Annotated in this window: 53 protein-coding genes, 7 pseudogenes and 1 other annotated feature (2 of these 61 running past the window's edge); of the genes and pseudogenes, 21 read left to right on the top strand and 39 right to left on the bottom strand. The window is 64.3% G+C overall.

Translation table 11 applies throughout. The features are described from left to right. Positions 1–340: the 3' portion of a hypothetical protein gene (locus tag ABZS43_RS20095; RefSeq protein WP_355037419.1), read on the top strand. 56 nt of this gene lie to the left of the window's left edge; the window shows 340 of its 396 coding nt (coding positions 57–396); the start codon falls outside the window, past its left edge; it ends in the stop codon at positions 338–340. 80 nt (positions 341–420) lie between these two features. Here ABZS43_RS20095 and ABZS43_RS20090 read toward each other — a convergent pair whose 3' ends face one another. The 3 genes and pseudogenes from ABZS43_RS20090 to ABZS43_RS20080 form a co-directional block, all read right to left on the bottom strand. After that, positions 421–1965 carry an AMP-binding protein gene (locus tag ABZS43_RS20090; RefSeq protein ID WP_355037418.1) on the bottom strand — a complete coding sequence of 515 codons (1545 nt, stop codon included), beginning with the start codon at positions 1963–1965 and terminating at the stop codon, positions 421–423. Positions 1966–2045: 80 nt separating this feature from the next. Next, positions 2046–2567, bottom strand: a complete 522-nt coding sequence (locus ABZS43_RS20085; RefSeq protein WP_355037417.1) for an enoyl-CoA hydratase-related protein — start codon at positions 2565–2567, stop codon at positions 2046–2048. A 52-nt stretch (positions 2568–2619) separates the two neighbouring features. Beyond that, positions 2620–2820, bottom strand: a pseudogene (locus ABZS43_RS20080) (enoyl-CoA hydratase-related protein); the annotation flags it as partial. A gap of 178 nt (positions 2821–2998) precedes the next feature. On the opposite strand from ABZS43_RS20080, the gene ABZS43_RS20075 reads away from it, so the two are divergent. Both ABZS43_RS20075 and ABZS43_RS20070 read left to right on the top strand, forming a co-directional pair. Beyond that, entirely contained in the window at positions 2999–4303 is a 1305-nt protein-coding gene (locus ABZS43_RS20075; protein ID WP_355037416.1) for a phenylacetate--CoA ligase family protein, read from the top strand. Beyond that, positions 4300–4998: a hypothetical protein gene (locus ABZS43_RS20070; RefSeq protein WP_355037415.1), complete on the top strand. Its 699-nt coding sequence runs from the start codon at positions 4300–4302 to the stop codon at positions 4996–4998. Before ABZS43_RS20075 ends, ABZS43_RS20070 begins: the two co-directional genes overlap by 4 nt. A gap of 122 nt (positions 4999–5120) precedes the next feature. Here the strand turns inward: ABZS43_RS20070 and ABZS43_RS20065 are convergent, their stop codons facing one another. From ABZS43_RS20065 to ABZS43_RS20025, 9 genes are all read right to left on the bottom strand, one after another. After that, positions 5121–6035, bottom strand: coding sequence for an alpha/beta hydrolase (locus ABZS43_RS20065; RefSeq protein WP_355037414.1), 915 nt, complete (start codon positions 6033–6035; stop codon positions 5121–5123). After that, positions 6035–6970, bottom strand: coding sequence for an SDR family NAD(P)-dependent oxidoreductase (locus ABZS43_RS20060; RefSeq protein ID WP_355037413.1), 936 nt, complete (start codon positions 6968–6970; stop codon positions 6035–6037). Before ABZS43_RS20060 ends, ABZS43_RS20065 begins: the two co-directional genes overlap by 1 nt. Continuing rightward, positions 6970–7413, bottom strand: coding sequence for an OB-fold domain-containing protein (locus ABZS43_RS20055; protein ID WP_355037412.1), 444 nt, complete (start codon positions 7411–7413; stop codon positions 6970–6972). Before ABZS43_RS20055 ends, ABZS43_RS20060 begins: the two co-directional genes overlap by 1 nt. Positions 7414–7522: 109 nt before the next feature. Beyond that, positions 7523–7738, bottom strand: a complete 216-nt coding sequence (locus tag ABZS43_RS20050; RefSeq protein ID WP_355037411.1) for a hypothetical protein — start codon at positions 7736–7738, stop codon at positions 7523–7525. Positions 7739–7786: 48 nt separating this feature from the next. After that, positions 7787–8914, bottom strand: a complete 1128-nt coding sequence (locus ABZS43_RS20045) for an amidohydrolase family protein (protein ID WP_355037410.1) — start codon at positions 8912–8914, stop codon at positions 7787–7789. Between the two features lie 136 nt (positions 8915–9050). After that, complete coding sequence (locus tag ABZS43_RS20040) at positions 9051–9653, bottom strand: TetR/AcrR family transcriptional regulator (RefSeq protein ID WP_355037409.1); 603 nt, start codon at positions 9651–9653, stop codon at positions 9051–9053. A 67-nt stretch (positions 9654–9720) separates the two neighbouring features. Further along, positions 9721–10626: an alpha/beta hydrolase gene (locus ABZS43_RS20035; RefSeq protein ID WP_355037408.1), complete on the bottom strand. Its 906-nt coding sequence runs from the start codon at positions 10624–10626 to the stop codon at positions 9721–9723. Further along, complete coding sequence (locus ABZS43_RS20030; RefSeq protein ID WP_355037407.1) at positions 10623–11573, bottom strand: thiolase family protein; 951 nt, start codon at positions 11571–11573, stop codon at positions 10623–10625. The genes ABZS43_RS20035 and ABZS43_RS20030 overlap by 4 nt, the downstream gene beginning before the upstream one ends. Before the next feature lie 297 nt (positions 11574–11870). Further along, positions 11871–14384, bottom strand: a complete 2514-nt coding sequence (locus tag ABZS43_RS20025; RefSeq protein ID WP_355037433.1) for a GNAT family N-acetyltransferase — start codon at positions 14382–14384, stop codon at positions 11871–11873. A 102-nt stretch (positions 14385–14486) separates the two neighbouring features. Here ABZS43_RS20025 and ABZS43_RS20020 point away from each other — a divergent pair, with 102 nt between their 5' ends. Then, positions 14487–15773 carry a MaoC family dehydratase N-terminal domain-containing protein gene (locus ABZS43_RS20020; protein ID WP_355037406.1) on the top strand — a complete coding sequence of 429 codons (1287 nt, stop codon included), beginning with the start codon at positions 14487–14489 and terminating at the stop codon, positions 15771–15773. Positions 15774–15862: 89 nt separating this feature from the next. On the opposite strand, the gene ABZS43_RS20015 is transcribed toward ABZS43_RS20020, so the two are convergent. Genes ABZS43_RS20015 through ABZS43_RS20000 form a run of 4 tightly spaced genes read right to left on the bottom strand, consistent with a single transcriptional unit; the run spans position 15863 to position 17493 of the window. After that, entirely contained in the window at positions 15863–16039 is a 177-nt protein-coding gene (locus ABZS43_RS20015) for a hypothetical protein (RefSeq protein WP_355037405.1), read from the bottom strand. Then, positions 16020–16556: an AMP-binding protein gene (locus tag ABZS43_RS20010; protein WP_355037404.1), complete on the bottom strand. Its 537-nt coding sequence runs from the start codon at positions 16554–16556 to the stop codon at positions 16020–16022. The genes ABZS43_RS20015 and ABZS43_RS20010 overlap by 20 nt, the downstream gene beginning before the upstream one ends. Before the next feature lie 11 nt (positions 16557–16567). After that, complete coding sequence (locus ABZS43_RS20005) at positions 16568–17323, bottom strand: SDR family NAD(P)-dependent oxidoreductase (RefSeq protein ID WP_355037403.1); 756 nt, start codon at positions 17321–17323, stop codon at positions 16568–16570. Continuing rightward, a complete protein-coding gene (locus ABZS43_RS20000) occupies positions 17320–17493 on the bottom strand; it encodes a hypothetical protein (protein ID WP_355037402.1) in 174 nt (57 codons plus the stop codon). The genes ABZS43_RS20005 and ABZS43_RS20000 overlap by 4 nt, the downstream gene beginning before the upstream one ends. A 530-nt stretch (positions 17494–18023) precedes the next feature. Between ABZS43_RS20000 and ABZS43_RS19995 the strand changes: the two genes are divergently transcribed. The 3 genes from ABZS43_RS19995 to ABZS43_RS19985 all read left to right on the top strand — a co-directional run bounded on the left by ABZS43_RS19995 (position 18024) and on the right by ABZS43_RS19985 (position 21145). Continuing rightward, complete coding sequence (locus ABZS43_RS19995) at positions 18024–19508, top strand: FCD domain-containing protein (protein WP_355037401.1); 1485 nt, start codon at positions 18024–18026, stop codon at positions 19506–19508. Between the two features lie 1016 nt (positions 19509–20524). Further along, a complete protein-coding gene (locus tag ABZS43_RS19990; RefSeq protein ID WP_355037400.1) occupies positions 20525–20689 on the top strand; it encodes a hypothetical protein in 165 nt (54 codons plus the stop codon). Between the two features lie 201 nt (positions 20690–20890). Then, positions 20891–21145, top strand: coding sequence for a hypothetical protein (locus tag ABZS43_RS19985; protein WP_355037399.1), 255 nt, complete (start codon positions 20891–20893; stop codon positions 21143–21145). A gap of 21 nt (positions 21146–21166) precedes the next feature. Here ABZS43_RS19985 and ABZS43_RS19980 read toward each other — a convergent pair whose 3' ends face one another. Then, on the bottom strand, positions 21167–22564 hold the full coding sequence (locus ABZS43_RS19980; RefSeq protein ID WP_355037398.1) for a 4-hydroxyphenylacetate 3-hydroxylase N-terminal domain-containing protein: 1398 nt from the start codon (positions 22562–22564) through the stop codon (positions 21167–21169). Positions 22565–22679: 115 nt separating this feature from the next. Between ABZS43_RS19980 and ABZS43_RS19975 the strand changes: the two genes are divergently transcribed. Further along, the gene (locus tag ABZS43_RS19975; protein ID WP_355037397.1) at positions 22680–23372 is read left to right on the top strand and encodes a TetR/AcrR family transcriptional regulator; all 693 of its coding nucleotides are present in this window, start codon (positions 22680–22682) and stop codon (positions 23370–23372) included. Between the two features lie 178 nt (positions 23373–23550). Here the strand turns inward: ABZS43_RS19975 and ABZS43_RS19970 are convergent, their stop codons facing one another. The 4 genes from ABZS43_RS19970 to ABZS43_RS19955 all read right to left on the bottom strand — a co-directional run bounded on the left by ABZS43_RS19970 (position 23551) and on the right by ABZS43_RS19955 (position 24609). Beyond that, positions 23551–23940 carry a hypothetical protein gene (locus ABZS43_RS19970; protein ID WP_355037396.1) on the bottom strand — a complete coding sequence of 130 codons (390 nt, stop codon included), beginning with the start codon at positions 23938–23940 and terminating at the stop codon, positions 23551–23553. Next, positions 23848–23976, bottom strand: a sequence feature (AL1L pseudoknot). (Overlaps the previous gene by 93 nt.) Continuing rightward, positions 23937–24065: a hypothetical protein gene (locus ABZS43_RS19965; protein ID WP_355037395.1), complete on the bottom strand. Its 129-nt coding sequence runs from the start codon at positions 24063–24065 to the stop codon at positions 23937–23939. It overlaps the preceding feature by 40 nt. Before ABZS43_RS19965 ends, ABZS43_RS19970 begins: the two co-directional genes overlap by 4 nt. Beyond that, positions 24062–24259, bottom strand: coding sequence for a transposase (locus tag ABZS43_RS19960; protein ID WP_355037394.1), 198 nt, complete (start codon positions 24257–24259; stop codon positions 24062–24064). Before ABZS43_RS19960 ends, ABZS43_RS19965 begins: the two co-directional genes overlap by 4 nt. A 182-nt stretch (positions 24260–24441) precedes the next feature. Continuing rightward, positions 24442–24609, bottom strand: coding sequence for a hypothetical protein (locus ABZS43_RS19955; RefSeq protein ID WP_355037393.1), 168 nt, complete (start codon positions 24607–24609; stop codon positions 24442–24444). 173 nt (positions 24610–24782) lie between these two features. Here ABZS43_RS19955 and ABZS43_RS19950 point away from each other — a divergent pair, with 173 nt between their 5' ends. Next, the gene (locus ABZS43_RS19950) at positions 24783–25115 is read left to right on the top strand and encodes an Lsr2 family protein (RefSeq protein ID WP_355037392.1); all 333 of its coding nucleotides are present in this window, start codon (positions 24783–24785) and stop codon (positions 25113–25115) included. Between the two features lie 95 nt (positions 25116–25210). On the opposite strand, the pseudogene ABZS43_RS19945 reads toward ABZS43_RS19950, so the two are convergent. Beyond that, positions 25211–25417 (bottom strand): annotated as a pseudogene (locus ABZS43_RS19945) (GyrI-like domain-containing protein); the annotation flags it as partial. A gap of 227 nt (positions 25418–25644) precedes the next feature. On the opposite strand from ABZS43_RS19945, the gene ABZS43_RS19940 reads away from it, so the two are divergent. Beyond that, positions 25645–25902, top strand: coding sequence for a hypothetical protein (locus tag ABZS43_RS19940; RefSeq protein ID WP_355037391.1), 258 nt, complete (start codon positions 25645–25647; stop codon positions 25900–25902). Between the two features lie 1854 nt (positions 25903–27756). On the opposite strand, the gene ABZS43_RS19935 is transcribed toward ABZS43_RS19940, so the two are convergent. Further along, positions 27757–28017, bottom strand: a complete 261-nt coding sequence (locus ABZS43_RS19935; RefSeq protein ID WP_355037390.1) for a hypothetical protein — start codon at positions 28015–28017, stop codon at positions 27757–27759. Between the two features lie 272 nt (positions 28018–28289). Between ABZS43_RS19935 and ABZS43_RS19930 the strand changes: the two are divergent. Further along, a pseudogene (locus tag ABZS43_RS19930) lies at positions 28290–31136 on the top strand (Tn3 family transposase); the annotation flags it as partial. A 59-nt stretch (positions 31137–31195) separates the two neighbouring features. Here the strand turns inward: ABZS43_RS19930 and ABZS43_RS19925 are convergent. The 6 genes from ABZS43_RS19925 to ABZS43_RS19900 form a co-directional block, all read right to left on the bottom strand. Beyond that, positions 31196–32440 (bottom strand): phosphotransferase, encoded by a 1245-nt coding sequence (locus ABZS43_RS19925; protein ID WP_355037389.1) that lies wholly within the window; start codon positions 32438–32440, stop codon positions 31196–31198. 97 nt (positions 32441–32537) lie between these two features. Further along, positions 32538–33479 (bottom strand): C-terminal binding protein, encoded by a 942-nt coding sequence (locus ABZS43_RS19920; protein WP_355037388.1) that lies wholly within the window; start codon positions 33477–33479, stop codon positions 32538–32540. Between the two features lie 29 nt (positions 33480–33508). Then, positions 33509–34468: a fumarylacetoacetate hydrolase family protein gene (locus ABZS43_RS19915; RefSeq protein ID WP_355037387.1), complete on the bottom strand. Its 960-nt coding sequence runs from the start codon at positions 34466–34468 to the stop codon at positions 33509–33511. 227 nt (positions 34469–34695) lie between these two features. Beyond that, a complete protein-coding gene (locus tag ABZS43_RS19910) occupies positions 34696–34833 on the bottom strand; it encodes a hypothetical protein (RefSeq protein WP_355037386.1) in 138 nt (45 codons plus the stop codon). A 17-nt stretch (positions 34834–34850) separates the two neighbouring features. Continuing rightward, on the bottom strand, positions 34851–35504 hold the full coding sequence (locus tag ABZS43_RS19905) for a VOC family protein (RefSeq protein WP_355037385.1): 654 nt from the start codon (positions 35502–35504) through the stop codon (positions 34851–34853). A gap of 224 nt (positions 35505–35728) precedes the next feature. Then, the gene (locus ABZS43_RS19900; protein ID WP_355037384.1) at positions 35729–36967 is read right to left on the bottom strand and encodes an NAD(P)/FAD-dependent oxidoreductase; all 1239 of its coding nucleotides are present in this window, start codon (positions 36965–36967) and stop codon (positions 35729–35731) included. Between the two features lie 198 nt (positions 36968–37165). On the opposite strand from ABZS43_RS19900, the gene ABZS43_RS19895 reads away from it, so the two are divergent. Then, positions 37166–37849 (top strand): TetR/AcrR family transcriptional regulator, encoded by a 684-nt coding sequence (locus ABZS43_RS19895; RefSeq protein ID WP_355037383.1) that lies wholly within the window; start codon positions 37166–37168, stop codon positions 37847–37849. A gap of 74 nt (positions 37850–37923) precedes the next feature. Here ABZS43_RS19895 and ABZS43_RS19890 read toward each other — a convergent pair. Then, a pseudogene (locus tag ABZS43_RS19890) lies at positions 37924–38139 on the bottom strand (IclR family transcriptional regulator C-terminal domain-containing protein); the annotation flags it as partial. A gap of 172 nt (positions 38140–38311) precedes the next feature. Between ABZS43_RS19890 and ABZS43_RS19885 the strand changes: the two are divergent. Both ABZS43_RS19885 and ABZS43_RS19880 read left to right on the top strand, forming a co-directional pair. Beyond that, on the top strand, positions 38312–39043 hold the full coding sequence (locus ABZS43_RS19885) for a cytochrome P450 (protein ID WP_355037382.1): 732 nt from the start codon (positions 38312–38314) through the stop codon (positions 39041–39043). A 92-nt stretch (positions 39044–39135) separates the two neighbouring features. Then, positions 39136–39384 (top strand): hypothetical protein, encoded by a 249-nt coding sequence (locus tag ABZS43_RS19880; RefSeq protein ID WP_355037381.1) that lies wholly within the window; start codon positions 39136–39138, stop codon positions 39382–39384. Between the two features lie 127 nt (positions 39385–39511). On the opposite strand, the pseudogene ABZS43_RS19875 reads toward ABZS43_RS19880, so the two are convergent. Then, positions 39512–39796 (bottom strand): annotated as a pseudogene (locus ABZS43_RS19875) (porin PorA family protein); the annotation flags it as partial. Positions 39797–40226: 430 nt separating this feature from the next. On the opposite strand from ABZS43_RS19875, the gene ABZS43_RS19870 reads away from it, so the two are divergent. From ABZS43_RS19870 to ABZS43_RS19860, 3 genes are read left to right on the top strand one after another with little or no spacing between them, the layout of a single operon-like run. After that, on the top strand, positions 40227–42584 hold the full coding sequence (locus ABZS43_RS19870) for a nitrate- and nitrite sensing domain-containing protein (RefSeq protein ID WP_355037380.1): 2358 nt from the start codon (positions 40227–40229) through the stop codon (positions 42582–42584). Next, complete coding sequence (locus ABZS43_RS19865; RefSeq protein ID WP_355037379.1) at positions 42581–42994, top strand: roadblock/LC7 domain-containing protein; 414 nt, start codon at positions 42581–42583, stop codon at positions 42992–42994. The genes ABZS43_RS19870 and ABZS43_RS19865 overlap by 4 nt, the downstream gene beginning before the upstream one ends. After that, positions 42991–43365, top strand: a complete 375-nt coding sequence (locus ABZS43_RS19860) for a DUF742 domain-containing protein (protein WP_355037378.1) — start codon at positions 42991–42993, stop codon at positions 43363–43365. The genes ABZS43_RS19865 and ABZS43_RS19860 overlap by 4 nt, the downstream gene beginning before the upstream one ends. A gap of 813 nt (positions 43366–44178) precedes the next feature. Here ABZS43_RS19860 and istB read toward each other — a convergent pair. The 7 genes from istB to ABZS43_RS19825 all read right to left on the bottom strand — a co-directional run bounded on the left by istB (position 44179) and on the right by ABZS43_RS19825 (position 52750). Beyond that, a complete protein-coding gene (gene istB, locus ABZS43_RS19855) occupies positions 44179–44994 on the bottom strand; it encodes an IS21-like element helper ATPase IstB (protein ID WP_355037377.1) in 816 nt (271 codons plus the stop codon). Then, positions 44994–46235: an IS21 family transposase gene (gene istA, locus ABZS43_RS19850; RefSeq protein WP_355037376.1), complete on the bottom strand. Its 1242-nt coding sequence runs from the start codon at positions 46233–46235 to the stop codon at positions 44994–44996. The genes istB and istA overlap by 1 nt, the downstream gene beginning before the upstream one ends. Before the next feature lie 296 nt (positions 46236–46531). Beyond that, entirely contained in the window at positions 46532–47173 is a 642-nt protein-coding gene (locus ABZS43_RS19845) for a response regulator transcription factor (RefSeq protein WP_355037375.1), read from the bottom strand. A gap of 29 nt (positions 47174–47202) precedes the next feature. Further along, positions 47203–48483 (bottom strand): GAF domain-containing sensor histidine kinase, encoded by a 1281-nt coding sequence (locus ABZS43_RS19840; protein WP_355037374.1) that lies wholly within the window; start codon positions 48481–48483, stop codon positions 47203–47205. A 684-nt stretch (positions 48484–49167) separates the two neighbouring features. Then, positions 49168–50265, bottom strand: a complete 1098-nt coding sequence (locus ABZS43_RS19835; protein ID WP_355037373.1) for an IS630 family transposase — start codon at positions 50263–50265, stop codon at positions 49168–49170. Then, the gene (locus ABZS43_RS19830; protein WP_355037372.1) at positions 50262–50675 is read right to left on the bottom strand and encodes a response regulator transcription factor; all 414 of its coding nucleotides are present in this window, start codon (positions 50673–50675) and stop codon (positions 50262–50264) included. Before ABZS43_RS19830 ends, ABZS43_RS19835 begins: the two co-directional genes overlap by 4 nt. A gap of 1229 nt (positions 50676–51904) precedes the next feature. Beyond that, positions 51905–52750, bottom strand: a complete 846-nt coding sequence (locus ABZS43_RS19825) for a LysR family transcriptional regulator (protein WP_355037371.1) — start codon at positions 52748–52750, stop codon at positions 51905–51907. 139 nt (positions 52751–52889) lie between these two features. Between ABZS43_RS19825 and ABZS43_RS19820 the strand changes: the two genes are divergently transcribed. After that, complete coding sequence (locus ABZS43_RS19820) at positions 52890–53213, top strand: hypothetical protein (RefSeq protein WP_355037370.1); 324 nt, start codon at positions 52890–52892, stop codon at positions 53211–53213. A 698-nt stretch (positions 53214–53911) separates the two neighbouring features. After that, positions 53912–54052: pseudogene (locus ABZS43_RS19815) on the top strand (IS3 family transposase); the annotation flags it as partial. A gap of 135 nt (positions 54053–54187) precedes the next feature. Here the strand turns inward: ABZS43_RS19815 and ABZS43_RS19810 are convergent. Next, entirely contained in the window at positions 54188–55339 is a 1152-nt protein-coding gene (locus ABZS43_RS19810) for a helix-turn-helix domain-containing protein (RefSeq protein ID WP_355037369.1), read from the bottom strand. A 979-nt stretch (positions 55340–56318) separates the two neighbouring features. Here ABZS43_RS19810 and ABZS43_RS19805 point away from each other — a divergent pair. Next, positions 56319–56714, top strand: a pseudogene (locus ABZS43_RS19805) (transposase); the annotation flags it as partial. Next, on the top strand, positions 56709–56909 hold the beginning of the coding sequence (locus ABZS43_RS19800) for a transposase (RefSeq protein ID WP_355037432.1). The gene runs 534 nt beyond the window's last position; the window shows 201 of its 735 coding nt (coding positions 1–201); the start codon lies at positions 56709–56711; its stop codon lies off the right edge, out of view. The pseudogene ABZS43_RS19805 and the gene ABZS43_RS19800, both read left to right, overlap by 6 nt.

Below are 56909 nucleotides of genomic sequence, written 5' to 3'. Positions count from 1 at the left end.
GATGCTGGTCGACTCCTCTTCCACGGACCTGCGGTACACCGGCGACATCGCCGGTGTACCGGCGAACTGGCTGGTGCCGTCGATGCGGATGCTCGGCCTGGACCCGGAGAATCTACCGGCACCCAAGGGCCCGATGCGCCACGATCATCTACCGGAACACGTGAAGCCGTGGAAGACTTTCTGGAGCGCCGGCCAGGGCGTCGACCTCGTCGACGATGTGCCCACCGTCGCCGAGCTGGTCCGACGTCTGCGCCAGGAGTACGTGGATGCGTGCGTAACTCAGGACATGGCCGACGCTGCGCGGCTCGTGGAGCAGGTCTCGGATCACCCGGTCCGGTGATTGCGCCGGGCCGCTGACAGCCGGGAGGATCGTCATCCGCGGGCCGGGACCACAGCAGCACCGAGGTCCCGGCCGACAGACTACTGACTGCGGGTCGATCCGCCGGGATACCCGCCGCCGCCGAAGGCTGCGTCCAGCGCGCGATAATCCTTGGCACCCTCGGCCGTACGGGGTAGCACATCGACGAACGCGATGCTCTTCGGCTTCTTGTACGAGGCGATGCGCTCCACACAATGCGCGACGATCTCCCTGCCCGTCACCGCCGCTCCGTCGGCCACTACGACTATCGCCTTCACCGATTGGATGAACTGCGGATCAGGTGTGCCGATGATCGCGGCCTCTTTCACTCCGGGATGCGTCTCGATGCAGGCCTCCACCTCAGCGGGATAAACGTTCTCCACACCGGTCTTGATCATCTGGGTCTTGGGCCCGATGAACGCGACGACCCCGGTGGATTCCCGGCGACCGAGATCGTTCGTGCGCCAGCCGCCGGAGCGGGTTCGCTGCGCGTTGAGCTCCGGACGGTTCCAATAGCCCGCGTGCACCAGCGGTCCCGAGAACTCGATCTCGCCGGTCTCTCCGTCGGCGACCTCGTTGCCGTCTTCGTCGAGGATTCGCACGCGCGTCCAGGGCGACGGGCGGCCTGCCGTCGAGACCGAAGGGTCACCACCGTACACCGCGTAGACGTCCAGTCCGTTCACCTCGGTCTGCCCGTATCCCCCGAAGCCGAGACGACCGAACGGCGACGTGTCCGTCTGCACCATATCCGCCCATCCAGGCATCGGGATGGGTGACCGGAAGGACGAGAGATCGTATTCTCCGTCAGCATTCAGCTCGACGATCTTGCTGATCGTAGGCGGTAGCACCATGCCCGCAGTGCACCGCTCCGACGCGATCAACTCCATCACGTCCTGCGGGTCCGCGCGCCTGGTGAAGACATTCTTGCCGCCGATCAGAAAGGTTGCAACGGTGTACATCGCCGTGCCGATGTGGAACAACGGCCCGTTGTTCAGGTATGCGTACCCCGCCCACATGTCGGCCAGCCGGAGAAGGTTCGCGCTCTGCGTGGTGAGGCTCAGGTTAGTGAGCATCGAACCGTTGGGGCGTCCACCGAATGCCGCCGTGTAGATGACCAGCACCGCGGCGGAGGAATCACCCGGCACATCCGGGCGGTTCGGCGACCCGGCACCGAGGAAGGACTCGTAGTCGATGCCCTCGCCTACGGTATCCTCACTGATCCATGCTCCTTTGTGCTTCGCGAGACCGCGTGCCTCGGCGATGACATCGCCGAGGGCTTCCGATTGCCAGACGACGACGGCCGGGGCCAGATCGTCGATCACGAAGGCGATCTCGGCGGCCGACTGACGCCAGTTCACCGGGCAGACCATCGCATTGAGTTTGGCGCACGCGATCAGTAGTTCCAGTACCCGATGACAATTCTGGCCCAGCCAGAGGACCCGCTCGCCGGGACCGACGCCGGCCGCCGACAGGCTCGAGGCCAGGCGATCGGTGCGGTCGTCCAGCTCGCGATAGGTGTACCGCACACCGCGGCAGACGAGTGAGGTGTCGTCGGCGAAGGTATGCCGATGTTGGCGAGCGACGTCGCCCAATGTCAGTGAATGCATGACGTTCTCTCCGGTCAACTGCGAATGAGTAAGGCGCCCATGGGATTATTAAGTATCCTAATAGGCCGGTAGGTGCTTGTTCATTGCCACTTCCACACCGGCGCGCGCTTCTCCAGGAAAGCAGCCCGCGCCTCCGCGGAATCGTCGAACTTGCGCAGGCGCGCCGTGTAGTCCTGCTCGATCCGATACGCCTCATGGGCCGGCAACGACTCCGTTCGATCGAGCGACTCCTTCGCAAGCCGTACCGCCAGCGGACTCTTCGATGCGATCTCCTGCGCCACGTCGCGCGCAACGGAATAGAGACGCTCGTGCGGAACCACTTGCGCGATCCCCTCGTATTCCGCCATCTCCGCGGCCGGAACGAGCCGTCCGGTGAGATACAGTTCGCGGGTTCGCATCGGCCCGACCATCCGTCGCAGGTGCGCACTGGCGCCGAGGAGTCCGACGTTGATCTCGGTCGCGCCGAAGCGCGCGCGGTCGCCGGCGATCACGATGTCGCTGACCGCCACCAGGCACAATCCGCCGCCGATGGCGGCGCCCTGCACGGCGGTTACGACGGGGACCGTGCAGTGCGCGAGGCCTTCTATCGCTCGCCTTGCCACCGCCCGGATCGGCCATGGACGAGAGGTCACTCTCCTCGGCCGTCGGGTCGTCCATCTCTTTGAGGTCGGCGCCGGCGATAAAGGCACCGTCACCCCCGGTCGTGAACAGCGCTGCGGCCACACGACGAGTGGCCAGCGGCTCGAAGGCCTCGGCTATCTCGGCGAGAGCCTGCCGGGTGAGTGCGTTGACCGGCGGCCGGCTGAAGTGCACCTCCGCGACCGACCCGTCGACGGTGATCTCGACGAACTCCATATGCCACCTTCCTGACCTGTATGACCCACGACGGCGCGGCGGCGACGGATGGCACCACGGCACGATTGCCGCACCCAGCTCCTCGGTGTTCGCGGAAAACCGACCAAAGCGACATCGCATGGCCCTTTATTGAGTACACTCTATCTCACCATCAGGAGTGAGCGGAGGCACACTTGCAATGAAACAGGATGACCGTTACTTCGAACCCGACATCGAACTGATGTCCCGAACGGAGATCGACGCACTTCAGGAGGAGAAACTCCTCGAACTCGTTCCCTACGCGTACGAGCGTTCGGCGCTCTACAAAAAGGTGTGGGACGAGGCGGGGGTGCACCCGCGCGACATCAAGACCACACAGGATTTCCGCGAGCGTATTCCCTATATCACCAAGGACGACATCCGCGACTTCCGGGATGCGACCGGCGACCCCTTCGGTGGGCTGCTCTGCGTCGACGCGACCGAGCTCGACAGCATCTCATCGAGTTCCGGGACCACCGGGGACGCCACGTTCTTCGCCGAACAAGGGAAGTGGCGTCCTCTGACCACCAGCTTCATCCGTGACATGTGGGAACATGGTCTGCGCCCGGGAGACAACGTCCTTGCTGCGCCGATGACCTTCCGAGGCTACGGCCAGGACGACATGAGGCAGCTCGGCTGCGTCAGTGTGTGCGTGGACACGGCGCCCGGCGCGGACTGGACTCCGGTGTTGGAGGCCATCGGCGAGTACGACGTCCGTTACATCCAGTTGCTGGGACCGGCCATGGCCGCGCTGGAGCGCGCAGCGGAGAAACTCGATATGCGTCAGGCGCTCGACCCGGTCAAGTTCGTCAGCTTCGCCGGAGAGCCGCTGGGTTCCCGACTCCAGAACCGGGTCCGCAACGACTGGGATACCAGGTTGACCTTGTGGACCAGCGCCGGAGACACCGGCACCGCGTGGGAGTGCCAGGAACACGACGGTTACCACCTGTGGGAGGACACCGTCTTCCCTGAGGTCCTCGATCCGGCGGATCGGACACCTGCGCCGGAGGGTCACGTTGGCGAGTTGGTGGTGACCGACATCGACAACCGCACCGCTCCTCTGATCCACTATCGGGCCGAGGATCTGGTCCGATACTCGACCGGCGTTTGTGGCTGTGGCCGGTCCCATCGCCGGATCTGGCCGCTGGGACGAGAAGGTGACCTGACCGTCGTCAGCGGCAAGGGTGTCATGCCGCTCGAGATCTGGTCGGCCATCGAGAAGCTCGACGAGACGAGGTCGGCACTCTTCCAGATAATCCGGCCGCAGCGCGAACTGGACGAGTTGCGGATTCGGGTGGGGTACGCGCCGGAGCGCACCACCGACCTGACCGATCTGCACGATCGCCTCAGCACCGAGATCAGCTCGGCGACCGGAGTTACGCCCAAGCTCGAGCTCGTCGAAGAACAGGCCATCATCAGCCGCGCCTCGTCGGCGGCGAAGATCCCGAGGATTGTGAAAGCATGACCCGAGAAACAACCACCGCGCGCGCCGGTCTCATCGAGAAGGACTGGCCGAGTATTATCGCCCGCTTCGGTGCCGGTGACCAGACCGTCAGCTATCCGGTCTCCGAGGCCGACATGGCAGCCGACGCCCGGTTCTGGTCGGAGGTGCTGTCCGGGTACGGCGTGGGGCCCGGCTCACGGGTCCTGGTCTGCTCCTCCGGCATGGAGATCGGATGGACCATCCCGGTGCGCGACGCGATCGGCCACCTCAACGGTGTGGTGTGCCCGGTTGAGGCGTGGGGCTGGGACGCACGACGTTTCGAGCTCTTCTGCCGACGTCTGACCCCCGATGTCCTACTCGGTGCGAACCGCGCCAACATCGACGGCATGGCCGGAATCGTCGAGCCGTCCGAGGGGCTGTCCGCGGTCGAGCACCTCCTGGTACATCCCGACGCCGTGGACCCGCTGCTAGATGCGGGCATCTCCCGGCCGGGCATCGTGGTCTGGCTAGGACCGGCCGCAGGAGTGAGTCTCGCAGACGGCAGTGGCATCGGATTCGACGAGAGTCAATGGACAATCGATGACGAGGACGGCGAGCTGGTCGTATCGAGCAAAGGGAATCGTGCAGCCGATTTCGATCGACAGCGGACAGGGGTGGCCGGTCACGTCGAGACCACCGCAGCCGGCCCGAGGATCGTGCTCGACGAGCTGGGCTGAGAGTTCGCTGAGCAACAGTGCGGCCAGTGCGGCCCGCGGGATTTCGGCGGGCCGCAGAGCCATCTGAGGGGCGGGCCGTCGCGGAGTGGCTCGTGTGCCCGGTCCTCTGACGGCCGCATCGCCTACGGGTGTGACGGCCGATCGCTCGCGGCCACCCGCCGGTTCAGCAGCTCCAGCCTCGACCGGATCCGGCGCTCGAGAAAATCACGCAGCACTTCCTCGAAAACAGCATTGTCGTCACCGGCGACCATGTGATGGGCGCCGACCACGGTCGCGTACTCCGCGTGTGGCACCAACCGCAGGAAGTGAATCGCATCCTCCTCGCTCAACACGTCGGATTCGCCACCTCGGACCAACATCGTTGGGATACGGAGACCCGACGACGCTGCGCCTAGCGCCACCGGATCGATAAGACGGTTGCGCTGGACGGGTTGATCAGACGGCTCGGCGAGGAACGCGGGGTCCCAGTGCCAGTACCACCGACCATCCCGCTGTCGGAGGTTCTTCTCCAATCCGGAGTGCGTCGCCGGTCGTGGCCGGTGTGGTAGATACGCGGCAATCGCGTCGGCGGCTTCATCGAGACTGGCGAAGCCATCACGCGCGTTCGCGGACATGAAATCCCGGATTCGTCCGGTTCCCGCCGGCTGAAGAAACGGGGATACGTCGACCAGAACAAGCCCGAGAGCCATGTCGCTTCGGCGTCCGAGGGCAGCCAGCGATGAGTTGCCGCCCAGCGAGGCACCGACCAACACCGGTGGGGCCCCGACGTAGTCGACGATTCGGCACACATCGTCGGCGAAATCTTCGAGTCCGTAGGCCTGATCTGGAGACCATTCGCTGTCGCCGTGTCCACGCAGATCCACCGCGTACGTCGACCATCCTCGAGTGGACAGGTCTTCGGCGGTTCGGCGCCACGAATGGCGGGTCTGACCACCGCCGTGCAGCAGGACAACCGGCGGATCGGAAGCGTCACCGTACCGGTCCGCGATCAGCTGAACGTCGCCGGACTCGATCCTGACCGTCGTTGGTTCTGTCATCACTTCTCTCTTCGTGCGAGTAGGTCTGTCGATCGTTCCCAGAGTTCGTCCGCAGCGTCCGGCGCCACCGCGTAGTCACGCACGCCCGTTGTCGCCTCAGGTCCCGTCACCGCGGCAACAGCGCAGTTCTCCAGGTAGCTTCCGCCCCGCTCGGCAAGTTCCGGATTGGTCGCCGCCCACACCGATGTCGCCGCCCCCTGCTCGGGGGTGTACTCGCTCATCGCGGCGGCCGAGCCGCCGGCACGCATCGCGGATAGTGTCTTGTCGTCGAGGTGCCGGGACAGGCCGGTAGCGGGTACGGCTCCCGGGTGCACGGCAAACGCGTGAACGCCTCGAGAGGCCCATCGCCGGTCGATTGCCACCGCGCACAGTACATTCGCGGTCTTGGAGGCGCTGTACTGACGAAACCGCCGATAGGGCGTGGTACCGGTTGCGAGCGAGAGCAGGTCGACATCGCCGTGCCGGTGACCGACGGAGCTCAAGATCACTACCCGGGCTCCCGCCCGTGCGGTCAACAGCTGCTCCAGTGCAGTGATCAGCGCAAAGTGCCCGAAATGATTGACGCCGATGTGAGTTTCGAAACCGTCGGCAGTCCGCCCCTCGGGAACGCCCATCACTCCAGCGTTGGCGATGAGCACGTCCAGTGGAGCGCCGTCGCAGATCAGCCGATCGGCGGCCCGGAGCACATCGCCGATCGATCCCAGATCCATTCCGATCCCGGTCACCACTGCGTTCGGGATCTCGCGGGACAACCGTCGTCCAAGATTGTCCGCGGCCTGCTGCGTGCGAGCCGTGACCACGGTCTCCGCCCCCGCCTTCAGCAAAGACCGTGCGGTCTCGTAGCCGATCCCGCCGGCTGCGCCGGTCACCAGCGCGCGATGACCCGCCAAGTCGGTCCCGGCCAGAACCTGGTCGGCGGTCGGCGCATTCGCCATCAGCCGACCTCGACCACCCGGAACACCGGCGTCGGCTCGCCACCCCGTTCGATCCAGTCGAGTCGGACCCGCTTGCCGATCGCGATGTCGTCGCGGGCCGCGCCGAGCACCGTCGCGGTATAGCGCAAACCCGGCTGCTCGTCCAATTCAACGACCACGACCGGGTAGGGCGCCGAGTAGTCCACCCCGGGTGCCGGTGGCCCCTGATGTAAGAACATCGTGATGTAGATGACCCCATCGCCCGAAACCTCCGATGCGACCACGTCATCGGACCAGCAATTGGGACACAGACCGCGCGGCGGCTGTGACCAGGTATCGCACGAGCTGCACCGGTTCAGCAGGAGTCGGCGGGTCAGCCGACCGCGGTAGTACTCCTTGTTGTCATGATCGATCGGCGCATCGGGGAAGGTCTCCAGGATCTCCCGATCAGTGACCTGTGCCATGCCCGGCTCCTTTCACACATTCGCGGAACGAGCGCGCCCGTTCCGCGAATTCTAGTTCAGTACACTCTTTGCGGGAGAGCCTTCCCTCCAAAACCTGCATCCGAGTCCGTCAGGCCGGCGAAGGGTCCTGCACGCCGGCATGCCGCTTGGCAAGCGTGAGGCCTTCCTCCAACGATGCCGCCGTGACCTGCCATTCGTCGCAGACGCACGCGCACACGTACGCGTCGCCGACCGGAATCGCCGACTGGGCGACACACTCCTCACTGGACGCCGCATCGTTCATGAACTCCAGCGGACTGTCGTACATGACATTGTCGTCACTCATGTCCTTGTCTCCTCATGCTGTGCTTCGCGACACGAGTACTCGCCGCTCTCACGCCGCTGTCGGGATCTCCGGCACGGTCGGAAACAGTTCGCGGTACGCACCCACGGTGACTCGCTCGACCACTTTGGGGTCCACGCCGTCGAACAAGTTGTGCAGGGTCTCCTGGGTGTGTCCGTACGTACCCTCCATGTGGGGGTAGTCGCTGCCCCACATGACGTTGTTGTAACCCATGTGCTGCGCGACCGCCACGGCGGACTCGTCGTGCTGGAACGACGCGTAGACCTGCGAGTAGATGATTTCCTTGATGTCCCGCTTCAGCTTGGGCCGCACTGCCATGTGGTGCTGCCGATATCCCTCGATCATCCGGTCGGCGATGAACGGCACCCAGGTCGCGCCGCCCTCGGAAACGAGCACCTTCAGATCGGGGTGACGGTCGAGTGCACCCGACGCGACCATCTTCATAATGGCCCGCTGACCACCGAACGTGGTTTCGGTGTAATTCAAGACCGCGCCACCGGGTCCGCGGAACTTGACCGGCGCATACTCGCCCTTCGACAAGTCGATCGGGTCGGTTCCGATGTGGAACGCGATCACCATGTTGGCCGCCTCACATGCGGCCCAGAACGGTTCCCAGTCGTCCCGATTGTAGTCCTTCTGCAGGGGGTGCGGCTGGACGGGCATGTAGACGGCGCGATACCCCATCTCCGCGATCCGTTCGAGTTCGGCAACCGCATCCCCGATGTCGAGGGTGGACACCTGACCGGCGGTCACCAGCCGAGGGGTCGCCTTCTCCAGGGTCTCGAAGGCCCAGTCGTTGCTTACCCGCATGGCCTCGCGTAGCACCTCAGGCGTCCGGAACGAACTGCTCCACATGCCCAACGACGGGAAGACCAGTTCCGACCAGACTCCCTCCTGATCGAGATCCTTCATCCGCAGGTTCACGTCCCTGGCCCCCGGGGCACGATTCGTCGCCTCCATGAACTCCTGCGCCGCACTGGTCGGCAGCTTGCGCCGGAAGGCCATTCCGTCGATGTGCACCGTCTCCCATTCGCCATCCTCATCCTTGACCGAACGCGGAACCAATTCCGCCAGCCGCGGGGGGAGGTTGTCCGCCCACAGCGTCTCCGGCTCCAGGAAGTGCGAGTCACCCGAGTTTGCCCAGATCTTGTTTGCCACGAGAACGTTCCTCCTCATCGGCGTGCACCGATGTATTCGGCTACGGCCTGAAAAACCGTTTTTCACATGGTGCGCCGGAACCGAAGGATTGTCAATCGAGTCACATCAGAACACGCCCACATGACCGAATCGCAGGTCAGCGGGTCGATCGATCGATGAAAGACCAGACTTCATCAGTCATCTTCGCCGAGTCCAGCTCGGACGGAGCGGACATGATCTTCGCGAATCCCTCCTCGATCACGGCGCGGATCAGGGGGGCATCGGACTCGGGGTGGGCCCCCGGCAACGAGCCGTCGTCCACCCCTCGCCGCAGCAGCCGGAGCAGTTCGATGTCCTGCCCGGCGGTGTACCGCTGACGCTCGTCGGCGTAGCCGCGGGCGCGGCGGATCTCATCCGAAGTCAGCACGAGCGCACGACTCCGACGACGCGGGTCGGCCGCGAGTGCGAGCATGTACCTGGTCCACCCGCGTAGGGCGGTCCGAGCGTCGACCGCCGCGGCGGCCTCCTCCACCAACATCTGCCGCACTGCATCGCTGTCATCTCGCAACATCGCCAACATCAACGCGTCTTTGGTCTCGAAGTGGCGGTAGAAGGCGCGGGTTGAGATCCCCGACGCGTCGAGCACGGCGGTGATCGGCAACGAGATGCCATGATTGTCCGCGAGGAGCCTGTATGCGGAGTCGATGATTCTGCGACGTTCGGCATTCCGATCGTCGCCGGGACTGCGCCGCTCGCTCACCACGACGTCACAACGCGGCCGATTTGTTCAGCGTCGATCACCGACCGAGCATAGCCGTGCGGTCTGGTCAGCTATCCAATGCTTCCTCGATGACGGTCGCCAGTTCGACCGGACGGTCCGCCTGGACCGAATGCCCGGCATCAGGTACAACTCGCGCGCAGAACCGCGCCGCGCGGCTGGCGAACTCCCGGACGTCGGCATCGTCAACGAATGTCGATTCGCCCCCACGAACCAGCGTGAAGTCGGTGTCGGCGGTTCCGACGTGCTCCCACAACGGGCGGAAATCGTCCGGGCCGGACAGCCGATCGTAGCGCCACGCGTATCCGGTGCCGACCCTCCTGCTGTTGTGTACGACGCCGCGCCGAATAGCCGATCTCCGGCGATGTGGAGCCATCTCGGCAATTCTGTCCGTCATGACCTCGATGTCGTCGAAAAGCTGTGGCCCGGTCGCCAATTCCGTTGTCCCCCGCTCGGTGGTTGACATCACGTTCTGCCGCTCCGCGACCGACGGCGTCACATCTATGATCACGGTGTGCCGAACCAGGCCCGGTTGCAGACCGACCGCGCGGATGGCGGTCAGTCCGCCCAACGACATCCCGACGAGCAACTGCGCGCGAGGTGCGAGTTCGGCGATGGCCGGTAAGACAGCATCCGCCGCCGTCCACGGCATGTAGTCGCGATCGGGCCGCCGATCCGAATGCCCGTGACCGGGGAGGTCGATGGCCACGGCGCCCAGATCGGTCCGCCGGCAGAGCATTTCGAGGATCACACTGTCCCAGGTGTGCGCATTCTGTCCGCCACCGTGGAGGAATACCACCGCCGGTTCTGCTTGAGTCCAACGGAGGGCGCTCAGCGCCCGCCCGCCGACGACGACGGTCTCGCGCTCGACCTCCGGCAACGGAAAGCCGTCGCGACCGATTTCGGACCGGTTCTCGGCCAGGTAGGTGAATTCGTCGCGGTCCGGATCGATCATCGCCCGTCCTGAGCCACGCGCAGAATAATTCCCCCGGCGTTGAAAAAGAAGCCGCCCGGCGTGACAAGCGCGGACCGAGCACCCTGGACCTGGCGTGCACCCGCGCGGCCCTGCAATTGGAGAACGGCTTCGCGGACATGTCCGGAGCCTTGCGTACCGCCGCCGGAAAGGCTTCCGCCGTGGGTGTTGATCGGAATCCGACCGTTGATGAGGACCCGATTCCGATCATGGTCCCAATGAGATGCGAGGAAATCTCCCGCTTCGCCCGGACCACAGAAGCCCACGGTCTCGATCCAGCGCAGCGCGAGCGTCGAGAACCCGTCATACGGAAAGAACACGTCGATGTCCTCGAGCTTCAGATCGCTCGTCCGCCACAGCCGGTCGAGAACGACCTGCTGACCGGTGTGATCGAGATCCTCGAGTTGGTCTTCGTCCGGGTGCGCAGTCATCCCACTGTTTGCGGTGTGTACGAGTACGGCAGGTGCCTCCATATCCGCGGCACGTTCGGCTGTGGTGATCACCAGCGCATCGGCGGCATCAACGGGGTAGTCCATATCCAGAATCGACAAAGGCTCTCGCACCAGACGGGCCGACAAGTACTCGTCCATCGTGAGTGGCGTCTGCAACGCTGCCTGCGGATTGTTCGCCGCATTCGTGCGCCCGTTGATGGCGATGCGACCGAAGGCCTCTTTCGACACGTTGTACTGGTGGATGTATCGACTGGTCCAGGCGGCGTAACCGACGGCGCCGGCGATGGTATCCGGGGTGTGTGCCGGTCGATTACCGCCCAGCCCGGCACGCAGGCGATACGGATCGGCCAGGGCCGATCGCGACGTTCCGCCCGCTCGTCGGGTGGCGTGGTAGGCCAGGACGACGTCCGCGGCCCCCGCGAAGACCGCATTGACGGCCTCCACGATCTGGAAGGTGAACGGGATCGGGGTGTTCACCCACCATCGCGTCGCAGGCAGCCCGAGTCCGGAGGCGATCTCGTGCGCATACACCTCGGTGGAACCGCAGATGCCATCGACATCCCGCTTGTCCACTCCGGCGTCGCGCAGCGCGTCCCGGCACGCGCGCAGAGCGAGAGTGCGAGCCGTCGTGCCCGATTCCCTCAGGTGCGGCGTGCTGCCCACGCCGACGATGGCGACCTGGTCTTTCACCGGATTTCTCACTGCGGCACCCTTCCTGGACCCCCGTCATTGAGTGCACTTTACCGGAGGAGCGGCTGCATTACGCCACGCGGGTTACGAACGATCGACGGTCGCTTCCCGCACGGGCCGTCCCTGCGAGGGCTCGTTCAACAAGATCGTGACGTCCGTGAAGCCGATCTTCTCGCCGACCCCGCCGACCCGCAGCGCTCCGCTTCGTATCGAGGAGACCTCAGGAATCACCTCGACCATCATGGAGACCCGCATGAGCAGATCGACGACGGCATCGAGATCCACTGCCTCGACATCGCGCAGACCGGCGAGGACCGGGTAGGTGCGCAGCGACTCCACCATGGCGAGCGCGTCCCGGTCGGTGAGCGGCGTCACCCGGTACGCCACGTCGCCGAACACGTCGACTATCTCCGGCGCCGACCCCAGGGCGAGCACCGGACCGAAGATCGGGTCGTCGAGCACACGTAGCGTCAAGGTGGCGTGCGTCGCCGAGACCTCCGACGTCTCGATGACGGCCAATCCGAAGCAGCCCAACAGTTCTCGCACTCGGTCGGAGTTCATGACACCCGGACCGCAAGCTGCGACGAGACTCTTGGCGTCGGACACCGATATCCCCGGCGGCTCCTTCACGACCCCGACCGGCAAGCGCAACCAGTTGCCGTATGCGGCCGCCCGGCCGAGTGCTGTCGCAGCAGACTCGGGGAACCGGTAGGACGGAATGGTGCGGCGATCGTCAACGCGGAGTTCATCGATGAGTCCCTCGGTCGAGACGAAACTGGCCACCACCGGTTTGGTGGGCACCGCGCCCGCTTCCGCGACCAGAGCCTGCGCAACCGAATCGGATTCGTCGATGAGGGGTGGGAGGAAGAGAACGATGACGGCGTCCACGCCGAAGTCGGACAGCAACGCGCGCAGCGCTTCTCGATACTGTTCTGCCGTGGCGTCCGGTCGGAGGTCGACCGGGTTCGACGACGATGTCGCGCCGATCGCGTCGAGTGCCTCACGAGTCGCTGAAGCTGGTTCTGCAGACACGAGCCCGGCGGAACGGCTCGCGCCCAGAGTGAGTGCGCCCGGCCCCGCGGCATTGGTGAGAATGGCCACCCGCGGACCGGCGGGCACCGGTTGATTCGCCAGGAGCAAGGCGGTGTCGAACATCTCCTGCATGGTTCGCGTCCGGATCACGCCTGTCTGCGAGAACAGTGCGTCGAGCACAGCGTCGGAATCAGTGGGGACCTCGTCCGCACCCGATGGCGCAGACCGGGTGAAACTCCCGGGATGCACCGCGATCACGGGCTTTCGAAGGGACAACCGCTGGGCCGCGCGCGCGAACTTTCGGGGATTCCCGAACTTGTCCAGATGTAGCAGGACGACTCCGGTCGACCGGTCGCCGCCCCACCACTGCAACAGATCGTTGGAGGACACGTCGAACGAGTCCCCCAGGGACACGAACCCGCGGAATCCGAGATTGAGTCGACGGGCGTGATCGAGGATGGCCAGCCCGAGGGGCCCGGACTGACTCACCATGGAGACGCGGCCACGTGGCGGCACGGCGGGTGAGAAGGTCGCGACCAGGTCGCCCGACCCACGAACGCTGAGACTGACCACCCCCATGCAGTTCGGTCCGATCATCCGCATGTCGTGGCCACGCACCAGGCGGACGAGCTCTTGCGCGTCGCGACCGGACTCCATCCCCGCACTGACGACGATCACTGCCCGGATGCCGCTGTCCACACATTCCTGCAGCACCTCGGTGACGATGTCGGCCCGTACCGCGACGACGGCTAGGTCCACGGAGTCCAACTCGCGTACCGACTTCACACAGGCAACACCGTCGATGTCGGTGATGTTCGGATTGACCGGGTATACCGGACCGTCGAGGCCGCCTTCGCGCAGGTTTCGGAACAAGGCGTTTCCGACGGTGCGGGGTTTGCGGCTGGCACCGATCACCGCCACCGACTTCGGAGCGAAGAACAGCCCGAGCGACGATCCGATCGCGACGCGCTCACGTCGGTCCGATCGCGCGAGCACACGTCGTTGCGGGTCGATGGCGACGTCGACATGCTGGACGGAGCCCGGCTCACCGAATTCGACACGGTAGCCGGAACTCTGCAATGTCCGGAGCATGGGGAGGTTCTCGGCCAGGACATCGGCGTCGAAGACCGTGATCCCCCGATCGCGGGCCGCTGCCGCCAGGTGTTCGAGCAGCAATCCGCCCATCCCCATGCCCTGGAACGCATCCTCGACTGTGAACCCGACGTCGGCCCGGTCTTCCGAGGAACGGGTGTAGTCGGCCATCCCGATCACGCGATCGTCGAGAGTAGCGAGAAGCACTAGACGGCCGTGGAAATCATTGTCGAGGAATTCCTCGGTGCTGGCACGATCCATCGTCACCACCGGACCGAGGGTGCGGAACGCCACCGAGCGCCGCGACAGGCGCCCGTAGAAGTCGAGAACGGCGTCGGAATCGCGCACGGTGCCCGGCCTGATCAAGATCGATCTGCCGTCTCGCAACAGTCCGGGACGCTCCAAGTCGGCCGGATACTCCGTCATATCAGCCACTCTAATGGGCCGAACCCGCGCGGGTAGCCGACCGCTCACCTGCAACAGAGTCCGCTCGACCGGGAGGCTTTCCCAGCCAGACCGTCAATAAGTACACTAAATAACGATACCGGGTTACAGAGAAGAAGAATGAGGTGGGCAGTGGTAGACATCGACGAGGAATTCGAGAAGAACACGGGCGCGGAGCTGCTCGATGACGATATCGAGCGCGCCAAGGGCCTGATCGGGATCAATCTGGCGAGCAAGCATCACGAGCTCATCTCGACAGCGACCTACGACTCGATCCGCAACTTCGCGATGGGCGTCGGGGACGACAACCCTCTTTACGTGGACGAGGACTACGGCACCACGACGCGCTGGGGAGACCAGATCGCGCCCAACAGCATGTCGCAGATCATCGGCGCGCCCATGTACGGCGACCCGATGCCCGAAGATGCGAAGAGACTCGCCAAGAGCTTGTTCCGGGGAATCCACGCATTCGTGTCCGGCGGAGCCACCGACTGGTACCGCCCCATCTATCCCGGCGATCGGTTGTACTCCTACAACGGTGAGGAGTCAGTGGAGGTCAAGGAATCGGAGTTCGCCGGCCGCTCGGTGATCCGCGTCCGGCGTGACGTCAAGCTCAACCAACGCGGAGAAGTTGTCAGTGTGCACCGCATCCTGCAGGTGCTCACCGAACGCAAGACCGCGAAAAAACGAGGCAAGAACCTGTCGATCGAACCCGCTCGTTACTCCGACGAGGACATCGCTGCTCTCGACGAGATCTATGCCTCGGAGACACGACGGGGCGCCGATCCCCGCTTCTACGACGACGTGACAGTGGGCGACACCCTGCCCCCGATGCTCAAGGGTCCGCTGACCACCACCGAGGTGATCGCCTTCCACGCCGGCGGTTACGGTTTCGTCCCCTACGGCCTGAAGTCCTCGCGGCTGGCCTATCAGAACCGCAAACGCATTCCGGCGTTCTTCGTCAAGGATGATCTCGGGGTACCCGACGTCGCCCAGCGCCTGCACTGGGATTCCGATTGGGCGAAGGCGATCGGCAATCCCATGGCGTACGACTACGGCGTGATGCGCGAGACCTGGTTCACGCACTACCTGTCCGATTGGGCGGGCGACGACGCCTTCGTGGTGCGCCAGCAGGACTCGATGCGCAAGTTCAACTACCACGGCGACGTCCAGCAGCTGTCTGGTGAGGTGACGGGCAAACGCGAGGAAGGGGGGTTGTTCCTCGTCGATCTGTCGCTGAAGATGACGAATCAGCGCGGTGTCGAGACCTCGTTCGCCGACGCCACGATCGCGTTGCCGTCCCGCGGCGGGGGCGCCACCCTCCTGCCGGAGGTACCGGTCAAGATCGCGCGCACGACGAACCAGATGTGGCAACGCCACCTGGAACTCGCCGAGAAGAAGCGCAGAGCTGCCAGATAGGCGCAGGGAGCGGGAGTGGTGTTCCGGCACGTCGGGTCGGAACACCACTCTGATCTACCGGACCGTTCAGCCGGCAGGATCGGGGTCGGTCAACCTTTCGCCCGCAACTCCCGGCGCAGCAGCTTGCCCGTCGGCGAGTACGGCAACGAGGAACAGAATTCGAACGATCTGGGCAGTTTGAAGCCGGCGAGCGAACGCGCTGCGAAGGTCTTGATGTCCGCCATGAGTGCCTCCGCGTCGTCGATCTCACCGGTGGCGACCACCACGGCGTGAACCCGTTGCCCCCATTTCTTCATCGGGCAAGCCGACAACAGCCACGTCATCAACCCGCGGGTGCTCGCGTAGTGCCTCCTCGACCTCTGCCGGGTAGATATTGACAGCGCCGGACAGGATCAGATCGGTCCGTCGATCGACGAGGTAAAGCCAGCCGTCGGGGTTTATGTATGCCAGATCGCCGGCCGTGTAGAAATCGCCGCGACGACTCTCGGCAGTCTTCTCCGGTTCACCGAGGTATTCGCTGTTCACACCCGTCGGGTTACGGATCCACAGATTCCCGACCTCGCCGGCCGGGAGCTCATTGCCCGCGTCGTCGAGCACCTGCATCGCGGCGCCGTTGCCGTCGTACCGCCCGACGCTCCCCGGGTGTGCCAGCCAGTCGGTCGGTGAGATAGAGGTACCGAACCCCTCAGACGAGGCGTAGTACTCCCACAACACCGGCCCGAACCATTCCATCATCGCGGTCTTCACCTCGACCGGCGTGGCCGCGCCGGCGTGGCTCACCACGCGTAGGGATGTCACGTCGTACTTCTCCCGGACCGAGCGCGGGAGTTCAGCAGACGCTGGAAATGGATGGGCGCCAATTGCGCCGAGGTCACCCGATGTCGCTCTACCGACTGCAGGAATCCTTCGCTGTCCCACCTGCCCGGCAACAAGACCGTTTGCCCGTGATGCAACGACATCGTGGCCCACGCCCCCGGCGCCCCGCGGTACAACGGACCGCTCACCAGGCTCACACTGCCGGGGTCGTACACCATCCCGCGCAACGCGAAGATCGACGCGTGCGCGCCGATGGCCGTCTCCGGAGCCACCGCATTCGACACGGGCCAGATCGTGCCCTTCGGCCTGCCCGTCGTACCGGCTGTGTACAGCATCGGTTGCGCCCAGATCCGTTCCGCCGGTGCCTCGGTCGCCTCTGCGTCCCGGGTCAGCGTCCAGTCGACCACATCGGTCTCGTTCGACGAGTCGACGACGACGAGCGCATCCCTCGCTGCCGCGAGGGTCAAGGACACAACGCCGCCCTTGGCGGCTGCATAGGCCGATTGGCCGATTTGACCCTCGTAAGCTGTGCCACTGGCCGTGGCGACGATTGCACCGCGCTCACCTCGTTCATCAGGTGAGTTGTTGGCGAGGTCGGCCGCGACGAGACGCAAGACGTTGTAGGTGCCGGCGAGGTAGACCGAGATCGTGCTGTTGAACCCGTCCATCGTCGCCGGGGAACCATCCCGCTGGACGATCTTCTCCACGGTGCCGCCGGCCCCGTGTGCTATCACGGCCCCCGGAGATCGCCGATCTCCCGGGCGGCCGCTACGGCGTCGAGGACCGCGTCCTCGTCAGTGACGTCGGTACGAAGACTGCGAACCCTCGGTCCCAGCTCGCGGACGAGCTCGTCGGCCCGCTCAGTGTCAAGATCGGCGATCAAGACCGAGGCGCCGTCGGCCACCAACTGGCGTACCGCTGCCTCGCCGAGCCCCCAGCTCCGCCGGTGACGATAACAACGCTTTCGGTAAGGTTCACTTCCTCTTACTCCCTGCTGTGTCGCCACCCGCCGATGCGGGCGAGCGTAATTTGTCCTGCCTTCGGGGTGGCGGATGACCCGCCCGGACCCGGTAAGCCTGTTGGCAGCTTACCTCCATTGAGTATCCTAATTGAAGGCAAAAAGGGAAGTCGCCTCCGGAGCCGATCCGGCCGGGTGACCGCGATCCAGGTGTGACTCGACACCCCCCCGCCAGGACGAGGGGAACTTGATGGCATGTTGCGGCAGCTCATCCCCCCTTTCGATCGAATCTCCAGGACCGGACTCGTAGTCCCCAGAACCGATCAGCGCTCCGAACGTCGTGCCGCCCCATCCCGCGCCCGCCTCCCACCATCATCCGATCGCTTTCTACGGGTATCCTTATCGGGTACTAGTCGCCCGGCATGCGTTCATCCTCGCCACGTCCGCCGGAACGGCCCGACGCCAGGAGAAACGACGTGCCCTCCCCAACGCCGGAGCTCGGTCCATCGACGGTCGTCCCCGCCGGTATGCTCAACAGCCGAGGACGGCCGCATGAGCGCAAACTTGCGCGTCGCATCGCAACTCAGCTGGAAGATGACATCGTCCGCGACGGCTGGGACGTCGGTTCGGTCTACGCCTCCGAGTCGGAACTGCGTGAGCGCTACAACGTGAGCAGAGCAGTCCTTCGCGAGGCAATTCGCCTCATTGAGCACCGTGGGGTCGCAGTGATGCGGCGTGGACCCTACGGAGGGCTGATTCTGCAGGAACCGGATGCGGCGCCTCTCACCGCCGCCGTAGTCGTCTACATGGAGTATGTGGGCGCGACGGTCGAGGACGTTTTGTCCGCGCGCTTGTTGCTCGAACCGTTGGCCTCGCGGCTTGCCGCCGAGCACATCAACGAGGGCCAAGTTGCCACTCTGCGCCAGGTTCTGATCGCTGAGCGAAGCTACGGCGCGGTCGAGACCTCGAAGCGAGAGCACCTCCATAGAACGCTCGCGACGCTATCCGGCAATCCTGCCCTGGGTGTTTTCATCGAGGTCCTGAGTCAGTTGACCGTCCGCTACGGCACCGCGCCAAGGACCCCTGGTAGCGAGGCTACGGCCCTGTCAGCGCAATCAGACGCCATTCGCGGGAGCATCGTCGAGGCCGTCGTCGCCGGCGATGTGTCCGTCGCCGAGCGGCGCACAGTGCGGCACCTGCAGGCAATCCGTGACTGGATGCTCTCGGCCCGACAGCACCCCATCGACCGCGCCGGCGCGGCACCAGACTATGCCTCGTCCGAGAAGGTGAAGCTGGCCGAACGCGTGGCCTGGCAGCTTCTGGAAGACATCGCCACCAGTGGGTCCACACCCGGTGCGGTGTTCGGTTCAGAACCCGAACTGCAGGCGCGATTCGGTGTCAGCAGAGCAGTCTTTCGAGAAGCCGTTCGACTCCTTGAATATCACGGAATCGCACGGATGCGGCGAGGTCCGGCAGGGGGGCTGATAATCACGGAACCGAGTCCCGCTGCCTGCATCGACTCGATGGCAATCTACTTGGAGTTCCAGCGAGTTCGCTCCGATCAGCTCCGCGAGGTCCGGGTGGCTATCGAAACCGGCATCGTGGAGTCAATTGTCCAGCGCATCGAAGAGCCTCGGGTACAGCGTGCGCTGCAGGAGTGCCTTCGGGTCAAGATCGGCACAGCGCGCGACGAGATCGGACCGCTTTCGCTTGACTTTCACTTTCAGTTGGCGAGAATCGCCGGAAACCCGATCCTCTCTCATTTCCTGGAGATTCTGGTCAACGTCTGGGACCGGCACTCCAAGAGGAGTGCCCACGAACTGATGGATGACGAGCAAATCAGCGAAGCGGTGGACAGGGCGCACAGCTCCATCGTCGAGGCGATGATGGGGAAAGACGCGTCACTAGCGCGGAGACGGATGGTCAAGCATCTCGGCGCGCTAGATCAGTGGTGGGAATGAGGGCATGCCGACGAACAACCGACGGTGTACACTTGCGCCAAAGCGTCAACCCGAAGTTACCCTGAAGACGTATTCTCAGCACGACCTGCCACCATCAATGCCGCCTGGCCGGTCGAACACCTGCGGGAATACTGCTCGCTCGCGACTTCTCACTGTGCTACGAAAATGGTCGACAACCCACCTAAATCGGTGACAGTGCAACGGACTCAGGAATCACTCGTCGAGGCGTCTTCAGTGGTGCGGCGCCGATCCGCTTTTTGACCGCCTGATCGTGCTACAGGATCTGACCATCAGCGGCGGCTTCAGTATCTACCCCCCAGGAAGTTGAGGACGCACTCAGCTGCCATCCCGCTGAGTCTAGCGCGGCCGTTTTCAAAACTGTGGAAGAACGCCCGCTGGGGCGAAGCCGTGACCGCCGCATTGGTGCTCTCTGCGGTGCTCTCTGCGCCCGGATACCTCAGCTAGCCCCGGAAGGACTCGCTCACCATGTACGCGATCCCGGGGGAGCGCTTCAAACCCCGAAAACGATCCGGATCGTCGACTCGCTGCCGATAGTGGCCGTCGGCAAAGCCGACAAGAGGTCCTTGGTCCGAAGCTGGTCTCACGGCTGAATCGCAACTGCAGTTGACTCGTCCCGGCATTCGACGATCGCTAATGCCAGCGTCTCGTACCGGTCGGCCAGTTCCTCCGGTGTCAGCGGTCCCCGTGGACGCCACCACATTTAGGTGTGCACGCACCGGAAATGATGACAGAAGTGGGCATGGGGATCCTCCAATCGGGCCGCCCCTGCGCCGCGGGGCGAGCCGGGTCCACTCAGCGACCAAGGGGCGATGAATAGTACCGTACAACTAGCGGGTCCGTGCGGTCGACGGATCGGGCAGACTCGCCACCGGTGGCAGCGATAGAAGCATTCGAAGATCTCGACGCCCGCGACACCCTCGAACTACTCGCTTGGGCCCCTGACCCGCGGACCGCGGCCCGGATGTAGGTCACCCAGATCGAAGCCGCGTTGAAACGTGCCGGTCGCCGCGGCGACCTACAGGCCAGAGCCGCGGGGGATCCAGGCGATCCTGCGCGGGCAGCAACTGGGCCGGGCGCCGGTGATCACCGCCGCCTACGCGGCCGGCACCAAAGCCACGGTCGCGTTGCTGGTCACCCTCGACGCTCAAGCGAAACCCTGAACAGCGGGGTCGAGGCCCATTTCGGCTGGCACGCGGACGCTGAGATTATCCTGTCCCAGCCAGGACTGGGCGTGGTTCTCGGGGCCGGGGTGCTCGCCGAGGTCGGAGACGACCACACCCCGCTACGCGAACGCGAAAGCGCGCAAGAACTATGCCGCGCCCTCCCCGATCACCCGCGTATCGGGGAAATCGAGGGTCGTGGTGGCACGGTTCGTTCACCAGGACCGCCTCGTCGACGCAGTGCTCACTCAAGCCTTCTGCGCGCTGAAAGCTTCACCCGGCGCCCGCGTCTGCTACGACAAGCAACGAGCTCGGGGCCTCATCCACAGCGCCGCACTGCGCCATGTCGCCAACCGGCTTGTCGGCATCCTCCACGGCTGCCTGAAAACCAGGACGCACTGCGCCGAGACCACCGCGTGGGTAGCACACTCACCGACCACAACAGCCGCGGCTTGACAACCCAAGAGCTGGGATGCCTCAGAGACCGGCGAGTTCGCGCACGAAGGCTGTCGCGGGCCCGGCGTCGTAGGAACGCAAGATCTGCAGTTTCTCGGCCTCGAACGAACCTTCGGCATGGGTGGCGAGTACACGCTGGTACCCGCCGTAGTTCCGGACGGCGAGATCGGCGATGAAGTTCGCGATGCGCAGTCGCTCCTCCCCGGAGACCGCACCCCCGTAGTACTTCTCGAGTACGGCCCGGACCTCGGGGTTCTCCCAATCGCCGACACCAGGGCCGGTGATGAGCAGGCCGCCCGCCAGATCGATGAGATGCGTAGTGGCGGTGCTGAAACCATGGGCGAAGTGATACTTCGCCATATTGACCGCGAGCGGATCCGGTCGCCATACACCGTGTTCAGTTTCTACGGCCCGCATGGCAGCGAGGTCCGTCAGCCCGCGTACGGTCTCGGACCACGTGATCAATTCAGTGATCTTGGTCTTTACATGACCGGCGCCGGAGATCCCGTTGGCCTCGGCCATCAGCACGGCCGCGCCGACGATCTGATCCAGTAGGGGCCGCTTGTAGTTGATGGCGGTGAACCGGTGGAAGTCCACGAAGGCCAGCGCCAGCGGGCCGGCCAGTTCGGGTTGACGGTTGAGGAATACCCGGTCCTTCGGCACGCGGACATCGTCGAATACGGTGAGAGATTCCAGCAGCTTGTGCCGCGACGACAGCGGATGTTCGAAATCGTTGACCGGGCCATCGGCATACGGCGAGACATACAAGGTGAGACCGGGGGTGTCGATCGGAATGGCGAAGGCCACGGCATAGTCGGTATCTGCCTGGCTCATCGCGCGGGTGGGGATGACGATGATCTCGTCGGCGTTGGCCGAGAACGACGTATGCGTTTTCGCCCCGCGCACGGTGATGGTGTCCTCGTCTTCATCGACGATGCGCAGGTAGAGGTCGGGATCGGCCTGTTGGGACGGGCCGCGCGAACGGTCGCCTTTGACGTCGGTCTGTCCGACGCAGAGCGCGACATCGTTGCGCCGGACGTGTTCGAAGTAAGCTCGTGCGTTCTCGTTGCCCTGCCCGGTGGTGGCGCGAAGGAGCGCGAACAGTGCGTCCGAGCCGACCTCCTTCAATACGATCGTGCCGCCACCCAGCCGGGAGACCTGCTCGATCAGCTTGCCTCGGCGGACCAGATCCTCTGGGGTGGTCGGCGGAATCCAGAAGTACGACGTCGGCTCGCCGTCGATCTCGGTGACCGCGAGTTCGGGATGGCTGTCGTGGATGGAGTAGCACAGGCTCGAGTGCCGTGCCGCCAGGGCGAGTGCTGGATGCCGGGTCACATCCTTGACGTGTTCGCCCTGGTAGATGACTCTGCGACCGTCCACCAGCGCGGCCAGGTAATCATCGACTCTCCGCAAACCCATGCCCACGCTCCTTGTTCGTTTACGAAACCGTTAATATGAGTTATCAAACGATAACCTATCGATTGATAAGATATCTGCCAGCGTGTGAAATCCCACAACGAGGACGTGTAGAGCGATGAGCGAGAGCGATGCACGGCGCACCAACGGGCGAGCAAAAGTGCTGGCGGCTGCCGCGCGCTGCATGGTTCGCCGCGGGTACTTCGGAACTTCGATTCGTGACATCGCCGCAGAGGCGGGGATGACTTCGGCCGCGCTCTACCACCATTTCGCGTCCAAGCAGGACATCCTCGTCGCCATCATGACAACCGCGCTGGCGGATGCCCGTGTCGGAACCGCGCAGGCGATCGCCGGAGCCGGTAGTTCACCGACCGACCGCCTCCGGGCCGCAATCTACGCTTGGGCGCTCTTTCACGCCCTGCGCCGCGATGATGCGCTGGTGGGCGCCACGGAGATCCGCAGCCTCGACGAGGGGCACCGGGAACAGGTGGTGGCTTGGCGTGATGAACACGAACAAGTCTTTCGTGACCTGGTCGCAGCAGGGGTAGACGCAGGCGATTTCGAGGTCAGCGACCTCGAAATCGCTACTCGCGGCATCCTTACGATGGGCACATCGATCGCGACATGGTTCGACCCCAACGGGACGCTGTCGCCGGAACGTGTCGCCGAGGAGTTTGTCGAGCTGGGTCTCGCGCTAGTGCAGGCTCCTCGGCGTGTGGCAGCCCTCGGCGCCGGAGCGGATCGCCAGCATACCGGCGAAGACCAGCAGCAGCAGCACGAACACAGTGGATCCGAGATAGCATGCCGGTAAGGTGGTGTCCTGCATCCACAAGGCTTCGCGCATCGCCGCCGGCATTACCTGCTGGCGTCGAGCGGGGAGCCCCTCGGGCTTGCCGCTAGGAGAGGCATGGCCCGGAGGGTGAGCGGGGATCCGTCGGGACGCTGCGGGCCTGCCTGAATGTCATGGTCGCCGAATACTCCTCCGCGGGTCACCGTTCCACCGCGATCAACTTCGACACCGCGCGCCAGCCGATCGGCGGAACCCTCGGCGGCATTATCGTCGGAGTCCCGCTCACCCAATTCGATTGGCGAGCCGTCTTCGCCTTCGGTGCCGTCGCCATCCTTTGCACCGCGCTGATGCGGCCGCCGTCCTGCCGAATCGGTGGACTTCCTCCTGACCGGACCGAGTAGTTCTCGGCGTGGACACGGGTGATCTCGGCGGCGAGGTGTTCGTCACGGATATCGCGTTTGGATGGCGGACGGTTGCGGGTGTCGTAGTAGTTGGACGGCGCGATCGGGCAGCCGTGCTCGGTGAGCACTCTGCAGATCGGCTCGACGCCGAACTCCTCTTTGTGGGTGTCGATGTAGTCGACGATCACTTGTTTCGGCGGTCGAGCTGCGCCGCGAAGAAGGTCGACGCCGACTGAAGAATTTCGTTGGTGCGCTTCAGTTCTCGATTCTCCGCCCGCAATCGGCGCATCTCTGCTGCCGTATCGGTGCTCACCCCGGTCGCTGGCCGGCGTCGACCTGGTCCTTACGGATCCAGTTCCGCAGGGTCTCGGTCGACCCGATCCCGAGTTTGCTCGCGACCGAGGCGATCGCCGCCCACTCCGAGGGATGCTGCGACCGGACTTCGGCGACCATCCGCACGGCCCGTTCACGAAGCTCGGGCGGGTACCTCTTCGACGATCCTGACATGACTCCATCCTTCCCAAGGAACGAAGTCTCCAGACAAGCCGGGGATTCATTCCCGCCGCCTGACCAACGGAACCGTATGCGGGAGACATACAGACGGCTATGCGCGCGGGTAAGAATGTGCTGAAAGTCAGTGTCCCAGAAGTAGGTTGGTGTGCTGTTGACACCGGAGGTGTGGTGAGCGCCTATTTCTGGAGGCGATCGATTTGTTGGGTGAGGTGGACGATCCTGCGTGCTTCGGCGGTGATACTCGAATCGGTGCTGCGTTCGATGATCCGGCGGGCCGCATAGACGATATCGTCGGCGATCTGGACCTGGCTGCGATATTCGCTTACCTCGATTGGGCTGTCCATCTGCTCACTCTCTCGACCCGGTTCTGTCGCTGTCTACCGTAGAAGAACGAACGCGCCGATAGTCGGGTCCGCCCCGATCGGGTGTCAGCGGTTGGGTCCGGCCGAGTTCGGCCGACCGCGGCTCGGCTAGGATGACCTCTATTGTTCGGTCGCGAATCGGTGGAGGAATTCGTATGGCGCGCAAAGTCACGATCGAACTGGTCGATGACTACGACAACCAGTCCGCAGCGGAGGAGACCGTGTGTTTCGCTGTCGACGGCGTGTCCTACGAGATCGATCTGTCAGTGCTCAACGGTGCCGAACTGCGTGATGTTTTCGAGCGATGGACATCCCATGCCCGCCGGACGAGTTCTCTTCCACGAGGGAAGGCGCAGGCACGACCAGCCTCCGACCGTGCGGAGTCGTATCGGATCCGTGAATGGGCGCGTACCAACGGCATGACGGTCTCGCGCCGGGGGCGGATATCGGCCGAACTCGCCCACGCATACCAGATCGCGAACAAATAGGCGCGGGGTCGATCCTCGAAGCCCAATGAGCAGGATAGCCAGGTCGAGCATGCCTTGGTCGCAGGTCAGCGGCTGGTCAGGTCATAGCAACTCTGCTAGTTGATTTGCGGTCTCGGGCGGATAGGGATGGCGTAGCCCATGATCGATTCTGGGCTGGCGGGCTGGTATCGGTCGCCGTAGATCTCCAGGTCGGGGCCGCAGGTGTGGCGATGGTCGAAGCCGGTCAACCAGGTGGAGTAGGCGTAGTTCACAGTGAGGTTCAGGTCGGTGGCAGGGCCGTGGTGGTTGAAGTGTGCGTAGGTGCGGCGGGTGACGACGCTCGCCGATTTCGGTGCGAGCCGTCACGGGTACGTCGAATCGGAGCATGTGCTCGGGCAGGATGTCGATTCTCGAGACCTCGACGGCGGCGTCGTAAACGAGGCGGTCGCTGCGAGGGCCTCTCCGAGCGGATCACGCCGTAACCGACGGATGCGCTGCGGTGCTCCACCTCGTCGATCCGTGTGAGGAAGGCGTCCCATAGGGGCGGGATTTGGTCTGCGATGTTGTACTTCTCGTTGTCGACGCCGAAGAATCGGGTGCGCATCCCGACCAGGATCATCGGCTTCTGCTCGATGATCTCCGGCTCTGCGGTGGGGTTGGTGGTGATGTGGCGGAGGTAGTCGACATCGAACTGGGCTTTGCGGAGGAAGAGGGTGCGTCGGCCCAACTTGCGGAACGCCCCATACCCGCAGAGCTCTGGCCGGGCTTCGCCGCGTCGTCCACCCCCGAAAGCCTCACCGCTGGCTGAGTCGGCCCGCAGCACGATGCCGGTTTTGCCACCGGTCCATCTCTGCGAGGCCGCTCGCTGAACCCTCCGTGCGTCTCTCGATGCAACGATCACCGCTCTCGATATCCATCAGGCGTGCCAGCACGGAGGCGCTGACCGGGTAAGGCTGGTGTGCGGGTGTGCCACCGGACCGCTGGTTTCGGGTGTCGGTGGGGCCGGACCTCGAAGACCTTTCGCCCTTTCTGGGCAGCGTGTGGATGGCGAGGCTACCGGCCCCGTTCATACCCAGGTATGGCAATTTGTAGTCTGGTGGTTCTTGGCCTCAGCCGCTGTCCAAGCCGCAGTTGTCGGCCTCATGACGGCACTGATGCAGCGTCCCGGGTGCCGGATCAGCCATTTCGGTGTTTCAGGGCACTCGTTTCGGCGGACTCGCGTTGCGCCGCCGTCGGCTAACGCGGTGTCTCCGCTGCGCGCTGGATGGGTTAGCAATATACAACGGCATCCAGATCAGCGATCGACGTCTCCGGTCCGGCAGTGCACCGATCTGCCATTACTCGCTGTCGTCAGAGAACTTGCCGTCGCGGTAGCGGTCGACAGCTTTCGTCCGGCGGTGATGCGTTATTCGAGAATGCCCGTGATCGTCACCTCGCGGCTCTACGTGATCAGATCAGCGCAGAATCGAGCCGCCGAGGAGATTGTGACGTTTCATGTGGACCAGGCAGCGGCGCCGCGCTCATCCGCAAAGTAGTTGAGCGGACCATGGACACGGTCGACTTCGCGCAGTTGCCGGTGGTCCTACGTAACCACGCGACGGCTTTGCGGCGGTCTCTCTCACGCCGATGATGGGCCTGAACGGCTGGTCAAGCGCGGTCGACGGGTGGCGTGCGTCGCGCCCGTAGGTGCGGTCCTCGCGCGGGTGGGGATGAATCCTGACTGGGACCATAAGTGTCAAGGTCATGACGCGGGCCGTGCGACTGCGTGCAGCGTGCCCACGGTCGACACCTGTCCGTATGCGCGACGGCGGTAGGCGGCGAAATCGGCGACCACTCCATCGGTGGATGTCGACAGTGTCGGTTGACAGACCGCGGGGGCCGATCGTCTGCGTTTCCATTTTGTCCACGAAGCCCGCCGCGCGACGCGTCATATGACGGTACGAGCCGAAGGGTGTGCCACCCTGGAGTGACGGTGACTGATGAGCGTCGAACTTCCCAAGGATACGGTGTAATCCACCGATCATCGGCCGTTCGAGGCGGTGTGTGAGCCGCGACACCTGGCTTGGGTATCGGATTCGCGGGCGGCACGCGGACCGTCAGAAACCGTGTGGCGAGTCATCGAGCGGCCTCGGTGTCGAATTCGCGGTGAAACGGTCGACCTTTCCGGTCGCGCGTTCCTCCATCGCGTGCTCGCACGCGTACCGTCATCATCGACCCGGTCACACACCAATACATCGAGACGTGCCACCGGTGCTCGGTAATCATATTCTTGTATGCAGCGAGTATAAGTTGCCGCGATAGAGAACTCCACTATCGTTCTAGGAGTGTTCGGTCGAGGCAGGCAAACGCCTGGATAGCCGGTGTGGGCGGAGGGACGGCAGCCGGATTCGTGAGACCAGAGTCTGCGAATTGTGGATTGCCGCCCTCTGCGGCGTGCTGTGCTCAGGCGACAGTAGCGGCGGTCGAAAGCGGATTGGTCGGGTAGCGGGGGGCCATTGCTGATTCCCGCCCCCTCAGAACCGGCCATGCGGGCTTCCCCCACAACCGGCTCAAGCAGGCCGCTAGGACGCGCCGACTTCGCCGAACTGATGGTGCCCGTGCGTGTATCGGCAGGATGCCGACGGCGGCAGTGGGCATGGATGAGGCGGTAGTACTCGTTTGGCTAACCGTTGGTTCCGTCGACGATGAGCTGACGCTTTATCGCCGTGCGGATCGTGGTGAACCACTGTTTCCACTGGCTGGGGGATCGCGGTTCGTGGTCGGAGAACAGCAGGTAGTCCCCGCAGAACGGGCATCGTCCATGCTGCGCTTTGATGCGGAGCATGGTGGACGGTGCCAGTAGTGGAGGTTGCTGCTTGCGTCGCCGCTCGGTCCGATGCCGGGTCAGTGTCGGGTCGTCCGGAGATGCCCAGCCGGTGACCATGGTGTGCCTAACGATCTACGTCCACGCGAATCGGTCGAGATGGACGCCGCTGACGCGGTCGCCGAACACCCACCGGTCATTGCGGGACTTGTTGAATCGACCGAAACAGCGGGAGGCAATCCATCGCCGCGATTTGGGGTAGCCGTAGCATCGGCCGAATTTCGGGCGACAATATGCCGTAGTCGGCTGGTAGGGCTGGGTTTTCGGACTGCGGATGTGGCCGTGGGGTGCTTTGCTGGCCGGGGTTGTGGTCGGTCGGTGTGGTGGAGGGTGTGGCGTTCGTGGATCCGGGGCGTGGTCGGGGTCCGGCGGATCGGTTGGGGTTGGCGATCGCGTTGTGCACGTTGCCGTGGTTGGGGTTCGTTCCGGATCGTCTGGTGACCGCACCGCCGGTGGCGGTGGCGCGGTTGGCAGATCGGTTGGGAGTGGATCCGGTCGAGATCGGTTCCTATGGGGGGGCGGGCGAAGACCCGGACCGAGCATGTGCGGTTGGCGGCGCGGTATCTGGGGTGGCGGGCGGCGGGGACGATGGAGGTCAAGGAACTCGACGAGTTCCTGCTGGCGCGGGCGATGGAACACGATTCCCCGACGCTGTTGTTCCGGCTCGGGTGTGAGTATCTGTTCTCGGCGCGTGTGATCCGCCCCGGTCCGGTGATGATGGTGGAACGGGTCGCGCACGCTCGCGGCCGAGCCCAGGCCGAGACCTATGACCGGTTGGCGCACGAGTTCACTCCGGCGCGGTGCGCGCAACTGGACGCGCTGCTGGTCAACGACGCCTCGATCGGGATGACGCGGTTGCGGTGGCTGGCGACCGGGCCGGTGGAGGCGTCGGCGACTGCGGTGCGCGCGGAAGTCGAGAAGCTGGGTTTCCTACGCGGGTTGGGCGCGGACACGGTGGACATGTCGGTGCTGCCGGCGGAGCGGCGTCGGTTCCTGGCCACGATGGGCCGCCGCCTGACCGGCCAAGCGTTGGAGCGGCGTGATCCGCAACGCCGGTATCCGATCCTGCTCACGGTGTTGGCGCAGTCGGGCACGGATGTGCTCGATGAGGTGGTGGGGTTGTTCGATCAGGCGATCTCGGCGAAATTCGGTGCCGCCGAACGGCGTATGCAGCAGCAGTTGGCCGAACGCGGCAAGACCGGTGAGGACCGCCAGGGGTTGCTCGATGATCTCCTGGCGATCGTCACCGATCTCGGGATCGGGGACGAGGAGATCGGTGGCCTGATCCGTGGTGAGCGGATCGGGTGGGAACGTCTGCGGGCGGCGGTCGCACAGGCCAAGCCGCGGTTGCCGCGTAATCACGGGCATTTGGCCGCCCTGGATGCCTCATATTCGTATCTGCGTCAGTTCACTCCGGCGGTGCTGGCGACGGTGAGGTTCGCCGGTGGGACCGCAGCCACGGAGTTGCTGATCGCCGTGCACATGCTGCGTGAGCTCAACGCGACTGGCGCCCGCAAGGTGCCTGAGGAGGCTCCGTCGGGGTCCGTGCCGACGAAGTGGCGCGGTTATCTCGAGGAGGCGCGAAAGTCCGGTAGCGCCACCGCATATCGGCACTATTGGGAGTTGTGTGTGCTGCTCGGGCTACGTGAGGGGTTGCGCAGCGGGGATGTGTTCGTGCCGGGATCGCGCCGCTACGCCGATCCCGCCGTCGCGTTGGCGGCGGTGACCGCCGAACTGCACGGCGCGGTCACCGAACTGGAAAAGGTGCTCGCCGACGGTGAGGGCCCGGTGCGTGTGGACGAGGGCGGGGATCTGGTGATCTCGCCGTTGACCGCCGAGGACGTTCCCGCCGAGGCGATCGCGTTGAAAGCGGAGCTCACGGAAATGTTGCCGTTCGCCCCGATCGTGTCTCTGTTGATCGAGTTGGACAAACGCACCGGCTACCTGGACTGTTTCACCCACGCTTCCGGGAAACAGGCCCGCACCCCGGAGTTGAAACGCAACCTCATCGCGGTGCTGCTCGCCTATTCGACCAATCTCTGACTCACCCGGATGGGTGAGGTGTGCGGGATCTCCTACGACATCCTGGCCTGGACCAGCGAGTGGTACGTGCGCGAGGAGACCCTGCGAGCGGCGAATCTCGCGGTCATCGACTACCACCAACGGCTGCCGTTGACGGCGGTGTTCGGCGCCGGAACCCTGTCCTCCAGTGACGGACAACGGTTCCCGACGCGCGGCAAGTCGATCACCGCGCGGGCGTTGAGCCGCTATTTCGCCAACGAGGGCCTGTCGACCTACACCCACGTCACCGACCAGCACGCCACCTACGGCACGAAGATCATCGTCGCCACCAAACGTGAAGCCCACTACGTCCTCGACGAGATCCTGGGCAACGCCACCGATCTGCCGATCACCGAACACGCCACCGACACCCACGGCGATGTAGCCTCGTGAACTTCGGATTGTTCGACCTGCTGGGGTTGCAGCTCTCGCCCCGGATCCGCGACCTGGGCCGCATCACTCTCTACCGGCCCGGCCCGGCCCGGCCCGGTCCGCGTACCGATGTCGAGGCGCGGTTCCCGCGTACGGGCCCGTTGATGACCCGGAAACTGAACATGGAGTTGATCGCCGAGCACTGGGACGATCTGTTGCGGTTGGCGGGGTCGTTGAAGTTCGGGCACGCCACCGCGTCGCTGCTGGTCGGGAAACTCTCGGCCTCGGGTCGCCAGAACTCTTTGGCGGCGGCTCTCAAGGAGTACGGGGCGTTGCGGCGCACGATCTACGTACTCGCGCTACCTCGCCGATCCGGACTATCGGCGCAAGATCTCGCGGCAGCTGAACAAGGGCGAATCGTTGTACGCGCTGCGCCGGGACCTGCTGTATGCCCCCGAGGGCATGATCCGGGCTCGGCACCTGGACGGGCAGACCGAACAAGCCTGGTGCCTCACATTGGCGACGAACGCCGTGATCGCTTGGACGACAGAGTATTACGGGCTGGCCGTGGAGCAGATGCGCCGGGCCGGACGACGCGTCGACGATGACGTGCTCGCGCACATCAGCCCCGCGCACAGCGAGAACATCAATTTCTTCGGCGCGATCGAGGTCGACATCGACGCCGACTCGCCGCGCTCGGCCCTACCGGGTATCGGCCGCTGCGCGTGCGCGACACCTTGTTCTGACCGGTGTCGCCGATCGCGGTGACGGTGACGGAGGCGGTGGGCCGTGGTGTGAGGTCGGGTCAGTCCAGGGCTTTGTGTACTCGGGGCGCGACTTCGGTGCCGAGGAGTTCGATACTGCGTAGCAGTTCGGTGTGGGGCATTCCGCCGACGTCCATTTGCAGGATCTGTCGGTCGTGGCCGAGGAGTTCGTGCAGGTCGATGACGCGGTCGGCGATGTCGTCGGGGCTGCCGGCGAAGACCATCGGTGCGGGCCGGTGAAATCGACGTGTTCGCCCGCGTTGACCGCCAACAGCAGGTCGAGTTTGGAGGCGAAGAGCATGTCGTAGTCGGCTTCGTCGTGGTAGAACAGGTCGAAGGTGATGGTGGAGGAGCCTCGCCCGGCGACGGCTTCGATGCGTCCGGGGGCGTTCGCGTCGGCGACGGCGAGTTGTTCGAAGACTCGGATCGGTCATGGCAGGAGCCTCCAAGCGTCGGAGATCGAAACGGGGGGCGAGGAGCAGATGTCGGCCGAGGGTCCGAGCCGTGTCGCGGCCCGCGGCGTCCAAGTAGTCGACGGGACTGCGGCCGTCGATGCGCGCCAGTATCAGGACGGCGGTCTGGCGGATCAGTTGCGCGGGGTCGCGCGCCGCGGTCCAGGCGTAGAGGAAGGCGGTGGCGGCCGCGTGGTAGCCCGTAGCGTGTGCGGGCTGATGGATGGTCTTGAGCAGCAGATGGCCGAGGATCCAGGCCGGATCGCCCAGATGGGCGACCTCCCAGTCGATCACCCACAGCTCCTCGGCGCTGTGCCCGACCAGGATGTTCTTCGGCGAGTAATCGCCGTGCACCACGCAGGTCGACGTGTTGGCCATGGCGGTCAGCGTCCGGTCGATCGGCGCGGCCAGATCGGGATGGCGGATGCGCACCTGCTGGTGGAAAGGTGTCACCCGCAGCTGCTCGAATGCGGTCCGTGAACCGAAACGTGGGCGCAGCTCGGCATCGCGCTCGGCGGTGGCGAGCTGAAGTCGGGTCAGGAACAGGCCGAGACGGGCGGCGACGGCGGGGTCGATAACGCCCGCCATTAGGTCGTCTTTCCACGGGTGCCAGTGTTCGGGGGCACGGGCGATGACCAGGAATCCGTCGCTGAATTCGAGAACGGCCGGTAGTGCGGTGGGGTCGATGGTGGCCGCCGTCGCCAGCGCCTGCCCTTCGGTGATGAGTCTGCCGATGTCGGCATGCCATTCCTGTTCCACCCGCAGGCGCGGTAGCGCTTGTTTGACCACCGCGTCGATCCCCGCTCCGGTGACCGCGACCACCTCGTTCGACACGCCCCGGCGAGGGCCAGGACCGTGGGGTCGGCCTCGCCCGCGACGAGGCCCCGTCGGCGCAGGTGCGCGATGACGGTGCGCGCGGTCGTCGTTTCGGTCATCGCGCCAGCTCCGGTGTCCGCAGTTGCAGTGTGGTGAGAACTGCGGGATCAACGATCGATGCTGGAAGTTTGCCGGTCAGCACGTCGAGGGCGTTGCGGGCCGCGGCGCGGGACAGGTCGGCCATCGACCCTTCGGAGCTGAAGGCGTAGTGGGGCGTCAGAACGACGTTGCCCATCCTCCGCAGCGGGTGTGTCCTCGGCAGCGGTTCGGGTTCGGTGACATCGAGCCCGGCGCCGTCAAGGCGTTTGTGGGTGAGGGCCTCGGTCAGCGCGGCGGTGTCCACCAGACCGCCGCGTGCGGTGTTGAGCAGCAACGCCGTCGGTTTCATCAGCGCCAGCTCGTCGGCGCCGATGAAATGGTGCGTCGCCTCGGTGAGCGGCAGATGCAAGGAGACCACGTCGGCGACGCGCAACAGTTCCTCGGCCGAGTCCATCGCGGGGACGTCGCAGGTGTAGCCGGGGCGGCGCACGGTGAGCGGCCGCATCCCCAGCGCGCGGATGCGAGGTATCAGCGCCGAGCCGATAGCGCCCAGCCCGATGAGGCCGAAGACCTTGTCGCGCAACCTGATCGGGGCGGGCAGCAGGTTGCGATTCCAGTTGCCCGCCGCCGTGTCGACGCCGAACGCCATCGGGCGGCGGGCCAGGGCGAGCATGAGCATCAGGGTGTGGTCGGCAACCTCGTCGACGCAGTAGACCGGCACGTTGGTCACGACGATGCCCAATTCGCTCGCGCGCGCGACATCGATATTGTCGACCCCGACCCCGAAGCGCGCCACAGTACGGCAGCGTGGCGCGTTGTCGAGAACCTCGGCGGTGACGTGGGCGAAGCAGGTGGCGATCGCGTCCACGTCGGCGGCCAGCGCCGCCAACCTCGCCGGATCGGTGCTGTCGGCGACCACGAGCTCCACTCCGCAGGGCTCGAGCACCGAGCGTTCCACATCGATGGTCTCGGCGGGATGGTCGGTGATCAGAATGCGGTAACTCCCGCCGTCCTCCAGGGCCGCACCGGCCGCACCGCGGCCTCTTCGATGATGCGGTTGCGCGTTCCGCCGAGGACATCGACCGTGGTCGTGACGACATCGCCCACCTTCAACGGCGAGAACGCGCCACGGCCGTGTCTGCCCCACAACTCGGCCAGACATCCGTTGCGGCAGGTTCCCGAGCCGATCAGGTCCCCAGGCCGGACCCAGGTGCCGCGCGAGGCGTAGGCGACCAACGCGGGGAAACTCCACGCCATCTGATCGAGACTGTCGGTGCCGATGATGTCGTCGTTGACCGCGACCTGCATGCCCAGGTTGAACGACGGCCCGCTGGTCCGGCCGGTCAATTCGTCTGCGGTGACGAAGAATTGACCGAGCGCGGTGGCGGTGTCCTTGCCCTTGGCCGGTCCCAGTCTGAGCCGCATCTCGTGGAACTGGATATCGAGGGCGGAGAAGTCGTTGATCACCACGTATCCGGCGATGTGCGCGGAGGCGGCGTTCACCTCGACGTCGCGGCCCGCCGCCCCGATGACAGCGCCGACCTCTAGTTCGAAGTCGAACTCGCGACATCCCGGTGGGATCGGGACGTCGGAGAATGGCCCGGTGACGGCGTAGGGATTGGAGAAGTAGAAAGTCGGGATCTCCCAGAACTCTTCCGGAATTTTCGCGGCCGGATCGAACAGCTTGACGATGCCCTCGGTATGTGCCGGAAAAGTGGAGAAATCCCGGAACGTCGAAGGACGCAGTGGCGCCAGCAACTCCGCGGACGCCAGGTCGGTCACCGTCAGACGCCGCGCGAGTGCGCGATCGGCGACCTCGCCCAGCAGCCCGGGCACGCCGAGCAACTCGGGCAGCTCGAGTCCCGGCTCGAGATCGACCAGCGACTGCGTCTCATCGAGGACGGCCAGGATGGGGCCGTCGGGAGTGCGGCGGCGTGCGAATTTCATGTCCAGATCCTCGTCCGGGTCGGCGGTGACAGCGGTCCTCGGCGAAACTCAGCCTCGGCCCTGTTCGGAGTAGGGATTGAGCAACTCGGCCTGCATCTCGTCGGACGCGCCCTCTTCGGTGGCGGTGAAACCGTCGGCGGCCGGGAAGGATTCGGTCATCGAGTGCGGCATTGCGCTGTTGCGGTAGAGGCTGTTGGAGCCCTCCGACGGCCTCCAGGTGGGGCATCTCAGTCCGGCACGTAGTTGCGGTAGCCGCCGGAGTTGAGTTCGACGCGCATCAGGCTCGGTTCGCGGAAGTAGAGGAAGTTCTGCTCGCCGATGCCGTGGATCGAGGGCCCGTACTCCATCGCGGTGCCGCGCTCCATCAGGACATCTGCGCAGATCAGCAGTTCCTGGTAGGTGTCGACCCAGAAGGCGATGTGATTGATCCGGCCCGCCCGGTCGGAGGTGTCGAGCACGACACCCAGGTCATGGACTTCTCGTTGGTGGTCACCACGCCGAACACGGTGATCGGTGCTTCTTCGAGGTCTGTGAAGGCCACTGTGCGGAAGCCCAGGGTCTCCGAGCACCAAGCGCAGAATCCCGGCACATCGGTCGCGGCGACGGTGACGTGGTCGAGGAACCGCGGTGCCCCGGCGTGGGTGGAGCGCTTCTCGGGCCGGTCGGGGTAGATCGAGCGGAACTCCGGTTCGGCCGCGAATTTCTCGACCTCGTAGAACAGCCGCATGGGATGTCCGTAGGGACCGGTGAACTCGTAGGCCCTGCTGACACCGGGCGTGTCGGTGGTCCATGCGCCGGTGATCCCGGCCGCTTCCACGCGCGCCGCAGTTTCCTCGAGCGCTTCGGGGCTCGCGGTGCGCCACGCCATCCGACGCAGCGCGGGTTCGGGTCCCTCGACCAGAACCACGCTGTAGGTGTAGTAGTCACCCCAACAGCGCAGATACACCCGACCATCGTGTTCGTGGATCGCTCGCATCCCGAACTGCTCGGCGTAGAACCGCGCGGACGCGGTGACATCCGGGGTGGTGATCTCCACGTGTGCGAGATGACTGAGGAGGTGAGGTAAGGTCTTGCGTCCTTTGGAGCGGAGACTCCGATGTGTCCGGGATCACTAGTGTGGTGGTGTGCGGAGGATCGAAGAACCGGGTCTCGTCCATAGTTGATATCGACGGTGTGAATATCTCGGCCGAGTTGGACCGGGTCGGACCATGACCGACGGCGAACCCGGTGCCCCGATCGCGGTGTGTCGCGGTGGGATGCCTAATGACGCACGGTCGCCGCGAAGCGGCTTTCGGCCTCGTCGATGACGGCGATCTGCTCGAGGATCACGGCGGGGCTGGCATCGCCGACCACTTTCTGCAGCAGCGGAGTGCGATCGAGTACGAGGTCGCGCAGGACGCGCAGGGGGCGCGGGGTGTGGTGGAACAGTTGTCCGATGAAATACGCCTGGTTGGAATGGCGGGCGGTATGCGGCTTGCGCGGCGCCTCGTACCGTTCGAGGGCCGCGCTGACAGCATCGTGATCGGCGAGGTCGACCCCGGCCAGTGTGCGACCGATGAAGTACCCGTCCTCGGTGGCCATGCCCGCGCCGTATGCCGCGTAGGGCGAGGTCGGGTGCGCGGCGTCGCCCGCAAGCGTTACCCGGCCCGAGGACCACCGCTTGATGGGTTTGCGGTCGCGGATCGGCCAGCGCTGCATGTTCTGCGGCTCGGTGGCGCCGATGAGCGAGGTGAGCGGAGCGTCGAACTCAGCGGCGAGTTCCTTGGCGCGTTCACCGATGTCCGCGGTGAACTCTGTCCCGGCGTCGTGGGCCTCGACCACCCACCATTGGTAGCCTTTCCTGCCTTGGTAGAGCATGCCGCTCCAGGTTCCCTGCACCGTGCGGCTGTGGTTGAGGATATTCTCGTCGAAGGGCAGGCCGTCGATCTGCTCGTCCAGTACGAATCCGGCGAGTACGTGCAGGTTGTGCTCGCGCTTGGGGGAGTCGCCCCACAGGGTCGACCGGACCAGCGAGTCGATGCCGTCGGCGCCGATCAGGACGTCGGCTTTCTCGAGGGAACCGTCGGACATGTGCAGGCGCACGCCGTCGCGGTCCTGCTTGAAACTCGTCACGCCCCGGTCGAACTGGATCATCCCCTTCGGGAGCGCGGCGAACATGCGTTCGTACAGTTCCCGGCGCAGCAGGCCGATGTAGCCGCCGTCGTAGTCGCGCACGATGTGCTCGGGCAGTTTGATCAGCGCCCGCCGGTGCCCGCGGAGGTTGCGGAACTCGGTGGTGCAGCCCGCGCCGAGTTCAGCGGTATCCACGCCCATCAGGCCGAGTGCTTTGATCGGGGCGGGCCACAGGTTGAGGATGTTGCCCGCGACCCGCACGTGGGCGTGGCGCTCGAAAACGGTGACGTCGTGGCCTGCCTGGCTTACCGACAGTGCGGTAGCCATTCCGGCCGGACCTGCGCCGATGACGACGACGCGGCCGCGCTTGTTCGAGATCTGATTCATGTGTTCCTGCTTCGGGTACGCCCGGTGGGCCGATGCGGACCCTGCCGTCCTGCGATAGGGCGGTGTGGGGCGCGGCGGTGTCGGGACTGGATTCGATGAAGGGCGACAGACGAATGTGTCGGCCGGGTGCCGTCCATTCTTAGAACCGAAGTGATTAATTCGGTTTAAACATAATGTGTGCTGTGTCACCATCTGTCAATGGCCTTTTCCGGACAGCCGCCGCGCACCGTGCCCGATGACACCGCGGTGCCCGCGCATCTCGCGATCAACGAACCTCGCCAGCGGCGCAGCCGCGAAGCCTGGCGGCGTGTGCTCGAAGCGGGGATCGCTCTGGTCGAGCGCGACGGCTACGAGGGCTTCACGATCACGGCGCTGTCGGAGGCGTCGGGGATCAACCCGCGCGCGATCTACGAACGCGCCGCCAGCAAGGACGCGTTGTTCCTCGCGGTCTACGAGCACAAGATGGCTCAGATGGTCGAGCAACGCGACCAGTTGATGGCCGCCACGACAGAGCCCGGCATCACGCCGACCGAGACGGTGCGACGCGCGGTCCACGCGGTGTTACGACTATTCACCGACGATGCCGCGTTCTTGCGTGCGGTCATGGCGGTCGCGCCCCGCCACCCGATCGTCTACGAGCGAGGTCGCAGACACATCGCGGTCCTCGGTGACCTATTCGCCGGCGCGCTCGAAGGCATAGCTCCCGACCCCCGGCCGCTCGCTGCCCGACTGGCGTTTCGGACGGTGTACGCGATGGCGGTTCTGCGGACCGTGCAGGGCCCGGACTTCCTCGCTCCGGCGCTGGGTTTCGACGAGGAGCTCGCGCACCTGAGCGAAGTCGTCGAACGCTACCTGCAAGTCTCGACACCCATGATCGACTGAGTCGATTTCCTGGGGCTCACCCGGCGGGCACAGCGCATCTCCTGCGCACTGTCGGCACGCCGGACCTGGACCCGTCATCGCCCACTCCCATCGAGCGTGCGCGAGATCCCCTGCGCCGCGACTCGCAACGCGGTCGGGAGCCTGTGCCGATCGCGGGTGACACGGGGTACCACGAGACCCAGCGCTGCCACGACTTCGGCACCGCGGTGGATCGGGACGGCGACCGAACAGGCGCCCAGGGTCATCTCCTCGACGGTAGTGGCGTAGCCGTCGCGCCGGACCCGATCCACGCTGCGCGTCTTTCCCGACGCGGTGGGGATCTCGCGAGAAGGGCGGGAAAACCTGCTCCGCTACGGGGACTTCCTCTTCAACGCCTTCGGCCCCACGAACAGCTCGGTGGAGAAGGGCGCACCACGGATGGCAGAACTGTCGAGATGGGTCGATGCGCAGTGCGGGCGGGAGATGCTATCGGCGCAAGGGTTCGGCGCGCGGACCTGGGAGGCCGCGGACACGGGCGAGATCACCCACGAGCAGGCGCCGCTGGTGGTTCGGTCGTTGCTGTCGGCCGGGGTGGACACGACCGTCAACGGACTTGCCGCGGTGCTGTACGCCTTCCTGCGCCACCCACGACAGTGGGTCCGACTACGGGCCGAACCATCGCTGGCACGAACGGCTTTCGATGAAGCGGTGCGCTGGGAATCACTGGTGCAGACCTTCTTCCGCACCGCGACCCGAGACGTGCGCATCGGGGACATCGCGATCCCGGACGGACAGAAGATCCTCATGTTCCTCGGTGCCGCGAACCGCGATCCCGAGCGGTGGACCGATCCCGACGAGTTCGACCTGTCCCGCAACCCGTCCGGGCACGTCGGCTTCGGGATGGGAATACACGAGTGCGTGGGACAGTACGTCGCCAGACTGGAATCCGAAGCGTTGCTGACCGCCCTGGTCTCCCGGATCGCGTTTCGAATCGGTGGCTCCCGCGCGCCGCCACCTCAACAACACCCTGCGGTCCTGGGAGTCCATCCCGGTCGCCGTGGTGCGGTAGCCGCGCTCTGCAGGCCAAAGGCATACCGCCGAGATCGGCGTCCCCGGGCTTCGAAGCCGCCGAGACGGACAAGTGACGGGCGTCCGCGCGTCGCACCTGCCCTCGGGACGCGCCGCGCGGATAATAGACGAGTCGCTACGCGGTAGGACGTTTCCGCAAGACGAAGCCCGAAATCAGAAGGACCAACGCGATACCGGCGATCAGGAGCGGTGCAACGACTGTGAGAACAGTCACGAAGGTGCCCACCGAGTCCGCAGCCGAGTTCCTGGATTCGTCGGTCGTTTTTCACGTCGGTGGCCATCATCGGAACGAGGTCGACCGATCGGTCACCCACTTGGGCGACGGCGTTGATCGTCTGCCGCTGTGCGGCGTCGATCGGGGTCCCGAGTTGGCGGTCGGCACCGAGTGTGAGCAGTCCAGTGGACCGATAGGTGAATGGGATAACGGCACCCGCACCGGGCAACGCGCCTTGCAGGGTATCGCGTGATTCGGCGGGCAGGATCGGGAGCATGGCTGCGACGGCATCCTTGGGCAGGACCAGCGGGAGCGACTGCAACATCGCCGGATCCCGCAGTGGGCCGTTCGTCGCGATAGCGTACAGATGCAACCTCGCGCCCGGAAATCGTTGCCGAGCCGGTGTATTCGGCCGTTGCCGCTGTCCGGGTGTCGGCGTCCCAGAACCGCAGCGAACTGTCTGCAGGAGGCTCGGCGGGGAACGAGGCGGTCAAACCCGACTGCTCCTCCACCTCGATGCCACCGGGCGCCGCCGACTTCTCGAGGGAACGGCGGTCGACCGCGTACACGTGGCTGTTCTTGATCGCCAGGCCGTTCGGACCGTCGATCGAGGTGTCCTCGTGATAGACGACCGAGTCCGCGGTGGAGTGGGGTGAAGTACATATGACGTTCGACGGTGATCGGCACGGAAGCAGTACGGATACTCGTGCCGCAGGTGTTGGTGACGATCCGGTCAGAAGCCCCGGGACCGACTGTCGCTGTCACTGAAAGTTGGCTTGCCGCAGTGACACCCGCCACCTTCGAAGCCTCCTCCACTTCCTCGACTGACATGGCTGGACTGGTCGCGTATTTCGCGGGTTCGGGCTACGTCGAATGTCCTATACATCACGCGACACATGGACATGTCAGGTACGTCGAAAGGCTATGTTTCGTGCCGCTGCGGGGTCCTAGAATTTACTGCGAGGTGAAGCCCACTGCGGAAACAGGAGGAATCGCGGTGAGCGACTGTCGACTTGATCGCCGCCTTCTCCTCTTCCTGTCGTGATCGATGTGTGCGGTGAGATATCGGACACTTGCTCAGAAACTATGGGTTTCGTGATTCTTCCGAAAAAGTGGTTCGATTCGTCTCGATCACCGAACGCGCGGAAACTGTTTGTCGGTGTCCGCACTCGAATGCTGGCCGTCGCGGTGATCCCGAGCCTGGTTTTGGTCGTCGGAGCCGCAGGCTCGATCTCTCGCTCGACGGCGCAGGCGCAACAGACCAGAGTCTGGGCCGATGTCGTCCGCCAATCGACGCCGCGCGCGGCCGATTTCATCGGCGCTCTGTTCAAGGAGCGGCAGCTGACAATGTTGCGGGTCGCGCACCGTCCGGTCGATGTAGGCGGGTTGGTTTCCGAGCGTCGACGCGTGGACGTCGCTTTCGGCTTGCTGGCACCGTCGGTTCATGGTTTCGACAAGTTCAGCGCTGGTGCGTTCGGCGCACTCGGCGCGGAGGCAGGAAAGGCCTTCCAAGAACTGGCGGTGTTGCGCGCCAGGGTCGACGCTGGTGGCGGGACTCTGGACGAGGTCTACCGGACCTTCGAGCCACTGACCTCGGCTGGTGCGACCGCAGTCGAGATCCTGTCTCGCCATGCTCCCGACGTGACCGCCGCTGTAACGTTCATGATCACCGCGAACCTCTATCGCGCAGCCGACGACATATCGGCGGCGCGCGCGTTCGAAGCGGCAGCCGCTACCGAGAGCGGCTTCGACGGTGAGTCGCTGCGCTTGTTCGCCGGAAGCGTCGGCGCGTACCACAACGAACTCGAGGTGGTCGCGCGCAGCCAAGAACCAACGATTCGCGACGAGATCGCTGGACTCCTCGCCGGTCCCGCCTGGCAGCGACTCGGGCAACGTGAGCAGTCTTTGATAGCCCGCGGCGCGCTGGACGCCGATCTACCGGTGACGGCCCGGAAAGAGCGCCAGCAGACGCTGGAGCCAGACCAAACAGGCTCCGACTCGAGTTCCGTAGAAGTCGTCGGAAAGGTGATGGCGGTGTGGCAAGCCGCCAACGAAGCTAGTCGGCAGCGAGCGGGTGACATCGCCTCAGAGGCGAGGAGCGCCGCGATCAGGACGAGCATTGCTCTCTTCTCGGTGGCAGCTCTGGTCTCGCTGCTTAGTTTCTGGCTGGCCACCCGGATCAGCTCGCGGTTGCGGCGTTTGCGTGCGCAGACACTTGTCATGGCGGAGGAGACACTCTCCGAGGTCATGACGCGTATCCGCGCGGGCGAACGGGTCGACGTCGAGTCCGCGCTGCCAGGATTGAAATTCGGACGCGACGAGATCGGGCAGGTGGCCGCTGCGTTCGAGACGGCGCAGCGTGCCGCAGTGTCCGCAGCGCTGAATGAAGCCAAGACCCGTGAAGCCGTCAATGCGGTCTTTCTGAACCTTGCGCATCGCAGTCATCTGATGGCCCATCGGCAATTGGAAGTCCTCGATGCCGCTGAGGCGCGCGAAGAGGACCCGGTGTCCATGAAGCTGCTATTCCAGCTCGATCACCTCGCCACCAGGGAACGGCGCAACGCGGAGAATCTGATCATTCTCGGCGGTGAACGGCCGGGCAGGCAGTGGCGAAATCCTGTGTTGCTGCGCGACGTGGTGCGTGGTGCGGTCGCCGAGACCCAGGACTACTCCCGAGTGCACTCGGCGCGCTTTTCTGAGGTGCGGGTCCGGGGCGCCGTGGTCGGTGACGTGACGCACTTGCTGGCCGAACTCGTCGACAACGCGACTTTCTTCTCGCCACCGGATGCGTCAGTCGAAGTGTCGGGAAATCTCGTGGGCAAGGGGGCGATAGTCGAGATCGTGGACAAGGGAATCGGGCTGGCGTCGGGAGATCTCGACCGTCTCAACGCTGTCCTTGCCAGCGCTCCGAATTTCGGCATGATGCAGCTTTCCAGCGATTCGCGTCTCGGTATGATCGTGGTGTCGGTCTTGGCCGCCCAGAACAAGATCAAGGTGCGGCTGACCGAATCCGACTACGGCGGAGTCAAAGCAGTGGTTCTCATTCCGTCGGAGCTGCTTGTCGCGGAGGATTCCGAGGCAGGAGCGGGGCCGCTATCTCCTGTACGCGCGACCGGTGACCTCGTCGGTGGCGAGCGATTCCGAATGAGTTTGGTCGCCGCAGCTTCCGCTCTCGATGAGCCCCGGACTTTCACCCCTGCCACCGTCGGACGGCCCACACGCCAGGAGACCGTGCTGGAGGAACTGGGCGAGCGACCGCTATTGCCTCGGCGACAAAAACTGGAGGGACCAGCCGCCGAGCCGCCCGAGATCCCTCGCCCAGTCGCGGGTTCACGAGCAAGATCTTTGTCTGCGCGATCACCGGAGCAGGCCCGCGATCGTATGTCCGATATCGCCGACGGAACTAAACAGGGCCGCGGTATTGGGCCCGATACTCCCGAAAGGATGATATGACGGCGCGTTCTTCGTCCAATTTGAACTGGCTTCTCGATGAACTGGTCGATCGCCTACCGGGGGTGCACCAAGCGACGTTACTCTCCACAGACGGGTTGCTTGTCGCCCGCTCTTCCTCGATGTCGAAAGATGAGGCCGAACATTTCTCGGCGCTGTCGTCGGCTCTGTACGGTCTGGCTCGCAGTGCGGGTAGCCGGTTCGGGGGCGGTGGCGTTCTTCAGGCGGTAGTCGAACTTGAGGAGGCGGTCATGTTCGTAACAGCGGGCGGCGCAAATACTTGTCTGGCCGTGTGGGCAGCTGATTCGGCGAATATGGGGTTGGTGGCCTTCGAGACGAATCAGACCATACAGCGGGTCGGCACGTACCTCTCGGCGGCGGCGCGCACCGACCGCGTGTCACCGCAGGTATGACGCCCGCGCGCCGCTCCTGGTTCGAGGATGACGCGGGATCGGCCATTCGCCCGTACTCCGTCGTCGGCGGTCGCAGCGGTGAGAGGCGCTTCGAGCTCGACATGATTACTATCGTCGCGACGACGCGCACAGACCGTGGCCTCGGGCGAATGCAACCGGAGCACAACACTATCTTGCGGCTGTGTAGTCCGGCGATGTCGGTGGCTGAGGTCGCCGCGCACCTGCGCCTTCCGCTCACCGTCACCAAGATCCTCATCGGCGATCTCATTCACGATGGCTATCTGAGTTATCGGAAGCCCGCGCAAGAGAAAGACTCATCTCAAGACACCCAATTGCTCCGGGCGGTGTTGGACGGAATAAGACGGATCTGAGCGATCCGGTCAAATGTGAACGCGGGATCCACGGTCGGGATGGCGGCCAGGTCAGGACGGCCTCTGCGAGCGACAGATGAATGCCTATGCAACGGTGTCTCCCGCTTCGTAGATCTTGGGTGTGGATAAGCCGGGCGGTGTTCATGCCTGATTCCCTGACCGGGGCGATCGGCGGGTCGGGTGCCGTACCCGCGAAGTCCCAGCGGACCGAGGGCATTTCAGGCCGCACGGCGAATTGGTACACTACGGACCCCGAGAGGCCGCTCGCGGAGCCGGGCGCGCTGAAGGCCCTGCCGCCCCTACTTCCGAAAGCATCGGTGGAGCTCTTGTCGGTGGTCGCCTCAACGGGGTCGCTCGACGCGCTCGAGGCCGCGCTGTCCACGGTGACGGTGCTCACTGAAATTGGCTCTGGCGCTGATTATGTGATGAGAGATCATGTCGCGAGGAGTATCTGGGCTCTGAGGAGATCGAATTTCGCCCGCCCGTATCCATCTCGCTTGAGCCGCTTAAGCTGATCAAGAGAGCCATGTACGGCCGAGCACGATCGACCTGCTCCGACTCCGTGTCCTGCCACCACGTAACCGCCGCACCGATCATCGAATGTGGGACAGAGCCAATTTCAGGGAGCGCCGTCATGGTTGCCTGCGGGTCCGATCAACCCGACTATCTCGCTGCGTGCACACTGCTGACGCGCTGGTCTTTCTCCCCACGTAGAAGTGACCGAGTCAGCGTCGAGGCGTGTCAACAGAACGCCAATGTGGACCATCTGACGGAATGTCAATGTGGACCATCTGGCCGGTCGGGTTGATGGTTTCAGTCTTCAGTTGTTCCGGCGGCGGGGACGCGGCCGAGGTCGCGGTCCTTGAGCCGGTAGCTGTCGCCTTTCAACGCGATGACCTCGGCGTGGTGGACGAGGCGGTCGATCATGGCCGCGGCGACGACGTCGTCGCCGAAGACCTCGCCCCAGCGGCCGAAGACCTTGTTGCTGGTCACGATGAGCGAGGCGCGTTCGTAGCGGGAAGAGACGAGTTGGAAGAACAGGTTGGCGGCCTCGTTCTCGAACGGGATGTAGCCGACCTCGTCGATGACGAGCAGTGGGTAGCGGCCGAGCTTGACCAGTTCGGCCTGTAATCGGCCGTGGTGGTGGGCCTCGGCCAGGCGCGAGACCCACTCGGCGGCGGTAGCGAACGCGACCCGATGCCCGGCCTGACACGCTCGCATCGCCAACCCGATCGCCAGATGGGTCTTGCCTGTCCCGGGTGGGCCGAGGAAGACGACGTTGTCCTTGGCGGTGACGAAGTCCAGGGTGCCCAGGTGGGCGATGACATCGCGTTTGAGCCCGCGGGAGTGACCGAAGTCGAACTCTTCCAACGATTTGCGGTGCGGGAAGCGAGCCGATCGGATACGTCCCTCACCGCCGTGGGACTCGCGAGCGGAGACCTCGCGTTGCAGGCAGGCGATCAGGAACTCCTCGTGGGTCCAATTCTCGGTGCGGGCGCGTTCGGGTAGTCGTTGGGCGGCTTCGCGCAGGGACGGCGCCTTCAGCGCGCGGGTGAGGAAGTTCAGTTCGGCGGTGAAATCCCTTGTGGCGGTCGATGTTTTCGTGGTGGTTCTGGTCCTGGCGGTCATCAGGCCACCCCGCCTTCGATATCGATGCCCAGTGCGGTGTCGTAATCGGTCAGGGCGCGTTGCTCGACCTCGGGTTCGGGTGCCGGTCGCAGGACACCGATCCGGCCGCGCCGCAACACTTTCCCCGCCTCGACATGAATCGGGTCGGACAGGGTTTGATGCCAAGCCCAGATCCGTTCGTGATCGGCCACTACCCGCCCGGCGGAAAACACCCGGACCCGATCCAGGTCTGCGACGATCTCGATCCGGTGCCCGATCACCGCCGGATGCACCGAGTAGTCGTTGGAATCCAGACGAATGTAGTGATCGCGCGGTAGTCGTGCTGATCGCCGCCAACCGGTCACCGGCGCGACCGGAGGCAACTCCAGCATCGCCTGGCGGTCCGCGGTGATCCGGTCGGTCGGCGCGCACCCCAACGCGCGGCGCGTCCGACGATTCACCAACGTCAGCCAATCATCGAGTTGAGTATTGAAATCAGTTGGGTCGCTGAATGATCGGCCCGGAAGGAACGAGCGTTCGAGATAGTCATGGGCTCGCTCGATCATGCCTTTCGCCTCAGGATCGGCAGGCTTGCAAACGAGTACCTTGGTCCCCAGCGTCCCCCGGAAAGCTTGGCATTCCGCGGTCAGTTCACTGCGGCCACCACGCCAACGGCCGATCGCGCCTTCCCCGTCCCAGACCAGAACCCTCGGCACCGACCCCAACCGGTGGATATGAGCCCACCAGCCCGCGAACAGATCCTCGGCATGCCGCGACGGGATCAGCATCGCCATCAACCACCGCGAATACCCCGACACCATCGTCAGCACCGGTAACTGTTTCGGGCCACGGACCTGACCGAACCCGACCGGCAACTCGATCGGCGGGAACCAGAAATCGCACTGGGCGATCTCACCGGCCACATACGTCGTCCTCGACGCCGGGTCCGGCGGCAGATACACCGGCCGCAGCTCGGCGACCCGGCCCGAGAGCACCCGCACAGACCGAGTCCAGCCGATCCGTTCGGCGATCACCGTCGAGGGCATCGTCGGATAAACACGCAGCAATTCCCTGATCTGTGGTTCGACTGCGTCCACGACCGACCCCTTGGACGGCCGCTGATACTTCGGCGGCCCGTCCGAGGCCAAAGCCCGCTTCACAGTATTGCGGGACACGCCCATCACCCGGGCGATCACCTGGATCGGCATACCCTCCGACCGGCGCAAACGACGAATCTCAGCCCAATCCTCCACAGCAAGCATCCCTTCGGTCCTCCCTGGCTCGGATAAAGCCAGGGTCACCGACCAGATGGTCCGTTTTGAGTTGCCGCGCGGTGATCAGTTTTCACGTTCTGCCGACAAGGCGCCCACCGCGCAACCTCAGGAACGAGGCTGAGTCTGCGGGAACACCGCTGGAAGAGCGACGACGAACGGGTCCCCACGAATCCCCGCGAAGCCGACTCGCCGTCACGGGATACGCCTCGTGCCCAGACCGCCTCCGGCATTCGTTCGCGACGGACACCCGTCTCAAGCGTTCGGTTCGCCCTCCTGAGAACCGGTTACCCGGTGTGGGGAGGTACCAATCCTTCGCGGACCGCGACCAAGGCCGCTTGTGTCCGCGAATTCAGTTGCAACTTACGCAGCACATTGCTCACATGCGTGCGCGCTGTGCGCTCACTGATAACCAATGCCCTGGCGATAGACTTATTTGAGCTGCCTGTCGCAACCAGGCTGAGAACAACCTTCTCACGCTCGGTGAGTGTGGCCATGCCGGTCGGCGGGGCGCCGATATCGCGTGTCAGTTGTCGCGCCACCACCGGATCCAGGAACACATCGTTACGTGAGGCGGCCCGAATAGCGGCAACGACTTCCTCGGGGCACGCGCTCTTGAGTAGGTAGCCAGAGGCGCCGCTCGCCAGCGCCATGTGCACGCGCTGCATCTCGCCGAAGGCGGTCAGCACCACAATACGAACATCTGGATGTGCGCGCGTGATCTGTGCTGTCGCGCTGGCTCCGTCGATGCGAGGCATCATCAAATCGAGCAGCACTACCCGAGGTAACGAGCGGTAGGCGGCCATCGTGGCCAGCTTTCCCATCGCTTCGTCACCGTCGACTGCCTCGTCGACAACTTCGATATCATCGAGCAGTTCGAGGTAGGCGCGTACACCGCGACGGACCACCCAGTGATCATCGACGATCATGACCGTGATTGATTCCTGTGCGGCGCCGTTCACCGTTCGTCGCGCCGTTCGGCTGTGTTGGTGACTGCCCCCGCACCGGTGCGGGCCTCGGTCGTCTCTGTGGCGATTGTTATGTGCGCGTCCAACGGCACGGCGAATCCGACGATTGTGCCCGCATGACGCCTTTGCTTGACGGTGAGCGTTCCGCCCCAATGCGCGGCACGTTCTCGCATCGTGCGCATGCCGAGGCCCACGCCAGTGCCAGAGTCCGCGGCGAGTCCGCATCCGTCATCGGTGACCGAGCCGCGTAGCGTGGCTTGCCGCACCACGAGTCGGACAGTCACGCGGCCCGCGTCAGCGTGTTTGACAACGTTGTGGATCGCCTCGGCGACGATGCGATATACATCGTCGGCCACCGCCCCGGGAATCCGGTCGAGCCCGGAGCCGACGACGATATCCAATCGCATCCCGGTGCGATTCCTGGTGCTCTCCGCGAGCGTGCGTACCGCCTCTTCGAGGCTGCCACGTTCGATTGCCGAGATCGGACGCAGTTCGTGCACCATCGCGCGCAGATCGGTCAGCACGGTCTGCGATAGCAGTCCGATATCGTCGGCGACGCGGGTAACCGAGCGCGCGGGCACGGATTCGCTGCGTTCGGCAATAAGAGTCAAAGATTTCGCTTGCATGGAGATCGAAAAGACCTGTTGGACAATGGAATCGTGCAGGTCGCGAGCCAGCCTCTGGCGTTCTTCGCGCCGCACTCCCTCGCGTACGCTGTCCAACAAGGCCATGTCTTCGATGGCGACCGCGGCCTGCTCGGCCATCAAGTCGAGGAAGTCTAGGGTGGTAGCGGTCACCGACCGGCCGGGGGCAAAGAAGACATTGATTGTGCCCTTGACTTGGCGGCGGACAGGCAGCGGCACTGCGGCGAAGGAATCCCATTTGCGTTCACTCAGGTAGTCATACAACGGCTCCCAAGCAGGGTCCGAACGAATGATGCTCCACCGTCGCCTCACAACCGTCGGTCGCCCCGAGTCCATGGCGTCGAACATGGCCACTGTCGCGCCGCGTGCTTCGCATTCGAGGAGGCGTTCGGGGAAGTCGGGCCAGTGCGGGAACCCCGCCGAACCCATGACCCGCAGACCGCGGTTGCTCTGGCCGGCAGTGAGGATTTGAACCGCAGCCACCGAGTCCTTCCGCAGGATCTCCTCGGCCAGCGCATCCAGCGTTTTCGACGCTGACTGCGGCGTCTCCAGACTCGCGGCGGCCCGCACCACCGCAGCGACGCGCCGCGAGCGGTGCAGTTCGTCGTTCACGTCCCGGAACGCCATGATGAATCCGTTTCGTGGGTGGGTGAGGTCCGAGAGGAGAGTTCGCGTAGGCGCCCTCCGGACGGTGCCCATCGGATCGTGTGGTCGTCTTCGCCGCCGAGCAGTACACGAACTGTGGATGACTCTGGGGCCGTTTGGGACGGTGCCGGGAGGCCGCACAAGTCCGGCGCCGACCGCTCCAGCAGGCGGGCGCCATCGGCGTTGACCCAGGTGAACCGCTCCGGTAGGTCGACGCCCGCTGCGCCCTTGGGTGCTAGTTCTGCGATCCGGACGATCTTCGGCCGCAGTATCGCGGATCCCGGCGATCCCACATCCGACATCTTTCGCTTGGCGTTCTCCGCCTCGGCGACGTCCTCTTGCCGTCGAAACGACGGGGAGGTACTTGGTAAAACCATCACTTGTCCCACTCGGCCGATCGTGAACGGCGCCAACGGCGATCGGAATTGTCGACACCCCTGATCGCGCGGCACGCCGACTGCGCGCTCCCTACAATTTCTTTCCGTAAGACATTCAGGATACTGAACGAAGCAGCGGCAGACGGCGAGTTTACATCTGGATCAGCGATGCGAACGCATCAACGGCCGCTCTGGTGGGCCGAGCAGTCATTGCCCGCGCTGGACCACGGAAGCGATCTTCTCGGGGCAGGCGTCCTCGACTAGTGCATTGTCCATGAACGTTCACCGGTCAGGCGGCGGTTGTTTTGGTTCGGGGTCGGCCCCAGCGTTGCTGACGTTCGCTGCAGATGCGTGCTCGTTCGCGGCGTTGTGCGGTGAGCACGTCGGGGTGGCGGGCGTTGGCGTTGCGCCAGCGTAGGTAGTCCTGCAAACGTCGGGTCAGCACCGGGTGGTTGGGGTGGTCGGAGTCGCCCATGACGAAGGTGCGCAACGGCCCGAACTGGGCCTCGATCGGGTTCGCCCACGAGGCGTTGGTCGGGGTGAAGCACAACTCGACATTGTTTGCGGTTGCCCAGCAACAGATTCGGGGTGTCTTGTTCGCCGAGAGGTTGTCCAGGATCACATAGATCGGGGCACTATCGGGGCGCGCGGACCGGATCGAATTCAACGCGGTCAGGCTGTGGTCACCGCCCTTGCATCGGCGGGTGACACCCCACAACTGGTCCTCACCGAGGCTGTAGCAGCCGTGGAAGTAACGAACGCCGTGAGTGCGGCGGTAGGTCGCCGGCAGCCGGTGTGGTTTCGACTTCGGCGCCCATGCCGACCCGTGCGTCGGGCGGATCGACAACGGCCCGAACTGATCGAAGGCGAAACACCGGTCGGGGTAATCGGTGGTGACCTGCTCGATCCGGTCCAGCTTCGCTTCCTTGTCGGGGTCCTTGGACTCCTTCCACGTGCGTGTGCGCTGGAAGGAGATACCGCGATCGGCGAGGATCTGCCGCAGCCGCTCACGACCGATGCACACCACGCGCACCGAATTATCGATCAGATAGCCGCACAGTTTGCGCAGACTCCAGCGGGTGAACGGCCGCCCGAGCTTCGCCGGGCGGGTGGTGGCCGTCTCGATGATGTAGTCGATGTCTTCATCGGTGATCAGGCGGGGACGGCCTCCCGCCCACCGAGGGTCCAGCGCGGCCAGGCCCTTGGCGTTGAAGACGTGGATGACATCGCGGACGGTGTCCTCGTCGGCGGCGACCAGCCGGGCGATCGCAGCCACCGACGTACCCGACGACGAGGCCATGATGATCATCGCCCGGCGTACGCGGATCGCCGAACCCTTCCCCCGACGCACGATCTGTTGCAGTCGTTGCCCTTCCGCGTCGGTCAACCGACGTGCTCGAACCGGTTCAGCCACTCCCACTCCACAGTCTCGACAGCGATACCGCCATCGAGACTGCCCCAACACCACCAACCCCGCCGGGAACCCGGCGGCGTGTCACCCGACCCGGCCAACGTTCGTGGCCAACGCACTAGATAGCCTTCCGCGCCGTCGGCCAGGGCGGCGGCGACGCGATGCGTAAGGTCGAAGCCTGTCAGGATCACTACGCGCACCCCCGGATAGCTGTGGGTGATCCGTCTGGTAGCGGCCACGCCATCCAGGAACGGCATAGCCAGATCCATGAGGACCATGTCCGGCAGACCGCCGCATTCGCCCAGATTGTGCAGCAGAGTGAGCGCTTCCGCACCGTCGCCCGCCTCGGCCGATGACCTCGATCTCGAGCGCTTCGAGAAACTCACGCAAGCTCCGCCGGACCATCGCGTGGTCATCTACCAGGACGACCTGCATCGCGTGCATCGCGTGCATCGCCACCTGTCTCACCCGTGGTCCTCCTCTATCGGGTACACCGGACCGATTTCGCTGTATGTCTCCAGCATGCGACCCGGATGCGACCGCGTCACCTTTGCGAGAACGGTCAGGTGATCCGGCTGGGTTCGGCCTACGACATTTGTCACGTACGCGATACCGCTGAAGGCCAGTGTCTGCAAGTGGTTCGAATCCTGAAGTCGGCCGCTTCCTCCGGTGAGATGTATTGACCCGCGACTCGACGAGGAACGAGGGAGACCCATCCGGGGCATACGATTGCCTGGCCGCGACCAGCCCGATGGGGTCATGGCGATCGCGACGCTCGCTTTCCATCCAGCGGCGGGTTCGCGCCGGGCGCGCGATTGGGGTGGCCCTGAGATGTTCGAACAGGGCGGGTGTGGGGCGACTCGACCTGCGGGCTCGCCCCCGGTCGGTCGGATTCGGGCACGCTCACGGAACACCTCACGCAGTGACCCTGACGAGCGGCAACCGTCACGACGTCACACAACTCGGACCTTGAGCGCACCGTGACCGAAAGATTCCTCACAGCAGAGGCTTTCGACTCGTCTCGTCACTGCCCGGTCAGCTGAGTGATTGCTGAGGCCGACAGGCCCACCGCCGTGCCGAAGAAGCTTCTCGAGCCGCGGGCGCGAAGGTCTCGGTGGACAGGCCGTGTGGGATACAAAGCTGAAGCACCTCGCAAAATCTGCGGCGAGTGTCGGCACCGGGCCCGGCAAGATCGCCGAGGAAAACCGTTTACGCTTACCGGCTTGCGCATCGACTCGCTTCTCGTTCGGTCCGTGGGCGGCCAGCTCGGCTTGCAGCGCCGCGGCAAGCATCCGTCCTGATCGGTCGGCAGAGCCGCCCTCGATTGCCGCGAGCATGCTTGCCTCCGGCCCGGCATCGGCGCGTTGGACTGATCAACCCTTGCGTACGACGATCATCCGGGAAGCTACTCTTCCCGTTTATTCACGAGTCGATCGTTGCTCCCGCTGACGCGCCAGCATGCATAGGATCCTTCCGCAGGTCAGGACTGGCTCGGTCGGACGCGCTCAGCCGGTGTGGTAGCACTTCTGCGCTTCGAGGATTCCCGCACACCCCTCCCGATCGGCTCCGCCAACCGCTCAAGAATACCGAGGAACCACCGGTGACCGGGATCAAGTTAGCGACTGGGATGCCAGTAGACAGCATGGGTGAGATTGGGAAGCTCCAGCGGTAGGTCGAGCAGGCGCAACTCATCGTGCGGGTATCGGTCGTAGAGTCTGGCCGGGATCAGCACCAGCAGGTCGGTGCCGACAATTAGATCGGCGATTACTGTGAAATTCTCGACTCGTACGGCGCAACGACGATCGACGCCCCAGGTCGAGAGTGTGGCGTGGACTGGAGAGATCAATGGATGATGGAAAGGCACCACCCACTTGGCCGCACTGGCCTGTTCAATCGTGAGCCGCTCGCCGATCGAAGTATTGCCGCGCCACGTCGCACATAGCCAGTGGTCTTCGAACAGCATCACGCTCGGAATCTCGGACGCGGCGAAGAATCCGCGCGGAGCGATCAGGATATCGAGATTTTTCAGCTGATCGAGGGGCTTCAGTATGTCGTTCGGATCCAACGCGCCGATATCTAGCACCACGTTCGGGGCTGCCTGGTTGACTTCAGCGACGATGTGCGGACCGAGCACTGCCAATGTCGCGTCCGAGCAGTGCACCACGAAACGCCTCTCCGCAGTCTCGGGTTCAAAGCGTAGCTGGGCTCGCAGGAGCTGCTGGAGTTGGTCGACAGTCGGGCCGAGTTGATCGTAGAGACCTTGCGCAAGTGGAGTCAGCTCGTACCGCACGCCGACGCGAGCGAGCAGTTCATCGTCGAAATGACGGCGAAGCCGGGCGAGTGCAGCACTCGCCCCTGGCTGACTGAGACCGACCCTTCTGCCGGCACGAGTCACGTTGCGTTCTTCGAGCAGGGCGTGGAGGACCACCACCAGATTGAGATCGAGACCGGGCAGCTCCATGCACCGACGGTATGTGACCGCCGTCATAAACCTGCCGGCTACCTCTCGATGCGAAATGGTTGCGTCCGGCAAGGTCGTGTATGAGCCCGGCGCCAGTGAAGTCTGAGCGTGTCGTAGCCGAGTAGCGGATGGTCGCCGCGTGATCCTCGGCAGACCGACCAAAGTCTTCGAGGAGAAAGCTCACGCGATGACTGCTGTCCAGCTTATCGACCCGGAAACCGTCTCTGCCGACCAACTCGCCGAACACAATCCTGACCTGCTGCGTGACGTTGTGTCCTCGTTGCACCGGGCGATCTTCAAATCCACCCGGGTGCGCCTGGCCCGCTACGGCGTTCCGGAACGGACCGTGTTGCTGCACGTCCCTCCCGCCCGCAACCCCGAGCTGCGCGCGGCGCTTCCCGGCACCGGCCAGCAACGCTCGAGCCTCGGGGTGCGCTTCAGCGATGCCCCCGGCCCGCGATGATGCGGGGCCGGTGAGAACGTCGGCACCGAGCCGGTGTTGCTGAGCGCACAGGTGGGTCCGTGGAGAGCGCGGGCTGAACACCGGTCCGTCAGCGCGACATCCCCGCAGCTCACGCCGAGGGGCCGCGGCGGGTGCACGAGCTGGCCGCCGAGGCTACTCGGCAGCGGCATCTGCTGAACACCGAGAGTGTGCCGATCCCTGATCGGGTCGCTCGGCAACAACAGATCGATCGAGTCGACCGCGAGCGGGACATGCTCGTAATCACGCTCCGAGGCGACGGTGTCTCGCCGGTCTGGGTGGATGTCGCACGGCGACTCTGATTCGACCAACAGCCCTGGCCCCCGGCGCAGATTCTGCCCCCGCTCCCACGGGCGACACTATCGCGCGGGAGCCATCACCGCGTCGCCTCCGACACCCAGCTGCTCGCCGACATAGCCGCGATCGCTACGGCTGGCCAGCACCTGCTGGACCACCACCAGATAACAATCGACCCGAACTCGGCGGCCGAGCACCAATTCCGACGCAACATGCAGGCGATCTGGCTACACCGGGGGCGCCTTCGGCGACACTGCGCGCCGAAGACTCACCAAAATCCCCGCACGCGACATCACCGATGCCACGTTTCCCGCTCTCACGGACTGGCTCGAACGAACCCGCACCCGCCTGACCGGCACACTGCCCGCCGCCCCCGCCTGCTCGAGGCACGTGTGGTCATCGGTGACTTCAAAGCCGACCGCAACCTGCGGCAGCGGCATTCAGCGTTGGGCTACAGAACACCGGCCGAGTACGCTGCGGCCTGCACCCACACCCACCATCCGGTGGACTGCGGGATCAACTGAAACTGACGAAACAACCCGGACTCTACTCCCGGGTGGTCGCGCTATCGGGGACCGGCCATGGAAACTGAGGAGTTGCGCGAAAGGCAGATCCGCAACCTATGGATTTCGGCACCGACCCGCAGAGGCTGAAAGCGCTCAGTTGACGCTGGTAGTGCACCCGCGAGCAATCAGAGCTGATAGAAGCACCCACGCGCCGTGGCTGGATTTGGGGTAGTGGCCAGTGAGCTTCTCGATAAGCTTCAATCGGACCTCTACGGTCCTGGGGTGAACTCTGAAGCGCGCTGCGATGGCGGTTCGGTTCTGCTCGTTAATCAAATACTGATAGAGCAGCTCTAGCAGGTCAGGATAGTCTTCTAGAGGGGCAAGTATTGCGGCGAGGTGGTCTCTCGCTTGTCCAGGACGTGACAATTGAATCTCTCTCACCATGTCATCGAAATGGTACAAGCCACTTGGGTACCTAAGCCTACGGACCAAGTCGAGGAGTTGGTGCGTCTCTTCAACAGCTGTGGGGACATCTATGTAGTCGGCGACCGCCACGGCAGCAGCGATAGAAATCTGCCCGGAGTCGCACAACTTTTGGATGAGCAATTCGAGATCCTCCTCGACGAAGGCTTCCGTGGGTAAAACTACGGTACCTCCGCTGATGCTCAGCAAAGTGAGAGCGCTTGTTCCGCAAGATTCGGCGAGCATGGCACGAAGTTGTGTGAGTGTTCGAAATCTGAGAATGCGACCGGATTGCGGCATGGAGTTTTCTTCGGAAGTTGCGATATGAAGAGCAAGCACTGTAAAGCGCGATTCTGTTTCGGATTCGAAGTAACTTGACGTTATGCGAGGCTGATATCTGCTCGTCGCAGCCGATGTCAGCACATCGGTGTTGCTCGATTCGTAGGCTTTCACTCGTACTTCATCGATGTAGGCGGCTGTGATGCGTGTAGTGAGCACATCCTGGACCTCGATGAACTGTCGCATGGACTTCGAAAGAGGGCAGTGTCGTTGCCGACACGGCTCGGTGCAGTCCTGTGAGACTGAGTTGATGGGATCGAGAAAAAGCCGGAAGCCAGAATATACGGCGTGCAGGACAGAATCGAGGCGAATGTCGGCAGCGGCGAGCACCTTCGCTGTCTCATCGATTTGTCGGATTTCCCACTGTGATGGGTGGAGGCGCTCCGATCGCTCCGCGTGTTCGATGCAACTCATGACAATCGAGCTGATACCAGAATGTATCTCTCTGAGGACCTGACCGTCGATCGGAGTGCCCTCGGCGATGCGCTCGGTTATGTAGTCCACCGTTGCGCTGGAAGGAAGGTCAGGCGACGATCGGCAGTCGGAATGTGCTTCAACTGGTAGCACCGAGGACGGTTGAAACCCGGGGGGCGTGCTGATTTGATAGCTAGCTCGCTGATGCTGGACTTCTGGTCGGCTCCGTTGTTCGCCCGTGTGGGTGGTCTTCTCCACGGCCATCAGAATAGCTGGTTTCTTGCGCCAATCTGAATTGTGGCCCATGCGATGAATGGTGCCTCCTTACTGGCACCGTATGCCATAGTGCCGTCCGTATCATCGAGCACTTGTCTGCAGTCCGCCCGAGCTGTTGCTGTGGCCTGACGACAGAAAATTCCGTGGGCGAGGTCGCCAAATTGTCTGGCGCCTTTAACCGCTGTGGACTTAAGGGTGGGGTGGTCAGGCATGTCGGCGCATCTGACGGTGGTGCATCGCCCTATTGTCTCGAGCGCTCGCGCGCTTTGTTCGAGTTTTTCACGGGTCGCAGGATTCAAGCGTCTTCCCGGTCGGAATCCGGTGACACCGACGCCTCTCTCCTCGGCCGATTGGAGGTATGGAGCACGGCCTCGACCGGATTCGACTCCTGTTGTGAAGGCAATCTTGCTGTCCAGACGACTCATGACCCAGACCTGCTTCTCAGTAGTACGCAGCGCATCGGAGTGCGCAGCTAACAATTTGGTAATTCTACTGTTTGTGATAAACGTATTATCTATTGCTTGCGCAAGGATAAATCGGTGTGGCCATGGAAGGGGTTCGCAGGTCAGGCGAAATGCCAGAATAGCTAACCGACGCCGGATGGAGAGCCGCTCGCAACGCATGGCGATCATAAAATTTCCTAAGTTTGTAGGTGCCTGGGGTTGATGTCCTTGATGCCCAGAGCGGTGGGGTGTAACTGATTAGTTTCTGTTTGTGTTGACGCTCGGAAGGACTGACTGCCCCACCGCGCTTGACGCTCCGGTTGCTGATTTAGAGCTAGGTCGACGACACCGGAAAGGCGGTGACCAGTCAGAAGTTCGGCAACGACCAGGCCGCGATCGAGGCGTTGATCGCCCGCGCGGGCCAGGCCGCCGACAGCGTGCGGTGGGCGATCAATCTGATCAGTCCTTTGGTGTGGCTGCTGATCATGGTGCTGCTGGCCGTCGATCAAACGGTGACCTATGTACCAGAGCGGGTGGTGAACTCGATGACCGGCAGCTTCCGTGGTCAGTGCCAGACCGACGCCACGGACGCGCGGATGATCGCCCAGTGCGTCCGCCTGTGTAGGGACCTGGCCCCGGTGGTGATACTCAACGAGCTCGTGGTCGGGCTGACCTGGCTGACCAGCTATCGCACAGATCCGATGGCGGACTGGGTGGGAGGGACCAACCGGTTGCGCGCGATGCTCGGATCGATCTTCCTCGCGTTGGAAGCCGTGTTCGATTTCACGAACTGGACCCCGCTGGTCCTCCTCGCCGGACTGGACACTCCCGCCGAGATCCGTGCGGACGGAATCGACGGTGTCACACCGTATCTCACCGACAATGATGCGTGGAAACCGGGCGTCGTCCAGGCTGCCGCCGCGGTCGATGCCGCCGGACGC

The organism is Nocardia sp. NPDC005366, assembly GCF_040606855.1.
Lineage (GTDB): Bacteria > Actinomycetota > Actinomycetes > Mycobacteriales > Mycobacteriaceae > Nocardia.
Note: the sequence above shows the minus strand (reverse complement) of the source record. Positions and strands in the feature narration are given on the sequence as shown.

What these genes read in the sequence shown, in the direction of transcription:
- ABZS43_RS19840 (WP_355037374.1), bottom strand. Translation starts at nt 48,483, where the DNA reads ATGGCGTTCCGGGACGTGAACGACGAACTGCACCGCTCGCGGCGCGTC.
- ABZS43_RS19885 (WP_355037382.1), top strand. Translation starts at nt 38,312, where the DNA reads ATGCTATCGGCGCAAGGGTTCGGCGCGCGGACCTGGGAGGCCGCGGAC.
- ABZS43_RS19975 (WP_355037397.1), top strand. Translation starts at nt 22,680, where the DNA reads ATGAGCGAGAGCGATGCACGGCGCACCAACGGGCGAGCAAAAGTGCTG.
- ABZS43_RS20070 (WP_355037415.1), top strand. Translation starts at nt 4,300, where the DNA reads ATGACCCGAGAAACAACCACCGCGCGCGCCGGTCTCATCGAGAAGGAC.
- ABZS43_RS19860 (WP_355037378.1), top strand. Translation starts at nt 42,991, where the DNA reads ATGACGCCCGCGCGCCGCTCCTGGTTCGAGGATGACGCGGGATCGGCC.
- ABZS43_RS20065 (WP_355037414.1), bottom strand. Translation starts at nt 6,035, where the DNA reads ATGACAGAACCAACGACGGTCAGGATCGAGTCCGGCGACGTTCAGCTG.
- ABZS43_RS19980 (WP_355037398.1), bottom strand. Translation starts at nt 22,564, where the DNA reads ATGGGTTTGCGGAGAGTCGATGATTACCTGGCCGCGCTGGTGGACGGT.
- ABZS43_RS20050 (WP_355037411.1), bottom strand. Translation starts at nt 7,738, where the DNA reads ATGAGTGACGACAATGTCATGTACGACAGTCCGCTGGAGTTCATGAAC.
- ABZS43_RS19895 (WP_355037383.1), top strand. Translation starts at nt 37,166, where the DNA reads ATGGCCTTTTCCGGACAGCCGCCGCGCACCGTGCCCGATGACACCGCG.
- ABZS43_RS20035 (WP_355037408.1), bottom strand. Translation starts at nt 10,626, where the DNA reads ATGATCGATCCGGACCGCGACGAATTCACCTACCTGGCCGAGAACCGG.
- ABZS43_RS19825 (WP_355037371.1), bottom strand. Translation starts at nt 52,750, where the DNA reads ATGGAGCTGCCCGGTCTCGATCTCAATCTGGTGGTGGTCCTCCACGCC.
- ABZS43_RS19910 (WP_355037386.1), bottom strand. Translation starts at nt 34,833, where the DNA reads ATGGAGCGCGGCACCGCGATGGAGTACGGGCCCTCGATCCACGGCATC.
- ABZS43_RS20090 (WP_355037418.1), bottom strand. Translation starts at nt 1,965, where the DNA reads ATGCATTCACTGACATTGGGCGACGTCGCTCGCCAACATCGGCATACC.
- ABZS43_RS20055 (WP_355037412.1), bottom strand. Translation starts at nt 7,413, where the DNA reads ATGGCACAGGTCACTGATCGGGAGATCCTGGAGACCTTCCCCGATGCG.
- ABZS43_RS19960 (WP_355037394.1), bottom strand. Translation starts at nt 24,259, where the DNA reads ATGTCAGGATCGTCGAAGAGGTACCCGCCCGAGCTTCGTGAACGGGCC.
- ABZS43_RS20075 (WP_355037416.1), top strand. Translation starts at nt 2,999, where the DNA reads ATGAAACAGGATGACCGTTACTTCGAACCCGACATCGAACTGATGTCC.
- istA (WP_355037376.1), bottom strand. Translation starts at nt 46,235, where the DNA reads ATGCTTGCTGTGGAGGATTGGGCTGAGATTCGTCGTTTGCGCCGGTCG.
- ABZS43_RS19845 (WP_355037375.1), bottom strand. Translation starts at nt 47,173, where the DNA reads ATGATCGTCGATGATCACTGGGTGGTCCGTCGCGGTGTACGCGCCTAC.
- ABZS43_RS19915 (WP_355037387.1), bottom strand. Translation starts at nt 34,468, where the DNA reads ATGAAATTCGCACGCCGCCGCACTCCCGACGGCCCCATCCTGGCCGTC.
- ABZS43_RS19900 (WP_355037384.1), bottom strand. Translation starts at nt 36,967, where the DNA reads ATGAATCAGATCTCGAACAAGCGCGGCCGCGTCGTCGTCATCGGCGCA.
- istB (WP_355037377.1), bottom strand. Translation starts at nt 44,994, where the DNA reads ATGACCGCCAGGACCAGAACCACCACGAAAACATCGACCGCCACAAGG.
- ABZS43_RS19955 (WP_355037393.1), bottom strand. Translation starts at nt 24,609, where the DNA reads ATGGACAGCCCAATCGAGGTAAGCGAATATCGCAGCCAGGTCCAGATC.
- ABZS43_RS20060 (WP_355037413.1), bottom strand. Translation starts at nt 6,970, where the DNA reads ATGGCGAATGCGCCGACCGCCGACCAGGTTCTGGCCGGGACCGACTTG.
- ABZS43_RS19950 (WP_355037392.1), top strand. Translation starts at nt 24,783, where the DNA reads ATGGCGCGCAAAGTCACGATCGAACTGGTCGATGACTACGACAACCAG.
- ABZS43_RS19935 (WP_355037390.1), bottom strand. Translation starts at nt 28,017, where the DNA reads ATGGTCACCGGCTGGGCATCTCCGGACGACCCGACACTGACCCGGCAT.
- ABZS43_RS19865 (WP_355037379.1), top strand. Translation starts at nt 42,581, where the DNA reads ATGACGGCGCGTTCTTCGTCCAATTTGAACTGGCTTCTCGATGAACTG.